Consider the following 57,319-nt stretch of genomic DNA (forward strand, 5'->3'; position numbering starts at 1 on the left):
TCGTTGCCGTCGAGAAAGCCGGTGATGTGAGCGAGGTTGACCTCTCGGGCGGTAGCGACCTCGCCCGTGATGCGAGTCGTCTCGAGGTGCTCGGCCAGGGCGGTCAGGTCTTCGGCGGTCATGCTTCTCCTTCGCGGACGGTGTGACGTAACGGTGTGTACGGTGCTGATCAGTGGCGGCGCAGGTCCTGATACAGGCCTGCGGTTCGTCGAGCGGCGTCGTCCCACGTCAGCGTGCGCGCGTGGGCCAATCCGGAGGCGGACAGCCGCTGCAACAGGTCGGGCGAGCGCGCGGCACGGACGAGTTCCCGGGCCCACGTCTCGGGAGTCCGGCGCCCGACGAGGATTCCGGCTCGTCCGTCGTCCACGGCGACTCGCAATCCGCTGACGTCCGAGGCGAGGACCGGAGCGCCCGAGGCCTGGGCCTCGAGGGCAACCAGGCCGAAAGTTTCCGAGGAGGAAGGGCACGCGACCACGTCGCACCGACGGAAGGCCTCCGCGAGCTGTTCCCGGCCGCTGGCCGGCACGAAGAGGCAACGGTCCAGGATCCCGCGTTCGCGTGCCAGGGCGCGAAGGGAGGACATGTAGTCCTCCGGCGCTGTTCCCCGGATTTCCAGGCGGATCGATGGAACGTGTTCCGCCGCGAGGGCGACGGCCTCGATCAGGATTTCAGGGCCCTTGAGGGGTTGGGGGCGGCCGGCGAACAGCACGGTGAATGGGCCCGTGGTCACGGCCCCGCGGCGTCTTTCTTCCGACGTGGGCCGGAATATCGCCGTATCGACACCCGGCGGGATGACTCGCAGTCGTTCGGGGGCGGCGTCGTAGAGGTCACGCATTTGCTCCGCCTCGTACCGCGTGTTGACGACCACCGCATCGGCGAGGGCAGTAAGACGCTGTTCGGCCGACGCGCGTGCCTCCGGTTCGGGGTTTTCACCGCCACGCGAGTGCAGGTTCTTGACGCGTGCGGTCGTGTGGAAGGTCAGCACGAGTGGTGCGCTGGTGCCCAACTCCCCGCGGTAGGCCGTGGCGGCCTCACCGGAGAGCCAATAGTGGGCGTGAACGATACCGGGGGACAAGGAATTCTCCCGTGCGTACCGTGCGCATGCCCGTCCGAAGTCTTTGGTCAGGACGGGCAGGTCCTCCTTGGCCGCGCCCAGAGCCTTGGGCAGGTACAACGTGTGTACGACGACGCCGGGTTCGGGCCGGGCCGTCGCGACCTGCTCCATCGATGGGTCGGGATGCGGATCGTTGGTGACCTCCGCGGGATCGGTCGCGAGGGTGAAGGCCTCGACTCGAAAGCCCTGGGCCGCGAGCGCCCGGGAGAGACACGCGATGTAGACGTTCATGCCCCCCGCGTTGCCGTCGCCCGGCTGGGCCAGGGGAGAGGTGTGCATGCTGAAAAGGTGTACTGACTCTTGCTCGCCCGCGCCCGAAATGCCCACGCTCTCAACAGTACGTCACCCGACCGCTCGCTCGCCGGGCAGGCGGTCGCTCGACCTCGTCCGGAGTTCACATCATCGGGCGGAGGGCCGCAAGGTGAGAGAATGACCCCATGCCATCCGCAGAACTGAACAGTGGCCCGACCACGGGCACGTCCGCCGTCCCCGGACCGGGGCAGTCCATCGATTTTCCTGCCGAGCAGGCGCTGCCCGAGCGTGCGGCCCTGATTGATCTGGCGGCGATCGCGTCCAACGTGGCGCGCATCAAGGAACTCGCGGGCGCGGCGAAGCTCATCGCGATCATCAAAGCGGACGCCTACGGCCACGGGGCTCTGCCCGTAGCGCGGACCGTCCTGGGGGCCGGGGCCGATGCCCTCGGGCTGGTGCATGTTCGGGAAGCCCTCGAATTGCGAGCGGAAGGGGTATCCGGGCGGATGCTTGCCTGGCTCCACACGCGGGCCACGAATTTCGAGGCGGCCATCGAGCAGGACATCGAGCTGGGCGCGTCCGGGTGGGACCTTGAGGCTGCCGCGGAGGCGGCGTCCTCCGTCGGTGCGCCGGCCAAGGTCCACCTCAAGATCGATACGGGCCTCGGTCGCAACGGCTGCACCATGGAGGAATGGCCGGGGCTGGTCGGGCGGGCCGCACAACTCGAGGCCGACGGCCTGGTCAGGGTCACCGGTATCTTTTCGCATCTGGCCGTCGCCGACGAGCCGGATCGTGCCGAGACCCGGGAGCAGCTCGACAAATTCGACGATGCCGTGCACCAGGCCCGCGCCGCGGGGCTGGCTCCCGACCTGTTGCACGTCGCCAACAGCCCGGGCATCCTGACCGCGGATCGTTATGCCAGTGGCGGGACCAACCGCATGACGGCCGACGCCGTTCGCGTCGGCGTCGCGCTCTACGGGCTGTCGCCGGTTCCCGGGACTCCGCCTGAGGAATTCGGGCTCACACCGGCCATGACACTGCAGACCTTCGTCAGCTCCGTCAAAGAGGTTCCCGCCGGGCAAGGGGTTTCCTACGGGTTGCGGTACTCGACGTCTCGACCCACGACCTTGGCCCTGATACCCCTTGGATACGGGGACGGCGTGCCGCGGGTCGCCACCGGTGGACCAGTGAGGATCTATCCCTCGGGCGCGGAAGCGGCCACCTACCCGGAGGTTGGTCGGATCGCGATGGACCAGCTCGTCGTCGACCTGGGCCGACCCGGTCTCTCCGACCCGTCCCTGGGGTACCTGCACGCGCCCGTCGTCCTCTTCGGATCCGGCGACAACCCTTCCGTCAATGACTGGGCCGACGCCGCCGGGACCATCAATTACGAGATCGTGACGAGAATCTCCCCGCGGGTCGACCGCATCTATCTGCGAGAGGACAACGCGTGAGCCACGCGAACGACCAGTCACCATCCACACGGCCCCAGAAGGCCGAACTCGATGTGCAGCTCGGCAGCCCCGAGGCGACGGCCCGGGTTGCGCACGCGCTCGCGGGGAATCTCCGGTCCGGTGACCTGGTGGTGCTGACCGGGGAATTGGGAGCGGGAAAGACGACGTTCACCCGGGCTCTCGGCGACGGACTGGGTGTTCGTGGTGCGGTGATCTCCCCGACGTTCGTCCTTTCCCGGATTCACCCGAACGATTCGGACGGTGCCCGCCCCGGTGGGCCGGACCTGGTGCACGTGGACGCCTACAGGCTGTCCAGCCCGGAGGAGGTCGACGACCTCGATCTCGAGTACACCATGGACCGCTCCGTGACGGTCGTCGAATGGGGCCGGGATCTGGTGGAACACCTGAGTGATTCCCGGGTCGAGATCACGCTGATCCGCTCGCAGGGGTCGGATGCGCCGCTGGTCGAGGGCGAGGAGGAGGACCGTGATCCCCGACGTGCCGTCATCTCCTTCATGGGCGACAGGTGGGGTGAGCCGGAAATCGAACAGCTCGTCCACAAAATCCGGGCAGCGGCCGAAGAATAGTTCCTCGCATTAGACTTGGGGGCGTGCTCATTCTCGGTTGCGATACATCTTCCATAGCCAGCGGCGCCCTGGTTCGGGTCCCGGTCGTCGATGGCGCCCCGGACGCCGGTCACCTCGAAGTGCTCGGCAGCTTCCGGACCCAAGACACCCGATCGCACGCGGAAGCCATGGCTCCGGGCGTCCGCGACCTCTTGGAGACCGCCGGAATCCGTGGGCAGGATCTGGACCTGATTCTCACTGGGGTGGGCCCCGGGCCATTCACGGGACTGCGCGCGGGCATCATGACGGCCAGAGCCCTGGGGTGGGCCTGGAAAGTCCCCGTGCGCGGTGTCGTCAGTCTGGATGCCGTGGCCGAGGGCAGTTTTCACGACGCCGCTTCCGCCGGGCACACCGTTTTCGGCGTCGCGACCGACGCGCGGCGTCGCGAGGTTTACAGCGCCGTCTATCGCCTGGCCGACGACGCGACCGGCGCCACGGGGTATACGAGGGCTCACGGACCCGTCGTCGGACCTGCCGGGGACTTGGAGCCCCAGATCCCCATGGCCGGTCGCGGCGCCGAGCTCTACGCCGACGTCCTCACCCCCGTGTCCGGACACGACCAGGACGAACCCTTGGCGGAACTTCTGGTCGCCTCCGCGCTGCGCACGGGACTGGACGCGACCCTGGAATCGACATCGCCCCTCTACCTGAGGGAATCCGATGCCCGTGTGCCCGCCGACAGGAAGAAGGCCACCAGATGACCCGGCCCAGCATCGGCCCGCGGCCCACTCCTTCCGTGTCTGATACCGAAGTCCCGGTCGAGTCCGAGACGCTTCCGGCCGGATACTCCGCTCGCACCGCCGAACTGGACGATCTCGAGGCCGTTCACGAACTCGAGTCAGCGCTGTTCCCCGAGGACGCGTGGCCCATCGACATGTTCCTCGCGGAGATCTCCCACCCCGCGCGTCGCTACACCGTGGTCGAAGCAGGCGGAGAGCTCATCGCCTACTCGGGGATGATGGCCGTTGCGGACACGGGGGATGTGCAAACCATTGCCGTTCGACCCGGCCACGAAGGGCGTGGGATCGGCCGATGGCTCATGAACAGAATGCATGAGCAGGCACGGGCCATGGGAGCCGAGACCATGATGCTGGAGGTCCGCGCCGACAACCCCAGGGCCCAAGGGCTGTACACGGTCCTGGGCTACGAACCGATACACGAACGCCGGGGCTACTATCAGGGCGGCGTGGACGCCGTCATCATGAGCCTCGATCTGAGAGCCGGCGCAGACCGCACGGAGGGATCCAACCGTTGACCACCACATCCGCACCGCGCGAACCGATCGTCCTCGGGATCGAGTCATCGTGCGACGAAACAGGTATCGGGATCGTGGCGGGCCGACGACTCCTGACGAACACTGTCTCCACGTCAATGGACGAGCACGCGCGATTCGGAGGCGTGATCCCGGAAATCGCGTCCCGCGCTCACCTGGAGGCCATGATCCCGGCACTGGACGCGGCCCTCGATGAAGCGGGCGTCGGCATGGACGAGGTGGACGCCATCGCCGTGACCAGCGGGCCCGGTTTGTCCGGCGCCCTGATGGTAGGAGTCAGCGCCGCCAAGGCGCTCGCGGTCGCCACCGGCAAGCCCCTCTACGCCGTCAACCATCTCGTCGCCCACGTCGGAGTAGGTCTCCTCGAGGACAGCGCGAGTGCTGCCGGAGACACCGAGAGCGAGGCCTCCCTGCTCTCGGGGCTCGGGGCCCTTCTGGTCTCGGGCGGGCACACGGAGATACTCAAGGTCTCGGACATTTCAGGCGATGTGACGCTGCTGGGATCCACGCTCGACGACGCCGCGGGCGAAGCCTATGACAAGGTCGCCCGGGTCCTGGGGCTGTCCTATCCCGGCGGACCCGCGATCGATCGAGCCGCCGCATCGGGGGACCCCCGGGCCTTCACCTTTCCACGAGGGCTGACGGCCGCCAAGTACATGGGAACGGTCCAGGACCCCGGGAGCCACCGTTACGACTTCTCCTTCTCCGGCCTGAAAACCGCCGTCGCCCGCGTCGTCGAGGGCCTCGAGGCACATGACGAGCCCGTGCCCGTCGCGGACATCGCGGCTTCGTTCCAAGAAGCTGTGGCCGACGTCGTCACGTCCAAGGCCATGCTCGCTTGCACCGAAAACGGCATCGATACCTTGTTGCTCGGTGGCGGGGTTGCCGCGAATTCGAGGCTGAGGCAGCTCGTCTCCAAGCGGTGTTCGGAGCACGGAATCCGGCTTGTCGTACCGAAGCTTTCTCTGTGCACCGACAACGGCGCGATGGTCGCGGCGTTGGGAGCACGACTCGTGCAGTCGGGTGTGGCACCCAGCGGACTCGACTTCACCGCGGATCCGTCGCTGCCAGTCACCACGGTGTCCATCGGGTCCTGACCGGGAGAAGAGCGCCCGGAACAGGATCTGCGATCCGATCCGTCCCGGTCGGACAGATTGATCGGGCTAGGAATCCCGGTATCCGTACCGCGTCAGATCGACCGTGTCACGGACCACTGCCCTGAGATCGTGGTCGTTCTCCTCGAAGACACGGCGCTGGCGCTCGTACCCCGGTCCGCGTTCGATCATCCGGTGCACACCGGCCAGCTCCGCGGCGCAGTCGAGGTCCTGGGCAATGGGCTCGAGCCTGGTCACGAGGTCGGTGCAATGCTCACGGAGGGGCAGGACCGTTCCGGCGGCGTCGGCGATCACGGTGGCGTCCAGTCCGTACCGTGAAGCCCTCCACTTGTTCTCCTCCGAGAGCCACCGGGGCATGAGCTCCACGTGACCGCCGTCCTCCACAGTGCGGGAGACTTCCTCGACGATGCACTGGGTCAGGGCAGTCATCGCCCCGATTTCCTCCGTGGTCGCCAGCCCGTCGCAAATTCTCATCTCGACTGTTCCGTACCGGGCCACGGGACGGACGTCCCACCGGTTCTCCGATTCTTCGGCAATAATTCCTGCACCGATCGACCGGTCGATGTAGTCCTCGTACTCGGACCATTTCTCGAACGGGTACGGAATTCCGCAGGTCGGTATCTGCTGGAAAACCATGGCCCTCTGCGAGGCATAGCCGGTATCCACGCCCAGCCAGTACGGAGAGCTGGCCGACAGCGCCAGGAGATGGGGATAGTAGTTGACGAGCTGGTTCACCGCGGGGAGAGCTTTGTCGCGGGAGTCGATGCCCACGTGCACGTGGACTCCGTAGACCAACATCTGCCTGCCCCAGTACTGGGTGCGCTCGAGGACCTTCTGGTACCGGTCCTTCTCCGAAACCGGCTGCTCGCTCCATTGGGCATACGGATGCGTCCCCGCCGAGTAGAGGTCGACTCCCAGGGGATCCGCTTCCGCGCGGAGTGCATCGGCCAGCCGAGTGAGCTGGTCCATCGCATCGGCGACCGTGGGGCACACGCCCGTGACCGCCTCGACGGTATTGGACAGGTACTCCCGCGTGATCTGCGGCGCGAGGCCCTCGGGATCGATGAATTCCGGGTGGGAGGACTCCAGTGCCCGGATGAGCTCGGCGGCTGCCGGAAGGAGATCGCCCGATTCCCTGTCGGCGAGGGCAATTTCCCATTCGACGCCGAGGCTCGACTGACCGGAGCTGGAAAAAGTGATCATGGTGGTCCTCCCGTGTCGGGGTCAATTCATCTTAGCGGGGAGGGCGGCGAACGGTGCAGCGTACATCGCCCGGACGACACGCGGCTTCACGCAGAATTCAAGGCCTGCCCCCGGCGCGGTGTCACGGGTGCGCGCGGCGAACCACGAAGGCCGCTCGGTGCTCCGAGTCGGGGGACTCCCACCGAGTGAGGATGAGCGTCGCGTGGCGATTGCCGGCCGGCTTCTTCTTTTTCGAAGAGTTCCCGGCGAGCAACTGACGTCGCAACGTTTCCGGGACGACGTCGACCCCTCGCTTCTTGATGGTCAGACCCGTGATTCCGTTCTCCCGGACCCAGGCTCTGAGCGGTTTCGTGCCCATCGGCAGAATCTCGTCGACGACCCAGCAGGTAGCTCCGGCCAGATCTTCGCACCGGTTCGAAGCAAAATAGGCGATCCGGGGGTCGAGGAGGTGACCTCTGACCTGGGACACCAGTTGGTCAACGAGCCCGGCCCGAATGGCCGCGCCGTCGGGCTCGTAGAGGAAATCAGCCGGGGGACCGACGGGAGGAGCCTCCCCGGCGTCCTGCCCGAATCCGGAATCCGACGTGTACTGGGCCAGGACGTCCGGTTCCAGTGGATCCGCGCCGAGCAGGGTCGCGGAACGCTTGACACCAGGGCGGGCGAGCGCGTTGAACCACAGAACGACCTCGACGACGTCGCCCCCACAACTGACCCACTCGGCCTCGGCATTCTCGGGAATCTCGGACCGATCCATCCCGGGGCCCATTTTGACGCCCATGGGCATTCCCGTCTCGGCCCAGCGACGTATCACGGAGAAGGGAGGCGCGAAGGCCTCCGGATCGAACAGCCGGGAAACCCGGCCGTCCGTGGTGTCCCGACGCGCGGGATCGAGCCACAGCGAACGGATCGCCGTGCCGTCCTGGGTGCGGAGCGACGCGGGATCGAGCTCGGTCACGTCACCCACGCGAACCTCCGACTCATGGTGGACGGAAAGGTTGTGCCTGGCCATCGACGCGGTATCGGGATCGATGTCGTAGGACATCACCGGGAGACCTTCGCTGAGAAAGGCTGCCGAGTCCGCCCCGATGCCGCAGCCCAGGTCGGCGACCGGCCCGGCGTCGGCGTCCCGAAACCTTCGGGCGTGCCACAGCGAGACGGCACGGCGCGTGGCCTGTTCCAACCCGGAACGGGTGAACAGCATGCGCTGGGCGTCCTCCCCGAACTTGGACCGGGCCTGCACCCGGAGTTTGGCCTGGGTCAGCATGTCGGAGGTCTGCTCCGGAGTGAAGCCTCGTTTGCGGAGGGAGCTCGAGAGGGCCAGTGCGTCGCTTTCGCGGTATTCCATCCGGTCCAGGGCGGAGAGCTGATCGGGGGTGAATGAATGCGTCACGCGACCACTGTATCGGCCGTCAGTGCCACCCCGGTCGGCGTCATCCTTACCGCTGAGGGCGAAACCTGGCACTCGTCTTGACCCTCTGCTAACCCTCCGAATAGAGTCATGTTTAGCACTCTGGCAGTCAGGGTGCTAAATGGGCCTGGCGCTCAATCGGCACCGCGACGACGGTTGGCACGCCCTTCACGGCTCACGCCAAGAATTGATCCATCCAAGGAAGAAGGTCACTCATGTCCGTCTCCATCAAGCCTCTCGAGGACCGTATCGTCGTTCAGCCCGTGGAGGCTGAGCAGACCACCGCATCCGGCCTGGTCATCCCGGACACCGCCAAGGAAAAGCCCCAGGAGGGCAAGGTTGTGGCGGTTGGCCCCGGTCGTGTCGATGACAAGGGCAACCGCGTCCCCGTCGACGTCCAGGAAGGCGACGTCGTCATCTACTCCAAGTACGGCGGAACCGAGGTCAAGTACTCGGGCGAAGAATTCCTCGTGCTCTCGGCACGTGACGTGCTGGCCGTCGTCGAGAAGTAAGACTTCGGCGAACCCGCACTTTTCTAGACCTGTGTAAGGAGTCATGTAGTTCATGGCAAAACAGTTGGAATTCGACGACGCAGCCCGCAAGGCCCTCATGGCCGGCGTGGACAAGCTCGCCAACACGGTCAAGGTGACTCTCGGACCCCGCGGTCGCAACGTCGTTCTGGACAAGCAGTGGGGCGCTCCCACGATCACCAACGACGGCGTCACGATCGCCCGCGAAGTCGAGCTTGACGATCCGTACGAGAACCTCGGCGCACAGCTGGCCAAGGAAGTCGCCACCAAGACCAACGACGTGGCAGGTGACGGCACGACGACCGCTACCGTTCTCGCTCAGGCCTTCGTCAACGAGGGCCTGCGCAACGTGGCCGCCGGTGCGGCACCGAGCGAAATCCGCGCGGGCATCGAGGCGGCCGTCAAGGCCGTGTCCGAGCGTCTGCTCGAGAACGCCCGCGAGGTCGAGGGCGCCGAGGTCGCGCACGTTGCTGCCATTTCGGCCCAGTCCGAGCAGATCGGCGAGCTTCTTGCGGAAGCATTCGAGAAGGTCGGCAAGGACGGCGTCATCACCATCGAGGACGGCTCCTCGACCGAGATCGAGCTGTCCGTGACCGAAGGCATGCAGTTCGACAAGGGCTACCTGTCGCCGTCGTTCGTGACCGACGCCGAACGGCAGGAAGCTGTCCTCGAGGACTCGGCCATCCTGATCTATCAGGGCAAGATTTCGGCCATCGCCGACCTCATGCCCCTGTTGGAAAAGGTTGTTCAGGCGAAGAAGCCGCTGACCATCATCGCCGAGGACGTCGACGGCGAGGCCCTGTCCACCCTGGTGGTCAACAAGCTCCGCGGAAACCTGAACGTGGTGGCCCTCAAGGCTCCCGGCTTCGGCGACCGTCGCAAGGCCATCATGCAGGACCTGGCGGTCCTGACGGGCGGAGAGGTCATCACGAGCGAGCTGGGAATCACCCTGGATTCCGTGACCCTCGAGCAGCTCGGGCAGGCCCGCCGCGTCACGGTGACCAAGGACAACACGACCATCGTGGACGGCAACGGCTCCGCCGATGACGTCGCCGAGCGCGTGGCACAGATCCGCTCCGAGATCGAGCGCGTGGATTCCGAATGGGATCGCGAAAAGCTCAAGGAGCGTCTGGCCAAGCTGTCCGGCGGCGTATCCGTGATCAAGGTCGGAGCTGCGACCGAGGTCGAGGCCAAGGAGCGCAAGCACCGTATCGAGGACGCCGTGTCCTCGACCCGGGCCGCGCTCGAAGAAGGCATCGTCGCCGGTGGCGGATCTGCCCTGGTCCACGCGGCCAAGGCGCTCGATTCGGACCTGGGGCTCCAGACTGAGGGCGCGCGGACGGCGGTCGACATCGTTCGACGCTCCCTCGTGCAGCCCTTGCGCTGGATTGCCGACAATGCCGGGGAAGACGGCTACGTGGTCGCGTCTCGCGTCCAGAGCCTCGACGCCGGCCAGGGGTACAACGCCGTGACCGGAGAGTACGAGGACTTGATCAAGGCCGGCGTCATCGACCCGGTCAAGGTCACTCGTTCCGCGCTCGAGAACGCGGCGTCCATCGCTTCGATGGTCCTGACCACGGAAACTCTGGTCGTCGACAAGCCGGAGGAAGAGGAAGAGGCCTGATTTCGGATCCTCATCCCAACGCCCCCGTGCTCTCTGTGAGAGCGCGGGGGCGTTCCTGTATGTGAGGGGTCATGCCACGATTTAGTTGCAATGCAATGTATTGTCTCTTCTGGCCATCTCGCGATGGCGAAATGCTCGGTTTCGTCGCCGCGTGGCGCGTGCCGCGCGGCGCGTGACGCGGGTCGTTGGCCGACGCTGGAGTCCACCCTGAGGGCGGACGTCCCCGACGTCGGACGGTGGCACGCGACACGTTCTCGGGTCTCCTCGAGGGACCCGGGTGGCGAGCCTGAGCACGGGTACAAAATTTTGCGCGCCAGACGAATAGGATGAAAACTCGTGTCTGCCCGCGGGTCGCTCGTATCCGCTCCACGGACGTCCGTGACCGAGCGCTGGGCTACGGGCCGACCCGCAAACCGATACCGATCGCTGGCATCGCACGAATCAACAAGAACACCGCCTCTGCCGAGGCCGACACAGGATCTTGAATGACTGAATCGAACGGGACGACAGGACAGGTCCCGCCCCCGGAAGGCGGCCAGGCCCCAGAGGTCGCACCTCGCAGAAAGAGGGCTTTCCGCCCCGAAATCCAGGGACTGCGCGCCTTTGCCGTGCTCCTGGTGGCGATCTACCACATCTGGTTCGGCCGGGTGTCCGGCGGCGTCGACGTCTTCCTGATGATTTCCGCGTTTCTGATGACCCTGTCCTTCACGGGCAAGATCGAGCGCGGAGTCCGCATCGGCTGGACGGAACTGACCAAGTACTGGTTCCACGTCTTCAAGCGCATCATGCCGCTCGTCGCGATCATCGTGGCGGGTTCCCTGGTGCTGACCCGGCTGTTCGTGTCCCCGGATCGATGGCTGTCGATCATGCACGAAGCATTCTCCGTGACGTTCTATTACGAGAACTGGTTCTCGATCGTGAACGCCGTGGACTACTACGCGTCGGACTCGGGTGCAGCCTCGCCACTGAGGCATTTCTGGTCCCTGTCCATCCAGGGCCAGATCTTCATCATGTGGCCTCTGCTCTTCGCGCTCGGCAGCCTTCTGGTCCGCAAGATGGGGACCAAGGTCCGGCCGGTTCTGGCGACCATCTTCGCCGTCGTCTTTGTGGCCTCATTCGCTTTCTCGGTCTACTACACGTACTCCAACCAGACCGCGGCCTACTTCAACACCTTCGCCAGGCTCTGGGAATTCGCGATGGGTTCTTTGGCGGCCATTGTGCTTCCCTGGATCCGTGTTCGCACCGGCGTGGCCGCGATCCTGAACTGGGTCGGCCTGCTGGCCATTCTGACCTGCGGCGCCCTCCTGGACGTCGAGGGCCAATTCCCTGGCTTCATCGCCCTGTGGCCCACATTGGCCGCGAGCTTCATCATCATTTGCGGGCAGTCCACCACCAAGTGGGGAGCCGATCGCCTGCTCAAGTGGAAGCCGCTGGTCTGGCTCGGCTCCAACTCCTACGGCCTGTACCTCGTCCACTGGCCGCTGCTGGTGTTCTATCTGACCATCACGGGACGGGAGAAGGCCGGGTTCTTCTCCGGCGTCGTGCTCCTGGCGCTCTCCATCGGCCTGGCGTACGTACTGACGAAGTTGGTCGATACCCCCATCCGCAAGTGGAAGTGGGCCGAAACCAAGCGGTGGCGTGCTGGTGTGGTGATTCTCGGGTGCATCGCCCTCGGGGTCGGATCCGTTCTGGCGTGGCAGGCCCGCATCGCCTACGTGACCCACAAGATCGAGGCCAACGCCGACAAGAACAACCCGGGCGCCGAGATCCTTGATCCGGATTACACCTACAAGGGCGACGACAATCCTGGGCTGCTTCCGACCGCACTGACCCGGAGCAACGACTTCGCCGAGGTCAACGGTCTGGGGCAACAGTGCGACAAGGACAAGGACTTCAAGAAGGACATGCACGGCCTCTCCGGGGGAGAGTGCTACCGGGTGGTCAAGCAGGACCATCCGAGCAAGCACGTCGTCGCGGTGGGCAACAGTCACACGGAACAGTGGATGACCGCTCTGAAGCAGAAGGCCCAGGACGACAACTGGGACCTGACCTTCGTGCGACACCCCGGCTGCTTCTTCACGAGCACGCAGGACAACTGGTTCTCGGGTGCGTGCCAGGAATGGCTCCCGCAGGCGGAGGACGCCATCCAGGACTGGCACCCGGACAACCTGGTTATCCAGTCCACCTTCTCCAGCTATGATGGCGCCGCCGAAGGTATCCGCGAGGGCACCGAGGACCAAGTGCGCAAGTGGACGAGCGAAGGCGTCGGCGTCATCGGCATCAGGGACAACGCACGCTTTGCGCAGTCCCACACGGAATGCGAGAACAAGAACAGCTTCGAGGACTGCACCTTCCCGCACGCGACAGCCGGGACCGAGGACCCGACGTCCGCGTGGCGCACGGAGATCCCCGGTTACGGGTCGTTGGACATGGACGATCTGGTGTGCCCCGACGGGGCCTGCCCGCCCGCGGTGGGCAATATTTACACCTACATCGACGACAACCATCTGACGGCCACCTACGTGCGCAGCATGCAGAAGTTCTTCGACCAGAGGTACGACGACGCTGCGCAGGTTTCCGAGGATGCGATGGCGCAGGCGGGCGGGCAACCCTCCTGACCTGAGTACGACCGTTTGCGGCCGCGCCGGAAGCCTCGCGGGCTTCGGGTGCGGCCGCAACTACGGAATTTCCGGACCGGCGAGTACAATTCACCTGTCCAGCGCCTCCCTTCCGGGGAGGAGTATCAGTCGTGCAAATCCTTGCGGGTTTGCAATCGCACCGAACTGAGGAAAAACCGTGCCCTCGCCCAGGCAAGTCAAGGGGTCCACCGCGCCGTGGCACCGACGTACCCCGCGCCAACAGAACACAACGCTCCGCAAGCGCGGGTTCCGCCCCGATATTCAGGGATTGCGGGCCTTCGCCGTCGTGCTGGTCGCCGTCTACCACGTCTGGTTCGGGCGGGTGTCCGGCGGCGTGGATGTTTTTCTGCTCATCTCCGCGTTCCTCATGACCACGTCCTTCGTGGGCCGCATTCAGAGGGGCGCCGCACTGGGGTGGCACGAGGTGACCCGGTACTGGGTGCATGTCTTCAAACGCATCGTCCCGTTGGCCGTGGTGACCGTTGTTCTGACCCTGTTCGGGTCGAGACTCTTCCTTGGGGCCGATCGGTGGGTCCCGGCCATCCGGGAGGCCTTCGCCGTCCTCTTTTATGGCGAGAACTGGTACTCGATCAGGCACGCGGTGGATTACTACGCCTCGGACTCCGGGGCGGCGTCGCCCTTCCGCCATTTCTGGTCCCTCTCGATCCAGGGCCAGATCTTCCTGGTCTGGCCGTTGCTGTTCTGCCTGACGAGCCTCATGGTTCGCCGCCTGCAGGCTCGGGCCCGCAGGATCCTGGCCCTGATGTTCGTAGTTGTTTTGTTGGGCTCACTGGCTTATGCGGTGCACCAGACCGCCGTCGACCAGAGCGGTGCCTACTTCAATACCTGGGCTCGGCTGTGGGAGTTCGCGTTGGGTTCCCTGCTGGCGATCGTCTGCACGCGCATCACCATCCGTGGCCCACTCGCCGCTGTCCTGTCCTGGACAGGCATGGCCGCCATCCTGCTCTGCGGCGCGCTCCTGGACGTGCAGGGCAAGTTCCCCGGAATCGTCGCCCTGTGGCCGACCGTGGCCGCGTGCCTCGTCATCGCGTGCACGCCGTCGGGCACGCGCTGGGGAGCCGAAAGAATTCTCACCTGGAAGCCGTTGGTGGTCCTGGGGTCGGCGTCCTACGCCCTCTATCTGGTGCACTGGCCTCTATTGGTCTTCTACCTGGCCGTCACGGGGCAGGAAAAGGCCGGATTCTTCGCGGGAACGGGGTTGCTCACGATGGCGACGGCGATTGCGCTGGTCCTGACCCGAGTTGTCGAACGACCACTGCGTCGCTGGTCATGGGCGGACGCGCGGCGCCGGCGAGGCCTGCTCGTCATTGCAGCGAGCATGCTCCTGGCCGTGGGGCCGGCCTGCGTGTGGGATGCCCGCATCACCTCCGAAGCGCGGGTCGCCCAAACCGAAGCCGCGAACAACAATCCTGGGGCACGGGCTCTCCTTCCGGGATTCAGGTACGAAGGGGCCGACGACGCCGCCATCCTCCCGACGCCGGCCCGGCGTCCCGACGACTGGTCGTGGCAGGTGGTCCGTGGGACGCCATGCCGCGACGTCGATCCGCCGTCAGCGCTGAAAGGACTCGAGGCCGACCAATGCCTCACGTACCACCGCCCCGATCGACCGAGCCGGCACGTCGTCGCGGTGGGCAACAGCCACATGGAGATGCTGCTCCCGGCGATCGTCGATGCCGCCCGGCGCAACGGGTGGGCCCTGACCTTCGTGCGTGCACCGGGGTGCGAATTCACGAGCGTGGCCCTGAACAACAGGATTTCCGCACCATGCGGGCAGTGGATGAGGCGCGCCGAAGCGTATATCGGCGCTCACAAGCCCGATGTTCTGCTGATGCTGGCCACACACTCGACCGTCGGTGGGGAAGGCGAGGTCGTCCGGCCGGAGACACAACGGCAGGTTGAGCGGTGGACTCGGCGGGGCATCGACGTCGTGGGCGTGCGGGACGTGCCGCGTTTTGCGGAGAAGCATGCCGACTGCGAGGCCCGCAACGGGATCGCCGGCTGCGCGTTTCCGAGCCCCATGGGGCAGACCAATCCGACCGCGGAATGGGCGCAACAGATCCGCGGGTTCGCGCCGCTGGATCTGCTCGACCTGGTCTGCCCTGACCGCAGCTGCCCGGCACAGATCGGCAACGTCTACACATACCTGGACAACAACCACCTGACGGCGACGTACGTGGACTCGATGAAGCACATGGTGGCGGACAGGCTCGATACCGCGATGCGGACCGCGAGCTCCCGGTGACCTTCGCGCAGCCGGCCGCATGGTCTCCGTCACCTGGGCGGGCACGGGGGAGCGTTCGGGTTGCCGAACGTCCTATGATGAGAGGCAACAGCTCGGGGCGCCGAGAGGCTCGTACCGAGACGCGCGACGTGAAAGGTCCCATTCTCTTGACCCAGCCCACAGCCCTGTCCGATGACCCCTTCGGCCTGACCGGTCTGACCTACGACGACGTCCTCCTGCTTCCCGGGAACACGAGCGTCAACCCCTCGGACGCGGACACGACGACGAGGCTGTCCAGGAGGATCAGCCTCAAGTCCCCGATCATCTCCGCCGCGATGGACACCGTGACCGATTCACGGATGGCCATCGCCATGGCCCGGCTCGGCGGTATGGGCGTGATTCATCGCAACCTTTCGATCCATGACCAGGCGGAGCACGTGGACCGCGTCAAGCGGAGCGAATCCGGCATGATCACCAACCCCGTGACCATCTCGCCGGACGCAACTCTGCGCGAGCTCGATGATCTGTGCGGCCACTACAAGGTCTCGGGGCTGCCCGTCGTGGACAGCGACGACAAGCTCGTGGGCATCATCACCAACCGGGACACTCGGTACCTTTCCGAGCAGGAGATCGAATCGCGATCCGTCGCCGAAATCATGACGAAGATGCCCTTGGTCACCGGCCACGAAGGCATGACCAAGGACGAGGCCTTCGGTCTGTTGGCCTCCCACAAGATCGAGAAGCTGCCGCTCGTCGACGACCAGGGACGACTGACCGGTCTCATCACCGTCAAGGACTTCACCAAGACCGAGCAGTACCCCAACGCGACCAAGGACGAGGAGGACCGGCTGCGGGTCGGTGCCGCAGTGGGATTCTTCGGTGACGGTTTCGAACGGGCCATGACCCTGGTCGACGCCGGTGTGGACGCGTTGTTCATCGACACCGCCAACGGACATTCGCAGGGCGTGCTGGACATGATCGCCAGGTTGAAGAAGGAGCCGTCCGCCGCGCACGTCGACGTCATCGGCGGCCAGGCGGCCACGCGCGAAGGGGCGCAGGCCATCGTCGATGCCGGCGCGGATGCCGTGAAGGTCGGAGTGGGCCCCGGGTCGATCTGCACGACCCGCATCATCGCCGGCGTCGGCGTCCCGCAGATCACCGCGATCAACGAATCGGCCAAGGCCACGATCCCCGCCGGTGTTCCTCTCATCGCCGACGGAGGCCTCCAGCACTCCGGAGAGATCGGCAAGGCCATGGTCGCGGGCGCCGACTCCGTGATGCTCGGATCCATGCTGGCCGGTTGCGATGAATCCCCGGGCGACCTCATTTTCGTCAACGGGAAACAGTTCAAGGCCTACCGCGGGATGGGGTCACTCGGAGCCATGCAGACCCGTGGCAAGAAGGCCTCTTTCTCCAAGGACCGCTACTTCCAAGCGGACGTCAAGAGCGAGGACAAGCTCATTCCTGAGGGCATCGAAGGGCAGGTCGCCTACCGGGGCCCCCTCTCCGCGGTGTTGCACCAGCTCGAGGGCGGTCTGCGCCAGACCATGTTCTACGTGGGCTCGATGACCATCGAAGAGCTCAAGAACAAGGGCAAATTCGTGCGAGTGACGCCGGCCGGTCTCAAGGAATCGCATCCTCACGACATCATGATGACCGTCGAGGCCCCCAACTACCGCCGCTGACTCGGCCACGCCCGTGCAGGGGCGTACGGAAGGAAGATCTTGACCAACGACATCGAAATCGGGCGCTCCAAACGTGCCCGCCGGACGTACTCGCTCGACGACGTCGCCCTCGTGCCCGCCCGGCGCACGAGGGACCCGCGGGACGTCAACACCGAATGGCAGATCGATGCCTTCAAATTCGCGACACCCGTTCTGGGTGCGCCCATGGACTCGGTCATGTCGCCCGAGACCGCTATCACCCTGGGCAAACTGGGAGGCGTCGGCGTTCTCAATCTCGAAGGTCTCTGGACCAGGTACGAGGATCCCGAACCGTACCTCGACGAAATATCCTTGTTGGCCCGTGACGACATGTCGCATGTGACCCGTCGCATGCAGGAGATCTACGCGGAACCCATCAAGGAGGGGCTGATCACCGAGCGGCTGGCGCAGATTCGGGACGCCGGCGTGGTGGTTGCGGGATCCCTGACCCCGCAACGGACCCAGGAGTACTACAAGACGGTGGTCAATGCCGGCACGGATCTTTTCGTGATCCGTGGGACCACGGTCTCCGCCGAGCACGTGTCCCAGAATCAGGAACCGCTGGATCTGAAGAAGTTCATTTACGAGCTCGACGTGCCGGTCATCGTCGGGGGAGCCGCCGGTTACACGCCCGCTCTCCACTTGATGCGGACGGGCGCCGCGGGTGTTCTCGTGGGCTTCGGCGGGGGCGCGACCACCACGACCCGCAGGGCACTGGGTATCCACGCGGCCATGGCCTCAGCGATCTCCGACGTCGCCGCCGCGCGCAGCGACTACCTGGACGAATCGGGCGGACGGTATGTGCACGTCATCGCCGACGGCGGCCTCGGCCAGTCCGGCGACATGATCAAGGCCATGGCCATGGGTGCCGACGCCGTCATGATCGGGGCGCCCCTGGCCCGAGCGAAGGAAGCACCCGGACGCGGCTACCACTGGGGACCTGAGGCACACCACCACGAGTTCCCCCGGGGAACCCGGACTCCCATGAACCAGGTCGGCTCGCTCGAAGAGGTTCTTTACGGCCCGTCGCACCACGTGGACGGAACATCGAACCTCATGGGCGCCGTGAGGCGTGCCATGGCGACCACCGGTTATTCGACGCTCAAGGAATTCCAACGGTCCGAGGTTGTCCTGACGGGACGCCCCCAATACTGAACGACCCATGGACCGGGCGCCGCGACGAGGTTGCCCGGTCCCTGGATGACTTGGGGAAATCCCAGGCAGGACAGATAGGCTGGACGCCGTGCTCAAACTAGCTCTTACCCCACGATGGCTGGGTGCGCTTCTGCTCGCCCTGCTGATGTCAACGGGGTTCATGCTGTTGAGCAAATGGCAATTGGGATCCGCGGATTCGGGACAGATCAATGCCGATCCGGGCAAGGAAGTGGTCAAGCCGCTCCGCGACGTGGCCGACCCGCAGGATCCGGTGCTCCAGTCCGAGGCCGATTCGATGGTCCAGGCCAGCGGCCACTACGTCGAGAACTCGAGCCGATTGGTCGAGGGACGCGTCAACGACGGAACCAAGGGGTATTGGGTCGTCAGCCAGTTCCGGCTGGACTCCGATGCCGCATCCGAGGGCCAGGACTACTCCGTTCCGGTCGCGCGAGGGTTCACCACGGACAATGACACCCAGGCGCTCAGTCCCGAACCGTCCGGCGACGTGACGGTGATCGGCCGTCTGGTGGCCAACGAAGCCCCGGTGACCTCGAAGGACACCAAGACCAAGGGCGCACTGGGATCTGCCGCGACCGCCCAGTTGACCAACATATGGGACACACCGTTGTACGCCGGCACCGTGGCCGCGGTCTCCGAATCACCGGCCGGTGAGACGTCCCCCGTCGATGCCGACGGACACGTGGACAAGGACGCCGGGCTGGCCGAGCCTCACGACAAGCTCAGCCGGATCCACACCGAGCAGGTCGTGGACCATTCCGTGGACTGGCTCAACATTTTCTACGCGATCGAGTGGGTGGTCTTCGCTCTCTTCGCGATCTATCTGTGGTGGCGCATGCTGGCCGACTCGCACGAACGCATGATTCACCCGGAGAAGTACTACGAGATCCTTCCTGCCGGGGAAGGCAACATGTTCTACGAGGAGTCCACGGGCAGGTACTTCTACTACGACGCCGATGATCGGCAGTACTACTACTTCGACGAGCCCGTCGCCGAGGAGACCGATGAGCCCGACGGCGGGCACGCGTCCGCCGATGCCTCGGTCGGGACCGCACACGAGAATCAACGAGGTGACCAAGGTGGCCGATAAGCCAACGCCCAAGAACCAGCCCCAACCCGTGGAGCGCACGGACGGCAAGAGGGTCCCGCTGCCCGCGGACGCCACACCGCAGAAGGCGGGCAATGTCCGGGCGACCCGCAGGAAGTTCGGCGGGACCCAGGCACAGATCCGAGGAGCTCTCGCGATCTACAAGTACTGTGCCTGGATCTCCGGAACGTTCCTGCTGCTGCTGGTCGTCGAAATGGTGACCAGGTACATCTTCGGGTACGACCTGATGGCCGGCGCCACCAACGCATCGACGGGAGAGAGCGTTGCCCTGGGGTGGTTGAACAGAGACACGGGCAACCTCACCGGGGGCCTGAACATCTCGACCGGCGTCCTGATCATTCACGGTTGGTTCTACGTGATTTACTTGCTTGCGTGCTTCCGTCTCTGGCTGCTCATGAGGTGGCCGCTCCCGCAGCTGATCGTGATGGCGCTGGGCGGCGTCGTCCCGTTCCTGTCCTTCATCGTCGAGCGTCGCATCCATCGGGAGACGGTCGCCCAGGTGGCCGCGAACCCGAAGTCCGCAAAAAGATACTGATCGCGCAGGCAATCCGTGCCAGCACCAGCGGTGCATGCCCAACCGGCCCGGATCCGATCGACATCGTGTTCTAAACTGAAAATATCGGGCCCCGAATCAGGGGCAATTTCTCCGCACCCGACAACATCGAAAGTATGGCAGTGACCCAATCCGATTCCTCGGCGACATCCGAGTTGGAAGATCGCCCCGTTCTGGTCGTCGACTACGGGGCGCAATACGCCCAGCTCATCGCACGCCGTGTGCGTGACGCCAACATCTATTCGGAGATCGTGCCCCACACGATGCCGACCGAGCAGATCCTTGCCAAGAACCCCGCAGCCATTGTGCTCTCCGGAGGCCCGTCCAGCGTGTACGCCGAAGGAGCCCCGGCCGGGGACCGTCGGCTCTACGAGTCCGGTGTTCCGGTGTTCGGCATCTGCTACGGCTTCCAGGTGATGGCGCAGACTCTCGGCGGCAACGTGGCCCACACCGGTCTGCGCGAATACGGCGCAACGGATGCGACCCTGACCGGCAATGGCGTCTCCTTCCTGGCAGGCACGCCGGTGGCGCAGAACGTGTGGATGAGCCACGGCGACTCCGTGACCGAGGCGCCGAGTGGTTTCGAGGTCCTGGCGAGCACCGAAGGGGCCCCCGTGGCCGCATTCGTCAACGAGGAGAAGAAACTCGGAGGCGTGCAGTGGCATCCCGAGGTCAAGCACTCCGATTTCGGTCAGCAGATCCTCGAGAACTTCCTGTTCAACGTCGCAGGTCTCAAGCCGACCTGGACCACAGGCAACGTGATCGACGAGCAGGTCGAGAAGATCCGTGAACAGGTCGGTGACGCCAAGGTGATTTGCGCGCTGTCCGGCGGCGTCGACAGCTCGGTCGCGGCAGCACTCGTGCACAAGGCCGTCGGCGACCAGCTGACCTGTTTCTTCATCGATCACGGTCTTCTGCGCGACGGCGAGCGTGAGCAGGTCGAGCAGGATTACGCCGAAACCATGGGCATCAAGGTCGTGACCATCGACGAATCGGACCGGTTCGTGTCGGCTCTGGAAGGTTTGACGGACCCCGAGGACAAGCGCAAGGCCATCGGCCGTGAGTTCATCCGCTCCTTCGAGGACGCCCAGCGCAAGCTCGTGGCCGAACTCGGAGGAAACGGCGAGGACATCAAGTTCCTGGTCCAGGGAACGCTGTACCCCGACGTCGTCGAATCCGGCGGAGGCGAGGGCGCCGCCAATATCAAGTCCCACCACAACGTGGGTGGCCTTCCCGAAGACCTGGCATTCGACTTGGTCGAACCCTTGCGCACGCTGTTCAAGGACGAGGTTCGTGCCATCGGCCGAAAGCTCGGAGTCCCGGAGAAGATCGTGGCACGCCAGCCGTTCCCCGGTCCCGGGCTTGGGATTCGTGTGATCGGTGAGGTGACCCGTGAGAATCTGAGTGTTCTGCGTGCGGCAGACGCCATCGCTCGCGCCGAACTGACCAAGGCCGGGCTGGACAACGAAGTCTGGCAGATGCCGGTGGTGCTCTTGTCGCAGGTGCGCTCGGTGGGTGTTCAGGGCGATGGTCGAACCTACGGGCATCCGATCGTTCTCCGGCCAGTCTCCTCGGAAGACGCGATGACTGCCGATTGGTCCAGGCTTCCCTACGATCTCCTGGCCAAGATCTCCAACAGGATCACCAACGAGGTCCAGGAGGTCAACCGGGTGGTTCTGGACGTGACCTCCAAGCCTCCCGGAACGATCGAATGGGAATAATTTTCTGAGACCGTCTCGGTCTCGGACGCACGTGTGGCCCGCCCCGGAAACCGGGGCCGGGCCACACGTGTCTGAGCACAACGACATCGGGTTCTGCAACGCAATCCGCTCGGTGTGCTTCTACTATAGAGAGGGCGCGCGGTTTCCGCGCGGCAACCACGTGCGAAGATGACGCCGACCACACCGGAAGCAGAGACAACGTGACGAAGCCACACTCCGCCGACCAGAACGATCAGGACAACTCGGGGGCCGAGGACCGCCGCACCTCGTCCGTGCCCTGGGCGAGCCCGCAAGGGTCTGAGGCTGCTGACAAGGGCCGTGAATCGTCGGACCAGGACGCCTCGCGCACGCCGTCCCAGGAATTCCAGGTCGAGCAGGTAGGCGACGACGCATCCGAGGTCACACGGCCTGAGTCCGTGGCATCGCTCGGCGTCGTCACGGTCACGGCGGCGACCGACTCGGAGGCCAGTGAGGAAGAAGCAGCCGCGGAGGCGGACCACCTCGAACCGAGCACGTCGGGCACGGAGACCACCGATGGGCCACCGGTTGAGGAGGAGTCGGACGGCGAAGATTCGCCCGTGGGGGACCCTGGAACTCGAGACGAGCACGGTCACTCCGGTGCGAAGGCGAATCCCACCCCGGACGCGTCCACGGACGATGCCTCCGCCGATCGGGACGAATTGCGTCTCGGTCGGTGGCTGAAACAAGTCGATGTGTACACCGGACCGGATGCGCTCCTGGACTTCAACCCGGTCGACAATGTGCATATCGACCTGTCGAATTCCAATCCCTCGGGTTACGCTCAGCTGTTGTCCGGGCGCAGAACCCGCTTGTCCACGATTCTTCGCGACCGAGCTGAGTTCTCGAACGGGATCCGGTCCGCGCACGCTATTCGAGGAAAGGTCTTCGAGCTCGACGCAGACCATGGTCTCGACGCCGGCTTCCTCGCGGCCGGAACGGCGTCCTGGTTCGCGACCAAGAATCCTTCAGGGACACCGGACGGCGCACGTGGTGAGCGGCGGCATATAGCGCCCATCCTTCTGGCCCCCGTGACGATCAACCCTCACCCGGACGGCGACGATTTCGAATTGCGCATCAACGGGCCGGCTCGCCTCAACCCGGCGATGGCCCGCCAACTGCGCAGAGAATTCGGCATCGATCTGTTCGAGCAAGGTGTGCACCGAACGGCGACCTCGGGCTCACGGCTGACCCCGGATGCGGTCCTGGAGGCCATGCGTTCGGCGTGCATGAAGGTTCCCGGCATGCACATCGAGTCCCGGACCGTGATCTCGACCTTCGCGGATCTCGCGGACACCGTGGGGGAGCTGCCGAGCACCGCGACCTCCGGACTGCTTCGCGAGCTCTCGGACCTGAACCGGATTCGGCTCGACGAGTCCTATGAGAAACGGGAGTTCACGTCGTCGCCGGCTCCGGCGAACCAGGTGGATCCGGCGGAAGAGACGCTGGTCTACGACGCCGATGACACCGTCTCCGAATTGGTTCAGAGGGCCAGGGCCGGCGAGTCGATGACGGTCACCTCGCCAGCAGGAACCCAGCACCTGCGGGCGGCTCTCAACGTCGCCGCGGGTCTCGTCTCCGAAGGAAAATCCGTACTCTTCCTCGCCGAACGCAGGGAGACGCTTCAGAACGTGCGGCGCAGGCTCTCGGAACTCGGGCTTTCGGACCTCACCCTCGACCTCGGAGAAGACCCCGAACCGGAGGAACTGCACCGAAAATTCGTCGAGACCATCGTGAGCCACGAGCGTGCCGTCGAGCCGCGGTTGTCCGGTCTGCACGATGAAATCCGCAGCACGCGGCGCCAACTGATCGAGCACATCGACTCCTTGCATTGGCGCGACGAACGCTGGGGTGTGACGCCGTTGCAGGCGATGCAGACCCTTGCCGAGCTGACCTCGCAGGACGAGGCGCCGTCGACCCGGGTGCGGTTCAAACGTGGCGTCATGGACGCGACGGTCGATCGTGCCGAGACGGTCGCGCAGCTGGAGAGGGCCGCAGAGCTCAGGGCCTTCAACCCGTCGACGCGCAAGGCCCCTTGGTTCGGGGCGACCTTGGTCAACACCGAAGAGACCAAACAAGCACGTGCACTGGTGCGCAGCCTCCTGGAGACCACTCGAACCCTGCGCAAGGAGATCACCGAAGGCTTCGAGAGCATCGGCCTCCGCCCCGAGAGGACCCTGGCCGGGTGGAAGAAGCAACTGGACCTGCTCGAAGGAATCCGAGTTTCCCTCTCCCGGTTCAAAGGTGACATCTTCGACCGGCCCGTGACCGACTTGATCGCGGCGACCGGTACGTCGACCTGGCGGCGTGAACGCGGCATCGATATGTCGGCGATTCAGCGTTCGCGGCTCCGCAGGGCAGCCAAGGAGTACATCGTTCCGCAGGTGCACATTTCCGATCTGCACCAGGCCCTGATCGAGGTCCAGGCGCAGCGGGAGCAGTGGCAGACATGGGCCGTGGACGAGCGAACGGTCAGCTTGCCCGGAAACCTCGAGACCATCGGGCGGTCCTACGCCCAGGTGGCCGACGGACTGTCCGACGTGTCGATCGTCATGGAAGAGAGCCCGGTCCGGAAGGACTACTTCACGCTGCTTCTTCCGGATCTGGTCGAAACGCTGGAGGCCATGGCGAACGACCGCATCCTTCTGGACACCCTGCCCGAGCGGGAGCAACTGCTGCACATCCTGCGTGGCAAGGGTCTGGAGGAATTGCTGTCCGATTTGGAGGAGCGGCACGTCGCTTCGGACCGGGTTGCCGCAGAATTGGACCTGGCGTGGTGGCAATCTGCCTTCGAGATCATGCTCGAACGCCCGGAGGTCAACCTGGTCAGGGGCAAGACTCTGACCGAGGTGGAATCCTCGTTCCGTCGGGCCGACGTGGCGCACATTGCTTCCGGGCCCGCCAGGGTCCGTTACGACGCGGCCCGCGGATGGAACCGTCGCGTCTCTCTCAAACCTCTTCAAGCCAAGGAATTCCGGCGGATGCTCAAGGGCGCGCCGTGCGCTCTCGGCGAGTACTTGGATCAGGCGCCCGACATGGTGGCCGGACTGCTCCCTGTGTGGTTGTCCAGCCCCTTCGGCGTCGGCCGCACCCTGCCCCAGTCGGCCCACGTTGATGCCGTCATTGTCCTCGACGCCGAGTCGACACCGCTGGGGGCTTGCCTTGCCGCCTTGTCCCGCACGCGCCAGGTGATTGCGTTCGGAGACGACCACGCCGGCTACCCGCAGCCGTTCATCGTGTCTCCAACCACCGGAAACGAACAGCCGCCGTCGGAGGAGCCCGTGGAATCTGCCATGCAGGTTCTCGGCGAGATGCTTCCGGGCCTCACCCTCGACCGTGTGCATGAGTGCCGGGACCAGTCCCTGGTCTCGTACCTCAACAACCATTTCTACGGCGGTGCCCTGTCGACCATGCCGTACGGTGAGGAAGCAGTCAGCAGAATCCGGTCGTTGGACGTCGACTACCTCACTCGGAAACAACCCGACGACCGGGTGGGGGCACCCGTTATCGAGTCGCCCAAGGCGGAAGTTCTCGCCGTGGCCGAGATGGTCTTCGAGCACGCGGCTCAGAACCCGCGACAGTCCCTGGCCGTTCTGACCGCCGGAACGCGCCACGCGGCACGCATTGCCGAGGCCGTCCGACGAGGTCTCGAATCCCGGCCTGATCTGCGGGAATTCTTCGAGCCCGGCCAAGAGCCCTTCCGAGTTCTGGATCTCGCTCGGTCTCAGGGGCTGCGCCGCGACAGGGTCATTTTCAGTCTGGGCGTTGCCGCCGAAGCCGGTTCGCGTTCTTCGCACTTCGGGCAGCTGGCTGACCAGCACGGACGTCAACGCTTCGTGAAAGCAATGACGACTGCCCGTTTCCACACTCGAGTCGTGACCTCCCTGAGCCTGGAGCAGCTTCAGGCCGCGGACCTGACAACGGGAGTCAAGGATCTGGCACGTTTCCTGGCCTCCTTCGAGGCCTCACGGGACCGCGAGAATTCGGGACAGGCGGCCATTCTTCCTCCGGAGCACGCGGGCAGCGAGTTCTTGTCCGTGTACGACGCCGCAGAGGATGAACGCAAGGCTGATTGGCTTCTCGCCGATCTCGTGCGGCGGCTGAGAGGCGCGGGGGCCGAAGTGTCCGTGACTCCGGGCAAAGAAGTCGACGCCGTGGCCACGGCACATGCCGAGTCGATGTCGGCCGGGGCCGTCATCAGCCCGAGAGCGCGAACCTCCGGGGATCCCGAGACTCGTGACTCCTCCGCGATGCGTCTCCCCGTGGCGCTCTCCAGCGACGGGACGGAAGCCTATGCGGCACTCTCGGTGCGCGAGCGGTCCCGTTTGAAGCCCGAGCGTCTGGAAAGAACGGGGTGGAACCACGTGTCCCTGTGGGCCGTGGACGTCTTCACCGATCCACAGTCCGTCGCGGACCGGATCCTCGGATACCTGGGCCTCGAACCTCAGGACCGCGGGTGACCCCCGATCCGAACCCGGAACCCGGGAAGCAGAGGCGCTACCGCCATCGGGGACCGCGGAGGGCCACGGGCGGCAGCACGGTGAGCCAAGGAGAACCCGAGCGGCTGGCGGGACTTGGGGACTCACCCGGGACCCCTGGAACGGACGGCCGCGATTCGCGGCGTGGCCGAAGCCGGGGCGCGAGCGAGCCCACGGAGCAGACCTCCCCGAGTCGGGGCGACGACGCCCGCGGACGCTGGTTGCGCGAACAACGACCCCCGCACTGGGACTGACCGTGATGTGACGGTTCGGTGCCCCGCCACGGATTCACTGGGTCGCCACGTCTGGACTCCCGGGCGTCGTCGCCGCGACGACGATTTCCTCGTGCACACTGGCAAATTGCTCGGCAACATCGGGCCGGACGGCGAAGAATGCGAGATTTCCCCCGGGTGCGGCATCCGGCGCCCGGTTCGAGAAGCCCGCGCCCGCGTCCGCGTCCGTCGTGCTGTCCGGGGGCATGATCAGAAAGCCTTGCGCACGCAACCGCTCGTGCTCGTCCCCATGGGCGAACAGATCAACGGGGGTCAGCCTCCCGAGGTGCCGCAACGAGGCTGCGTCCCGGACAGGCAGGGCAACCGCCACGGTTCCCTCGGGAAGATCGCGCGTCAGATCCGTGGCGACCGTCATCGACCCCGTGACCTGATGGCCTCGGTCCACGGCGACCGCGAGCCTGGCCCCGACGACGGATTCGAGTGGGGGAGCGCTCTCACGCAATGATTCGACCCCCTCGCCGCGAACCGCGACCACCTCGACGTCGTTGGAGGAAAGATCATGGCCCGCCGGGAGCCGACGTTTCGCGATCAGGATCTGGGCCTCAGGATTCGACGGATGGGTCGGCAGGAACCAGCTGCCAAGGGTCGCCGCGATCAACAGGACAGTGCCGAGCAGGCGTGCCCGGCGGCTGAGATGCGAGCGAATTCTGACGCCGATCGGAACGGTCGGACGCACGCGGCGGAACGGTGGGCGGAACCGGAACAAGAGCATGGACCGAAACTGTCACAACAGAGTGACAATCGGCGTGCGCGCGGCCCGGGAAAACAGGGCACTGTGCGTTCCACGGGTCATCCGGACCGGACAGCCGTCACTGTGGACGGACCAGCGCTCTGGACACGCTGGACCTGCGAGAGGTTCAGGAGCCGCTGCCTGCCGTCGAGCTGGATGACGACGAGCTGGACGCCGACGAGCTGGATCCTGAGGCCTCCGACGAAGAAGTCGTCGATGTCGAGCCGCCCGAGGTCCCGGAACCGGAGGACTTGGAATCGGTGCTGTAAAACCCGCTGCCCTTGAAACTCACGCCCACGGTGTTGAATTTCTTGCGCAAGGACTCGGTCCGGCATTCGGGGCATTCCTTGAGCGCGTCGTCCGTGAAGGCCTGTCGAATATCGAATGCGTGCTGACAGTTCTTGCACACATACGCGTATACGGGCATGAGCATTCTCCTCTGGGTTCGTGGGATGCGGCGGAACTATATTACGGCCAGTTCCCGATGCGAGTGAATCCGCGTTCCGTGCACACCAGGTCCAGCCGCGCGTCATGCGGCTCCGTCGGAACCGACCCCGCCTCCAGCAATTCGTCCGCGAAGCACACACCCACATTCGACGTGGGCCGCGGACCGCTCGACACGGCAGCGAGGGCGGCGTCGTAGAACCCGCCCCCGTAGCCCAGGCGAAACCCTGAGAGGTCGATCGCGAGAGCCGGTATCAGCCGAAGATCGGCACGCACGAAAGCCTCGGGACCGTACCTCTCTCCGACCGGCTCCCTGATACCGAAGCGGCTCTCGACGACGTCGACGGCCGGGGTCCACGCGGCCCACTCCAGGAGGCGTCCGGGCCTCGTCACCGGCACGAGAATCCTCCGCTCGGAAGCGTGGACTTCCTCGAGGGCGGGCTCGATCGGTGGTTCCCCGGCGGTCGGAAGGTATGCGCACACCGTCGCCCCGGACGGCGTGGACCGCACGATGTGCTCCGCCAGCAACCGACGAAACGCCTCCGATGCGCTCTCCTCCCCGGGTGCGGAAGTCTGCCTGTTGTGGGCACGGGCATCCAACAAACGGGCTCTCAGATCGCTCTTGGAGCGAGTGACACCCGAATCCTGCATGAGTGCTCCTCCTCGCACGGGTTGGGCAGGGGCTCAGATATTCAGGGTAATGGTTTCCAGCACGACGACGACGTGTCCGGCGCACTGGACCCACACGTGAGAAACAGTGGCCCGTTCTTCACAGCAACGACTTATCCTGCACTACAAACCTGCTGTGACAAACCCAAGGTTTTTCGCAGGTCCTCAGCTATTCTGAGAGGTATGACCGCAAATGATTCACAGAAACCAGTCACCAAGGCTGTGATCCCGGCCGCAGGACTGGGCACTCGGTTCCTGCCGGCCACCAAGGCCAGCCCCAAGGAGATGCTTCCGGTCGTTGACCGACCGGCCATCCAGTACGTGGTGCAGGAAGCCGTTTCCGCTGGCCTCGATGACATTCTCATGATCACGGGCCGTTCCAAGCGCGCATTGGAGGATCATTTCGACCGGATCCCCGACCTCGAGGCGTCACTCGAGGCGTCGGGCAAGAAGGAACTTCTCGCGTCGGTTCAGCACGCCACCGCGTTGGGGGAGTTGCACTACCTGCGCCAGGGCGATCCGAAGGGCCTGGGGCACGCGGTACTTCGTGCGAAAACCCACGTCGGCGATTCGCCGTTCGCCGTGCTCCTGGGCGATGACCTCATTGATGAGAACGAGGATCTCCTCGAGCGGATGATCGAAGCCCAGCAGAAGACCGGCGGCAGCGTCGTCGCTCTCATGGAGGTGCCCCAGGACCAGATCAGCGCCTACGGATGCGCCGCGGTCCAGGCGGTCGAGGGCGAGGACTACGTCAAGGTCACCGGCATGGTGGAAAAGCCCAAGCCGGAAGAAGCCCCGTCCAACCTGGCGATCATCGGCCGGTACGTGTTGCATCCCCGAGTCTTCGATGTCCTCGAGGAGACGCCTCCCGGACGCGGTGACGAGATCCAGCTGACGGACGCCCTCGAGACCCTGGGACAGGGTGAGGGAGAAGGCGAAGGCGTGTACGGCGTGGTGTTCAAAGGACGCCGCTTCGACACCGGAGACAAGCTCTCCTACCTCAAGGCCAACGTCATTCTCGCCGCGGAGCGCGAGGACCTGGGCCCCGGCCTGCGCCCCTGGCTGAAGGAATTCGTCGCGTCACTTCCGGACGAATAGCCCTCTGATCGAACCACAGGTTGAATCCGGAATGCGGGGTCTCGAACGAGGCCCCGCATTCTCCGTGAGATCCGGGTTTGCTGAGCCCCGGACTCAGGGTTTGTATCGAATGAATACGGCGAAATATCAGGTGACACGCCCGGTCGCAGTGGGTTGGACCACGCTTCGACGCCTGTAAACTACAACCGTGTTGTTGTCATGGGTTTCGACGTCCAGTCTTCTGTTGATCGTCGCTTTCGTCCTCGTCGCGTGGTCGGTGCGCAGTTTCGAACGCCGCCGTCGACCCGCCGTGATGGCGCAGGTCGTGGCCCCGGATATCATGGACAACACAGAGCCCGCCTTCCCCCGGGACAACGTGCTACTGCGTCAAAGGAATGACATGAACAGTACCCAGTCCCCGAAGAATTCCTCGGCGGCAGCCCCCCATGCCGTGCCGCCGGAGTCCTCCGTGGTCTACGAGGAGGAGACGCGCAGCGAAGGTGTCCGTGTGCCTCGCCCGAAGAAGTCGAACGCCGCAACTGAGCGGCCGGCCACTTCGGCACCGCGCATTCGTGTCGGGCGCACAGCCACCGCCGTGGTCGGCCTCCTGGCCATTCTGGTCGGCATCGTCACGGCCATCGCCGCACCCTTCACGGCCATCGCCTGGCCCGTGCCTGTTTTTCTGCTTCTGGTCGGGGTAGGTGCCTTCGGTGGCCTGCGTTATCTGGCGCTCGCCGACAGAGGCCTCCTGGGCTCCGCGCGCCCCGGCAGATCGACGTCCTCCGCGACGGAAGGCCGGAACGCTGAATCGTCGCGGTCTCGCGGCGAAACACTCTCATCGGAGGCGCCGTTGACGACTGCGGGCAGTGACCCCAGCTCGGCCGACGTCGCGGCTCTGTCCCCTGAGTCCGCCCCGGCACGCGGCCAGGAAAACCAGAGGGCCGCCGAATCGGAGGCTCGTCCGGAGCCGACGGCGAGGTCCGCAGAACAGGACGAGTCGACCGAACGCGCTGGCCAAGCCCCCGACGTCGGTGGCGAGGGCCTGGTCGTCAGGCGGCCACGCAATTTCCTCGACGACGGGGGAGCGCAGACCGGTTCCGCGGCATCCCGCGAGCCCGAGGTGCAGGCACCGTCCGACTCGGCGTCGCCCATTGCCACGGTCGACGAGGTGCCGTTCGTGGACGACAACGGCAGGGAAGGCATGGACATCGAGTACCTGCGTGAGCAGGCTCGACGTGTGGCGGCGGGCAAGCCGGTGGCCTTCACACCGGTCGTCAGCGAATGGTCACCCGTCGAGGTACCGAAGCCCACGTACGTCGATGCCCCGGAGGTTCGGCGCGAGACACCGGATCCGATCGAGGTCCCGGAGGAGCCGAAGTCCTCTTCCTCGACGTTGGAAGAGGCAGCGCGCAAGGGGGACAGCGTGCTGAATCTCGACGACGTCCTGTCTCGTCGTCGCGCCTGAACCGTCACACCGAAACGTGCAGAGCCCGTCGGGAAACCGGCGGGCTTTGTGGTATCCATGAGAGGCTCCACCATTCCTGAACCACGGGGCTTCGTCTCAGGACAGCCCAGATCGGAGAGTACTGACACGCCATGAGCACTACACAGCAGGAAATCGAGCGGAAATACGAGGCGGTCACGGCCGACGCCGTGAGTCCGGACCTGACCGGACTCACGAGGCTCGTCGCGGATACCGAAGCAGAGACCCAGAACCTGGACGCGACCTACTTCGATACCGCCGCGGGGGCCCTGGCTCGTCACCGCGTCGTCGTCAGGCGTCGCCTTGGCGGCCACGACGAAGGCTGGCATATCAAGTTCGCCCTGGGCGACGGCCGTCAGGAAGTGCACTTCGATCTGCTCAAGGACGCCGAGTCCATGCCCGCCGCGGTGAAGAACATGCTGTCCGGGGTGACCTTGGGTGCATCCCTGGAGCCCGTGGCGAGGCTCTCGACGCGCCGGCTCCGTACCCTTCTTCGTGACGGTGACGGGCGCGCCGTCGCAGAGCTGTGCGACGATACGGTGCGCGCGTACGATCACGCGACCGGGGTGGAACGATCGTGGCAGGAGTGGGAGGTCGAGCTCCTCGTGGACGACCTCGGCCGGAAGAAGCAGGAGAAGATCTTCGGCGACGTCGAAAACGTCCTGGAAGCAGCCGGTGCGGGTCCCTCGACGTCGGTCGCCAAGATTTCTCGTGCGCTGGGACAGGACCGGGCTTTCGACGAGGCCGCAGGAATTGAGGCGCCGGAACGTCGACAAGACGGCGACGAGGGACCGAAACTGGGCTCCGCACAACGGCTGATCGCCCGCCTCATCGGTGAGTACTTGGACGACGTGCCGACCCTGGATCTGGGCGTGCGCGCCGGGGTCCCCGACGCCGTGCACCAGCTGCGGATCCGGCTCAGGGGGATCCGGAGCCTCCTGAGGGGCCTGCGAGGCGTGATCGACGACGACGCTGAGAGGCGTCTCTCCGCAGGCCTGCGGGCAACCGGGGAGAACCTGGGCCCTGCTCGCGACCTCGAAGTGGCTCGGGGGATCCTCGAAGGGCTGTACCAGTGGGACGGCCTGACCACCGGAACCAGACAGGAAATCCTCGAGGTGTTGAGCGAGGACGAGGACGCCGCTCTGCGCACGGCACGAAACCGTCTGTCCTCGCCCGAGCATCTCGACCTGATGAAGGACCTCCGTGCGTTCGTTCTTCAACCCCGTCTCGACGAGGTCGCTTCGGAGTGGTCGCAGAAGAAGGTCAGCAAAGCGATCCTGGAGAACCTGGAATCGCGTCTGCACCGGCGTCGCTCCCGTGTGATGGACCTGGACGAACCGACCATCGACGAGGCCCTGGAACACGTCCACGATGTCCGGAAAGCGGCCAAGTCACTGCGATACGCGGTCGAAGCGCTCGATGCGGAATCGGCTCTGCCGAAGAAGCGCGCGGACAAGGCGAAGAAGTCGGCCAAGAGGGCCAGGTCGTTGCAGTCGAAGCTCGGGCGGTGCCTCGATCTGCACGCCGCCCACGAGTGGCTTTCGCGGGCGGGGCGGGTTTTCCAGCGCCGGGAGCTCGACAGGTACGGCGTGGGGCTCCTGGAAGGAGAAACCATGCTGCGGCTGAGGGAGACGCTGTCCCAGGGGATGGACCGCATCGAGAAGACGGATTGAAGCTCGTGAATGCGGCCGGTGGGCCGGAGGCGGTTTAAATCGAATGGGCCCCGGGGGACAACCCGGGGCCCATTCTTTGCATCACACACAGGAAGAAGGTCTTCACTCACTGGAGGCGCCGACCGCTGTGAGTCTGCTGTTCAGCAGACCGTCCCAGGTTTGCCTCCCGGCTATTTGGTAATAAAAACATTACCTAATGGTCTGCGTGTGCGCTACCCCAAAATTAGGTTTGCCTGTGTTTTCTTGATGACGTGCTGTGCCTAAGCAGCTTTTCGCCTGCTGTCGTGGGGATGTGCGTGCCGTGGAACGCATATGAACGTGAGCAAGCTCATATGTGGCGACGGTTTCGGGTCTCGGCGGACAGCAGTTTGTCGGGTGCCCACGACGAAGGGTTGGCTCAGTAGGTGGCCCATCGCACGCCAGGGGCCGGGCGATGTTCGGTAGGCTGGTTCTCATGCGAGCGTGGATCGAAAACCTTGATCTGGGAACAGCGATCCTCTTTTTCTGGGGTGTCGGAGTCCTCAGGACCAGCCTCGTCTATGGGGTGGGTCGTCTCGTTGCAACCGGCGGCCGCCATGTGCAACGGCTCGCGCCCGCTTTCGAAACACCCGTCTACAAACACGCCGAGGCTTTCGTCAATCGGTGGGGGATTCTTGCGGTGCCCGCCTGCTTCCTGACGGTCGGATTTCAGACCGCCGTCATCGGGGTCACGGGGTTCACCCGCATGCCGCTCGTCCGGTGGATACCCGCAATGCTCGTGGGAACCCTGATCTGGGGTGCCATCTACGGCACGGTGGGCATGGCCGTGGTCTGGGCCTGGCTCCAGAGGCCGTGGCTCGCGGCGATCGCGATCGGCGTCGTACTTCTGGCCGTTCTGACGCTCAAGTTCTGGCCCCGTCGGGCGAGGCTCGAGGCGCGGGAAGCCCAGGATTCCTGATGGGTCCGGTACCCGACCCGGGGCAAGAAAAAACCCTGCCCCGCGGCATGCGGGACAGGGTTTCGACTCTTGTGGAGTGGAGCTAAGGGGAATCGAACCCCTGACCTTTTCATTGCGAACGAAACGCTCTACCAACTGAGCTATAGCCCCAAGCAACCCCTCTACCGTACTCCGCCGCTGCCGTCGGCACAACTCGGGACGAGACGGGATCCGCCCCGCGCCGCTGGTAGGTTGTCAGCATGACAGACACCCCCTCAGGAGGATCCACCGAGCCCGACGACGCCGCACCGGCCGATGCGTCCCCGGAGCGGGACGAAGTCCTCGGCCCGCCGCGGGACGGACTGACGGTCGGTTTCGTGCCCGGGATCATGCCCGACAAATGGTTCTCCAGGTGGGACGAACGATTCGGGACCACCACGCCCCTGACCCGGGTGGCCCTCGATGAAGGTTCCGGGGTGGAAGCCCTTCGATCGTCCGCCGCACACATGGCCTTGCTCCGGCCCGACGACGAGCGCGGCCGCCCCGACGCCACGGAATTCCACGCGGTTCGCCTCTTCGAAGAGAAGCCAGTGGTGGTTCTTCCCGTGGACCATGTGCTGACCTTGCTGGACGAGGTCCCTGTCGAAGAGCTCGCCGAGGAGTTCATGTTGCAGGACCCCACGTCGATCCCCGAATGGGCGGACGCAAGCAGCACCTATCGGGCGCACCACCCGAGGAAACTGCCGAGCATGAGGGACACCTCGGACGGCATCGAATTGGTGGCCGCGGGGATCGGGCTGATGATCGTGCCGATGTCCGTGGCGAGGCATCACCACCGGAAGGATCTGACCTACCGCGTGGTCGAAGACATGCCGTCGAGGCCGGTTGACCTCGTGTGGCTCCGTGACGACGTTTCGGACCGGGCACCGGCGGACGAGGAGATCCTCCAAGAGTTCGTGGGTATCGCCCGAGGCCGCAAGGCGTCCAGCTCCCGAGGCTCCTCGGGCACAGCGGAGAACGCGCACCGGGAATCAGGGAGAAAGAAAGAAGGCCCGGCACCGGTTCGGAGAAAACCGGGCCGGGCGCCGTCGGGCCGAACTAGTTCGACGAAGAATCGTTCTGGGAAGAGGTCTCGGACGTCGTCGCGGGGGAAGAAGCGGTAGGCCCGTTGGACCTCGCGGAGATGATCGGCATGGTCTGGGTTCCGTGAACCACCGATTGGTTCTGCAACGGAATGTGCAGGCCTTCTCTGTCCAGGGCCGACTTGACGTAGACGCGAAGCACGCGGGCCACGTCCCATTGCTGCAAGGGTGCGGTGCGCATCGCGATGCGCATGGTGAGGTATTCGCCGGTCATCTCCTCGACGCCCCATACCTCGGGCTTGCCCCGAACGGAGTGACCGACTTCGGTCTCGTTCTTGACCTTCTTGGCGGCCTTGAGCAAGAGGCTCGTCACGTGGTCGATGTCGCAACTGTAGGGGACGGGGACGTCCACGATGGTCCGTGCCCAACCCTGCGACTTGTTGCCGACACGAAGGATCTCGCCGTTGCGGACGTGCCACAGGGTGCCTTCGACGTCGCGCACCTGAGTCACGCGCAAGCCCACCGATTCGACGGTGCCGCTGGCTTCACCCAGGTCGACGACGTCGCCGATGCCGAGCTGGTCCTCGGCGACGATCGAGACGCCCGCCAAGTAGTCCTTGACGAGCGATTGTGCACCGAAGGAGAGCGCAACACCGGCGATCCCGGCGCTGGCAATGACCGGGGCGATGTTGAACCCGAGTTCCGAGATGATCATGAGGACAGCGATGGTCCAGATGACGATGGTTGCGACCGAACGCAGCACCGAACCCACCGTCTTGGCCCTCTGGGCCTGACGCTGACGGGCGGTGACCGCGTCCTCGACCCACTCTTGGGGGCCATTGCTGTTCTTCTTGGAAACGACCCGCGCCTTCGTCCCCTTCGCGATGCTGTCCGTGACCTTATGAATCACGGTCCTCGCCAGGAGATTGACCAGGACGGAGATCAGGAAGATCAGGACGATGCGAAGTGGGTGGTCGAGCCAGAAGTCCAAACTCGAGACGTCCGTGAGGAGGTTGCCGGAGTCTGCGGCGGAAAGATTCATGACCAAAATTTTAGGAGACCACCGTGTGACGGTGCCAAATATCGGCTCAAGAGATCCTGGACGCGTGCCCTTCGCGGGACAACTAGGATTGTGTCCATGGCTCTCGACATGGACACGCGACCCGCCGCCTATGCGGTCATCATCGAACAGGGCAAGATCCTGCTGACCCATTGGACGGGAGAGACGCACCCCGAGAGAGCCGGGTGGACCCTGCCCGGCGGCGGCTTGGAAATCGGTGAGACGGCCGAGGACGCCGTGATCCGGGAGGTCTACGAAGAGAGCGGCTACACAGTACGCCTCGACGGAATCCTCGGGGTCGACAGCAAGTATTACGACGACGGGCGCGACCGTCCTTTCCACAGCCTTCGGATTCTCTACCGGGCGTACATCACCGGTGGCTCTGCGGAGGTGATCGACGTCGGCGGCTCGACCGACGACGTCGCCTGGGTCCCCTTGGAGGATCTGCCCCAGATTCGGAAAGTATCCTTGGTCGAGGTCGCGGCCGAACACTACGGTCTGGCCCACTGAAGCGGGCCGCGAGCCCCCGTCCCCAAGAATTCCGCGAGGAGATTGAAGTGAAGCGTTGGATCCTGCCGATCCTTGCCATGATGGCCGCACTCGTGACTGTCCTGAGCGCGTGTTCCGGCGGCGGGGAAGCGACCCCCGATCCTTCGGCGTCCGACTTCCGGACGATTCGCATCGGGAAGGGGACGACGCACGAGTCGGAGGTCATTGCCAACCTGTACGCCGGGGTGTTGCAGAAATCCGGGTACAGCACGGAGGTCGTGGATTCTCCCGACGATCGACTCGACGTCGTGAACCAGATGGCCAAGGGGGACGAGAACTCCGTCGATCTCGTCCCGGACTACTCCGGGAACCTGCTGTTGTCCCTGACCGACGGCGGTCGCAAGAACCCGAAGGCCACGGCGTCGCCCTCCTCCGACCAGAGCGACGCGAGCGATCCTCGGGCCAGCAAGTCTGCGACCCCCACACCCAGCCCGAGCGCGGCCTTCAACGTGCACGGGATGTCGAGCAGCGACATTTCGTCCACGCTGCCGAAAGTGCTTCCCGATGGCGTGACCACCCTCAACGCATCCTCCGCGGAGAACAAGGACGCGTTGGTGGTCAACCAGATCACCGCGGCGAAGTACAAACTCTCGACGATCAACGATCTGGCGGAGCACTGCCAGGACCTCAAATTCGGTGTACCGAACGGTTTCGAGGACACGTCGTACGGCAACAAGGGGCTCAACGAGCTCTATGGGTGCGCGCCCAATAATTTCAAGCACGAGGACGATCAGGAGAAGCTCTCCAACGACCTCGACGACGGCAGCATCGACGTCGCGGACCTGTACACGGCATCGGCGGTGGTCAAGGACAACAATTACGTGGTTCTGGAGGATCCGAAAGCGAATTTCATCGCCCAGGAGGTGGTTCCCGTGGTTCGTTCCGGGGAGTTGCCGGATTCGGCGAAGTCGGCGGTCAATGACCTCTCCGCCAAGCTGGGGACGGGGGATCTGGTGTTCCTCAACCGGCTCACGACCGGGGACAAGCCCATTTCTTCCAAGGACGCCGCCGACTTCTGGCTCAAGGAGAACGGCTTCTGACGAGTCGGGCCATGTCGAAACATGCGTGCACAGCGCTGTGCGGCGGCCCCGGTTCGGATAATCTGAAACCTTCGCGAAGGCTAACGTGACACACATCAGTACACGTTCGGACGAAGGGTACGCTGAATCGCATGGCACAATTCCGGCAATCGACGAAACTGAACAACGTCCTGTACGACATTCGAGGACCGGTACTCGAGGAAGCCCAGAGGATGGAGGCGCAGGGTCATCGAATCCTTCGCCTGAACATCGGCAACCCGGCACCGTTCGGTTTCGAAGCGCCGGACGCGGTCATGATGGACATGATCCGGCACCTGCCCGAGGCGCAGGGGTATTCCGATTCGCGAGGCATCTATTCCGCGCGGACCGCCGTGGTGCAGTACTACCAGACTCGGGGGATCCGGAACCTCGATACCGACGACGTCTACATCGGCAACGGCGTCTCGGAAATGATCACGTTGTCCCTTCAGGCCCTGTGCAACCGGGGTGACGAGATCTTGGTTCCGACACCGGATTATCCCTTGTGGACGGCGTCGGTTGCCCTGTCCGGCGGAACCCCGGTGCACTACCAGTGTTCAGAGGAGGACGGCTGGAACCCGGATATCGAGGACATCGCCGCGAAGATCACGCCCAATACCAAGGGCATCGTGATCATCAACCCCAACAATCCGACCGGGGCCGTGTACTCCAAGGAAACCCTGCAGCAGATCGTGGATCTCGCGAGGGAGCACGACCTGATCCTTTTCTCGGACGAAATCTACGAAAAGATCACGTACGACGACGCGGAGATGGTCAATACCGCGACCCTCACCGGTGAGGACGTGCTGTGCCTGACCTTCTCGGGGCTGTCCAAGGCATACCGTGTGGCGGGCTACCGGGCCGGGTGGTTGGCGATCACCGGCCCGATGTGGAAGGCCGAGGACTATGTTGAAGGCATCAAGCTCCTGGCCAACATGCGCATGTGCGCCAACGTGCCTGCGCAGCACGCCATCCAGACGGCCTTGGGCGGGTACCAGTCGATCAACGACCTGATCCTGCCTGGTGGCAGGCTCCGCGAGCAGCGGGACATTGCCTATCAGAAGCTCAACCAGATTGACGGTGTGAGTTGTGAACAGGCCAAGGGCGCGTTGTACCTGTTCCCCAAGTTGGACGCGGAGAAGTTCGGGATCGTCGACGACGAACAGTTCGCGCTGGACCTGTTGAAGGAACAGAAAATCTTGGTCAGCCACGGAACGGCCTTCAACTGGAAGGCCCCCGACCATTTCCGTCTCGTGACCCTTCCGGACGTCAAGACTCTCGATACGGCCCTGGACCGGATCGGGGAGTTCCTGAGCGGCTACCACCAGAGCTGACGGACCGCGGGTCCGTCAGGTGAGGGCCCCGAAGGTCGATTCGGAGCCCTCACCCGTCACTCGCTGGTATCCCCATTGGACTGGGCGCGGCGTTCTTTCGCCGCGTCCAGTCTCTTTTTCGCTCCGTCCAACCATTCCTCGCAGCGTTGGGCCAGAGCTTCCCCTCGTTCCCACAGGGCCAGTGAGTCCTCGAGACTTGAGGCACCGGATTCGAGCTTGGAAACGATTCCCATGAGTTCCTCTCGTGCCTGCTCGTAGCTGAGATTCTCGACGGGGGTGAAGTCTTCGTTCGGCATGGATTGTCCTTCCGGCGGTAGCGGATGTGCGAATACGGTGTGTGGTTGGTCTGGGGGATCTAATCGGGCTGGTCGCGCGGATCGTCGCGTTTGATACTGGTGACCGAGGCGTCGAAACCGCCGGAGGCCACGCGAACGGTGACCGTGGAATCCGGGGTGAGGGATTGTGCATCGTGCACCACGGACCCGTCCGAGTCCTGCACCACGGCGTACCCCCTGTCGAGGGTCTTCTGCGGCGAGAGCGATCTGACGCGAGAGCGCAAATGCGCGATGGAATCCACGTGACGGTCCACGGCGACACGCACCGCTCGCAACGCTCGTTCTCTGGCGGTGTCCGTTTCTTCCTCGCGAGCCATGAGCATGGTTTCCGGGTTGGCCAGGACCGGTCGGGACCGGTACTGGTGCAACCCATTCGACTCGCGTTCGATGAAGATGCGCAGAGCACGCTCGGTGGTGGCTCGTGCCTGGTTGATGCGCAGGCGTTCTTCCTCCACATCGGGGACGACGGTCTTTCCGGCGTCGGTGGGGGTGGATGCTCTCCAATCGGCGACGTGATCCAGCAAGGGCTGGTCGGCCTCGTGCCCGATCGCGGAGACCACGGGAGTCCCGGCACGGAAAACCGCTCGGAGCATGTCCTCCTCGCTGAAGGGGAGGAGGTCTTCGAGCGCGCCTCCGCCTCGCGCGATGACGATGACATCGACCGCGGGGTCCGCGTCCAGTTCTTGAAGGGCCGCGGTGACCTGGGCCAGGGCCGTCGCACCCTGCACGGCGACCTCCCTGACTTCGAACTGGGCGGCGGGCCAACGCAACCGTGCGTTTCGGATGACGTCTTTCTCCGCGTCCGAGTCCCGCCCCGTGATGAGACCGATGCGGTGGGGAAGCACCGGTAATGGCTTCTTGGCGTCCGGGTCGAACAGGCCTTCGGCTTGTAGTTTGCGACGGAGACGTTCGATGCGCTCCAGCATGTCTCCCAGGCCGACCTGGCGAATTCCGCTGCCGACCATGGACAATCGCCCGGTTTTCTTCCAGAAGTCGGGCTTGAGACGCACGACCACGCGCATACCGTGTTCCAGATCGCCATCGAACCGGGCGACCTCCGACTGGAACAGGCTCACCGGGACGGAGACTTCCTCATGCAGATCCCGAAGGGTCACGTATGTGACTCGGGCCCGTTTCTTGAGTTCGATGATCTGGCCTTCGACCCAACTGGGATCGCACCGTGAGATGTACTGACTCATTTTGGTCGAGAGCACATGCAACGGCCAAGGGTTGTCCGGGGTGGTGTCCCGGGCGAGTTGCGGCAAGGGTGCCTTCTGGCCGTCCCCGTCGGCTTCTGAGGACGACGTCGCGGGATCGAATTCGTCAGGGGATCGCGGATTGCTCATGGTCAATGTTTACCAGGGCCGACCGACAGAATAAGGACCTTCGGCATTCTGTGGATGAGAATACAGCGGTGTTTCCGGTGAACGATTACGGTGGTCCCATGCCTCGTTCCGTTCCCTGGACCCTTCGCTGGGTGTTCTCTGTCATCGCTGCGGTGTTTGCGGTCTGCCTGGCGACTCTCACGCTGTTGTTGGCGTGGTTCCAGCAGTCCGTGGGAGACGAGTCCCATTTCGTATCGAGTGCCGATGACGTGATCCAGGAAGAGTCATTCCGCTCGGACCTGGCGGATGCCGCGACCCAGCAGATCATGGATTCGGATTCCGTGCAGCAGTATTTGGGCGACGGATCGACGATCGGGGGCCTGCCGGGCCTCCAGAGCTGGGCCAAGGACCGTGCTTCCGGTTTGATGCACTCGACCGTGAAGGGCGTGGTCGACTCCGAGGACTTCCGGTCGACATGGAAGCAGACGGCCAAGGAAACCCACGCGAGCAACTTCGGTGACGACCCGTCCTCGACCCTTGTGGTGGACGCGAGTCCGATCTACCAGTCGGTCAACGACACGGTGGAGAACGCGGTCCACATCGACCTGGGACTGGGAGATGATACGGCTCGGATCGAGCTGGAGAAGGCGCCTTCCTCGGGTGAGGAGGGCCCCATGGCCCACTTCCTGCACAACGCCCAGTCCCTGGCCGCCGTCGCCCCCACCTACGGGGCGGTAGCGGTGGTGGCGACTCTCGTTTCGGCACTCGCTGCTCCCCGCGGCAAGTCACTGTTCGTCGCTCTGGTTGCTGCGGCCGCCGGTCTGGTCACCTGGGTGAGCATGACCGTCTTGGCGGCCCGCTTCCATGCCCAGCTCGACACCGTGGAGGGTACAGGCGGGCTCATCGCGCAGCACATGGGTGATGCGTTGACGTCCAACGTCCAGGCATGGGCCCTGACGAGTCTGGGAGTGGGATTGGGGATCGCGCTGATCCTGGTGATCATCCACGTGATGAATGCGTCCCGCCACGCGAACCATTCGCACACCTTCTAGGAGGCCGACCGGTCCTCCGGCTCGGGCGCGGCCTCATGGAATTCCGGCGCGCTCAGAGGCTTGGGTGCCGTTTCCACGGGAGAGGCTTCGAGACGTTCGTCCGAAGCGGCGGTCGGATCCAACTCATTGATCTTCCGCGCCGTGACGAAGACCCGTGATTCGAGGGAACCCAACATCGAGTTGTAGGACTCGACGCTGCGGGTCAGCGCCCTCCCCATGCTCTTCAGGTGTCCGCCGACGCTCGAGAGCCGTTCGTACAGCTGACGCGAGTGGGCCAAGAGTTCCCGGGCATTCTGCGAGACCGCTTCCTGCCTCCACGAGAGGGCCACCGCCTTGAGCGAGGCCAGCAAAGACACCGGCGACACCAGAGCGACCCCACGCGATGAGGCATAGTCCAGCAAGTTCGAATCAGAACGCAGCGCAGCGGACAGAGCCGATTCCATGGGAAGGAAGCACAGCACGATCTCGGGGGACGTCTCACGTGCTTCCCAATACCGCTTCGAAGACAGGGCATCCACGTGGGAACGCACCGCTTTGGCATGTTTGGCCTCCCAGGCGGCCTTTTCTGATTCTTCCTCTGCTTCCTGGGACTCCAAATACGAGTCCAACGGAGCCTTGGAATCCAGGACCAATTCCTTGCCGCCGGGCAACGAAACCACCATGTCCGGGCGCAGGCGACGCGCTTCCCCGGACTCGTCCCGAACTTCGGAGACCACCTGCTCGGAATAGGAGACGTGGCGCTCCATGCCTGCCGCTTCGACGACGCGCCGCAGCTGCGCCTCTCCCCACGAGCCGCGAGCGGTCGTGGAGCGGAGCGCGCTGGAGAGATGGTGCGTTGATTCCCGCAGTTCCTCCTGACCGCGGCGGGAGACCTCCAAAGCTTCTCTCACGGAGCCGAATTGATCGGCGCGCTCGCGTTCCATCTGCCGGACCTGTTGTTCGACCGTGGCCAGCTGGTTCTTGACGGGTGCGAGAGCGCGCAGGACATCCTGGTCCGTGCGGGCGCGGTTCTCCAGGCTTTCCACGCGTTGGGCCAACTGCTCCCTGCCCTCCTGGGCCGCCGACAGATCGCTGCGCAGACGAGAGTTCTCTTCAGTGAGGTCCGCATCCGACGTGCGAGAGCGTGCACCGAGCACGAATCCGACAATGCCCCCGATCACGAGGGCCAGCAGAGTTGAAAGTACAAGAGGCAATCCGGTCATGATTCCACTGTGCCAGGACGGACTGACAACTTAAGACAAGCGATGGGTGCCGGAGTCTCTCGTCGCGGCCTGTTGCTGGTCCTTCTTCACAGCCACCCGCTGTCCTGGGCCTGACGCACGGCCTCGAACCTGTTGTTGGCATTCGTTTTCCGGATCACGGAGGACAGGTGGTTGCGGACCGTCCCGTTCGACAAGCTCAAAGAGGAGGCAATGGCCTTGACGCTCGATCCGTCCTGAGCTGCTCGACAGACCTCGATTTCCCGATCGGTCAGGGGGTTCTCGGGGCTGAAGAGAGACTCCTGTGCCAGCGACGGATCGATGACCCGCAATCCGGAGTCCACTCGCCGGACCGCCTCGGCAAGTTGGGCAGGGGGAGTGTCCTTGACGACGAAACCCCGGACTCCCGCGGACAGGGCCCGCTTCAGATAGCCCGGTCGCCCGAACGTGGTCACAATGATGACCCCGCAATCCAGGCCGGCGTCCCGCACCAGCTCGGCCGCCTCGATGCCAGTTCCTCCCGGCATCTCGATGTCCAGGAGGGCGACGTCGACCGAAGAGCTCCGGACGGCGTCGAGCACCTGGTCGCCCCGGCCGACTTGGGCGACCACCTCAATATCGGGTTCGGAATCCAACAGGACCGCCAGGGCTCCGCGGACGAGGTCCTGGTCGTCCGCAATGAGGACTCGGATGGTGCTCATGGTTCCTCCAAGGGGGAGCGATCGCCGTTCATGGTGACGAGGACCCGGGTCCCCGGGTGCTCGCCGTCGAGCAGGTCTTCGCGGGGCACCACGTTTTCGACGACGAGTACCCCGCCCGCTTGTTCGACCCGCTCTCGCAGGCCGTTCAGACCATTGCCGAAGTCCGAACCGATGCCTCGGCCGTCGTCCGTGACCTGTATTTTTTCGGGTGTGAGCATGACGGAGCAACGCGAGGCACCCGAATGCCGGACCACGTTGGTCACCGCCTCCCTCACGGCCCAGGAGAACAAGGATGCATTGACCCCCGAAACCTCTCGGGCCGATGGCGACGACGGGAGATCCGCCGTGATGCCCGCGGTCGCGAGAGCCGTGCCGGCGGCGTCGATCTCGCCCGCAAAATCGGGTTGCCGCAGGCGTGTGACGGTCGAACGAACGTCCGCCAGCGCCGTCCTGGACAACCGAGCGATCTCCAGGACCTCTTGTCTGGCGCCCTCGGGATCGGACTCCATGGTCCGCGCCGCGACCTCGGACTTCAGGTTGATCACCGTCAACGAATGACCGAGCAGATCGTGGACGTCGCGGGCGACGGTCTCGCGCTCGGTCGAGACCGCAAGATCCTGGCGGAGACGGTTCTCGACGTCTTCCCGTCGCGCAGCGATGGCGACGACCAGAACGATGATCGGGCCCAACACGGTGCCGCTCAGCACGTAGGGAAAGGCCCCGGAATCGGCGGCCAGAAGGACGGCGACGTTCGTGGCGACCACCAGCGCGGAGGTGAGAAGGATCCCGGCGCGGGACGGCAGCAAGAACAAGAACGCGGCGACGAAGAACGTGGTCAGGTTGACCACACTGAGTCCGATGAGGAGAGACAGCGCGGCAACGATGATTGCCATGAGTGCGATCCAGCACCAATACAGTCTGTACCGGCGTCTTACCAGAAGTTCGGAGTAGCCGAAGCCTCCAGCGTAGATGACGCAGAACAAGCCGATCAAGGTCAATCCCGCACCGAGTCCGAGCGGCGTGTGCTGAACGTAGAAGAGCGGAATGACCGCAAAGACCACAAAGATCAGCCAGACCCCGGCCTGCACCGCACGGATCGCCTGGAACCGGGGCCTCTCAGGTTTCACTTGCGTTCCTTCTGTCGACGGCTCAGGACGGCACACGCCCCGGAGAAGACGAGTGTCCACGCGATGACGTTGACCACGGCATACCACAACGGATCGGTCACGGTGCCGGTCCCGTCGCTGATGGCCTGGATGCCATCAGTCAGAGGATAACGTGCCAGGCTCGAGGCTCCGTAGAGCGGGGTGAAGCGTGACAGGCCCATGAGGAACTCGGGCAGTGGAGAGAACGCGTTACCGATGAAGGACAGGATGACCAACGCCGTACTGGAGATCGAGACCGCGGATTCCGACCGGAAGAGCAACCCGAACATCATTCCGTAGAAGCCGAAGGGGAGCGCGACCACCACGGCGAGCACGGCGCACGTGATCCACTCGCCGGCAGGCATATCGGCTTGGGTGAACAGCCCGGCAATGTTCACGGCGAGCACGGGGAGCAGGGCGCGAACCAGGATGATGACGCCCTTCGACGCGAGCATCGCGGGTGTCGGAAGTGGCGTCAGGGCCAACTGGCGTCCCCACCCCGTGGATTGTTCGACGACGACGTTGCCGGTCGTCGCGCAGGCCGCCACGACGCCGCCGTAGACCGCCATCCCGATCATCACGTAGGCGGCGGTATTGCCATCGTTCAAAGGAGCCTCGGCATAATCCTGCATCGCCCCGAAGAGCAGGTAGAAGACCACGGGGAGGATCACGGAGAAGACGACGCCGGAACGGTCGGCGAGGGTCCTGCGGAGGTCGATGAGTGTGAAGGCTGCGATATTCATGGTTGTCCTCCCGGTCAGTGGGTGTGGTCGGATCCGGCGAAGGAGGCTTCGGGGCGATCCGTGGTGAGGGCGAGAAATGCGTCTTCGAGGGAGCCGGCGGAAATGGTGAGGCCGGTGGCTCCCGTTCGCGTGAGCAGATGGCGGGCGAGTTCGTCCGATTGGTCGGTGGTCATCGTGGTTCGGTCCCCGTCAATCGAGACGGATTGGACGCCCGGCAGGGACGAGGCCTCGACGTCGTCGGGGAGCACGGCCGAAACCTGGCTCGGGGCGGCGTGGGCTCGCACGTCGTCGGTCGGGCCGTCGACGACGACGCGACCATTGCCGACCATGATGATCCGCTGGGCGAAGTTCTGTGCTTCTTCGATGTAATGGGTCGCGAACACGATGGTCCGCCCGCTGCTGGCCTGGGTCTTCATGGATTCCCAGAATGTGTGGCGGGCATTGGCATCCATGCCGCTGGTCGGTTCGTCCAGAATCAGCAGGTCAGGGGAGGAGAGGATCGCCAGCGCGAAGCGGATGCGCTGTTGTTCGCCTCCTGAACATTTGACGACCTTTCTGTCCGCCAGATGCGTCAAATCCGCCTGGTCCAGCACCGTGTCCAGGGGCAACGGGTTCCGGTGCGTGGCCGCGATCATTCGAATCGTGTCCCGGACGGTGAGGTTGGGCAGCAGGCCGCCGGTCTGCAGCACCGCACCGATCCTTCCGTGGGCGATGGCCTGGTGCGGTGTTCCGCCGAAGGTCCTGACCGTCCCTGACGAGGGTTTGGTCAGCCCCAGAACCATGTCGATGAGCGTCGACTTCCCGGCACCGTTGGGGCCCAGGAGCCCGATGATTTCCCCGGATCCGACCTCGACGTTGACGCCGTCCACGGCGTTGAACGTCCTCCCGGATCCGTCCTTGAAACTCTTGATGAGGCCTTGGGCCTCGATGACCGTGTTGTTCATGGTTCAAGATTCGCCGCTTCCGGTCGAGGGCACGCATACGGGATGTCACCGTTTGTCCATGACGTTTGTCAGGGGTACCGGAGGCGGGCAGGATGAGGACATGAGCGAGAACATGGATGACCAGTCAGCACGCCAGCAGGATCCCGGATACCGTTCGGTCGAGGTACAGCGGCTCGGCAAGACCCGTTACCGCGCGACGAACGCAACCGGCGACGCCGTCGAATTCGGGCAGGGCGAGGGGCTGATGAGCCCGGTCGAGTTGTTGCTGGCCGCGATCGGCGGGTGCTCGGCGATCGACGTCGACGTCGTGACGTCGCGCAGGTCCGAACCGGAAGAGTTCCGGGTTGTCGCGAGCGGGATCAAGGACAAGGACGAGAGCGGAGGAAGCCGCATGCGCGATATCGAGCTCTCCTTCTCTGTGAAGTTTCCCGAGGGCGAGGTCGGCGACAAAGCCGCGTCCATGGTTCCTCGCCTGGTCGAGCTGGCCCGGACCAAGGACTGCACCGTGTCCCGGACTGTGGAGCACGAGACGGACGTCAGCATGCGGATCGAGGACTGAACACACCTTGAGTTTTGGGCATTTCTCGCGTCCGTTGGGGGTGTGAATGCCCTTTGGCGCGAGGCACGCGTGGACCGGTCGTTTCGGGGGCTTCGAAGGTCGCCATGACCTCGGCCGACGTGGCGGGTAGGATAGGGCACCGTGGCTTTAACTATCGGAATCGTGGGGCTGCCCAACGTGGGCAAGTCGACCCTCTTCAACGCACTGACCCGCAGCACCGTCGTCGCGGCGAACTACCCGTTCGCGACCATCGAGCCGAACGTGGGTGTGGTGAATCTGCCGGATCCGCGGCTCGAGCGTCTCGCCGAGATCTTCTCCTCCGAGCGGATCCTTCCGGCGACGGTGTCCTTCGTGGACATCGCTGGAATCGTGAAGGGCGCCTCGGAAGGCGAGGGCCTGGGCAACCAGTTCCTCGCGAACATCCGTGAGGCGCACGCGATCGCGCAGGTCGTGCGGGCCTTTGACGATCCCGACGTCGTCCACGTGGACGGGAAGATCGACCCCGCCTCGGACATGGAGACGATCAACACCGAGCTGATTCTGGCCGACCTGCAGACTTTGGAGAACGCGATCCCGCGCCTCGAGAAGCAGGTCAAGATCAAGAAGGGCGACGCCGCCCAGCTCGAGGCGTACCAGCAGGCCCAGAAGATCCTGGAAGAAGGGGAGACCATCTTCCGGGGTGCCGCGGGGGCGAAGCTCGACACCTCCTACCTGCGCGAGCTCAACCTGCTCACCGCCAAGCCGTTCATCTACGTCTTCAATTGCGACGACGGCGTCCTCCAGTCCGAGGAGCGTCAGCAGGAACTCCGCGAGCTGGTGGCCCCGGCCGAAGCCGTGTTCCTGGACGCGAAGCTCGAGGCCGACATCGTCGAACTGGACGAGGACGAAGCGCGCGAAATGCTGGAAATGTCCGGACAGGACGAATCCGGCCTGGACAAGCTGGCTCGTACCGGATTCCACACCCTGGGGCTGCAGACTTACCTTACGGCCGGCCCCAAGGAGGCACGCGCCTGGACGATCAACAAGGGCGACACAGCCCCGCAGGCCGCCGGCGTGATCCACACCGATTTCGAACGCGGCTTCATCAAGGCCGAAATCGTCTCCTACAACGACCTGGACGCCCTGGGCTCGATGGCCGAAGCCAAGTCCGCCGGCAAGGTCCGGATGGAAGGCAAGGACTACGTCATGCAGGACGGGGACGTGGTGGAGTTTCGTAGTGGATTAACCTCTGGTGGGAAGAAGTAGGACTCGTTTCCCACTCGGACTCAACAGAGATCACGAAGGCAGGAGTTCGCCAGCCCCTCCGTGATGCGCAGAGTGCTAGAGGTCTGTACGAATGGAGAGTGGCCAGTGACTAAAGATCCGCTCGACGCGCCGCAGTTGACTTTCGCGCTCAATGTCAGTGGCCCGTTCTAGTGTTCGAGGTGTCGATAAGGAGGATGAGCAATGGCGCTGAGGACGTCTCTGGCTGGTCGAGTGCAGAACACCACGCTGCCCAAGACCCACGCCCTGCTGCCCCTCCTGGAAGCGGTCGTCAACGGCATCCAGGCGATCGACGCGCGCTACGGCGACGACGTCGAACGCGGGTCGCTGAGGGTGCGGATCAGGCGAGAGCCACAAGACGCATTTGACCTCTCGTCGGCGGGCCCGGGACGTGTGCCGCTGAAGTCGATCATCGGCTTCAGCGTCGAGGACAACGGTGTGGGCTTCACTCCGGACAACATGGCCTCCTTCGAGACGCTCGACAGCGACTTCAAGGCCGGGCTCGGATGCCGCGGGGTCGGCAGGCTCCTGTGGCTCAAGGCCTTCGACCGCGTCGAGGTCCGAAGCGCGTACTGCGACGACGATGGGTCGCTCCAGGGACGCCAGTTCAAGTTCTCGGTGACGCGCGAGGTCGAGCATGACGCCGCTCCCGAGGGCATCACCGACGCAGGCTCGGTGGTGAGCCTGACTGGATTCAAGCAGACGTACCAGCAGAGCGCCGCGAAGACCGTGGAAGCGATCGCTCGCGAAGTGTTCGAGCACTGCATCTGGTACTTCCTCCGTCCTGGTGGAGCGCCGGACGTGATCGTATCCGACGATGACGGTGATTCGATCTCGCTCAGGGAGCTGCTCGACGACTCGGGGTACTCAGAGACGACGAGGGCGACAATCGACATCAAGGGGGAAAAGTTCGACCTGCTGGGCCTCCGGCTCAAGTCGTCGGCGCGCAACTCCAGCCCGCGCCTGCACTGGTGCGCCGCGAATCGCGTCGTCAAAGACGAGAGCATCGCTGGCAAGGTGCCAGGGTTGTACGGTCGACTGAAGGACGAGGCATCGACCGAGTTCACGTACGTGTGCTACCTGTCATCGAAGTTCCTCGACGATCACGTTCGCTCTGACCGCACGGACTTCGATCTCCCCGAACGAGTCCCTGGGGAGACCTTGATCGACGAGCCCTCCCTCGATGACATTAGGAAAGGGGTGTTCGCGGAGATCGCGCGGAGCTTGGCTGTGCCACTGGCATCCGCCCAGCAGGCCGGGCGGGAGCGGATGCACCAGTACATCAGCACCAAAGCGCCAAAGTACCGCCCGCTGATCAATCGGATCGAGTCCCTCGGCCTCGTCATCGACCCGTCAATCAAGGATCAGGATCTGGAGCTGGAGCTTCACCGTTGCAGCCAGAAGATCGAGGCCGATGTGCTGGCCGAGGGCCAGGCCGTATTCGCGGAGTCGGACGGCGACAGGCCTGAAGGGTACGAAGAGCGCCTGGCGAAATATCTCGAGACGGTGAAGGAGTTCAACCAGTCCGACCTGGCGAACTACGTCTTCCGTCGACGGACCACGCTTGACATCCTCGACAAGCTGATCCAGGCGGACGACGACGGGAAATACGCTCGGGAGGAATCCATTCACGAGCTCCTCTTCCCGATGCGGAAGGAGTCGGCGGAGGTCGGCGCTGACGCCTCGAACCTCTGGATTCTCGACGAGAGGCTCGTGTTCCACGACTTCCTCGCCTCAGACAAGCCGTTTAAGACCATCTCCATTACGGACGACGACTCGATGAAGAGGCCCGATGTGCTCACGACGCGCGTCATCGAACCCGATTCTCCGGTCCTCACCGCTGAAGGCAAGAAGCTGCCACTGCAGTCAATCGTCGTCGTCGAGCTCAAGCGTCCAATGCGCGATGATGCGGCCGAGGGAAAGAACCCCATCGAGCAGTGCCTCGACTATGTCGCACGGGTTCGAGCCGGCGTCGCAAAGACGGCCACGGGAAGGCTGATTCCCTCGGCAGACGACCCGCCAGCCTTCTGTTACATCATCGCCGACCTCACCCCGACGATGGTGAGTCGGTGCAAGCTCTCGGGCTTGACCATGACGCACGACGGGATGGGTTACTTCGGCTTCATCGAGCCGTACAAGGCCTATATCGAGGTTATGAGCTTCGATCGTCTCGTCAACGCTGCCACCGAGCGAAACCGAGCCTTCTTTGACAAGCTAGGCCTGCCGTCGAGTTAGCCGTTGCGATGGACCAGGACGAAGATCGCGGGGGCGACTCCGAGCAGGATCGTGAGGCAGCAGAGGAACTGCCGGCTGACGATGGCGACACGACCTCGCCGGACGCAGCCTTCGAGCCCCCGTTCGGCCTTCGACTGCCGGCAGGGTTCTCGCAGTCTTTGATGCCCGGCATTGACGACGCTGCGGCGAAGATGCTCGCACCTATCCGGGCGCAATTGGAAGCAATGCTCCCGGACACCTCCGAGTACGCACGAGCGATCACGGGGCCGCTGAACCGACTCCTGCAGGATCAGATGAAGGCCGCTCTGCCGGACTACGATTCGATGGTCAAGAAAGCGATCGAGCCGTTCAACGGGCGACTCCGGGATCAGATGACGTCGATCGCAGCTACCCTCCCGAAGTTCACAGGTCCGATGATCGACTTCCCGGTGTGGAAGGGCATCGGAGTCAGTCCGGCGACCGAGTCGATGCTCAAGCAGATCATTGCCCATCAGTCCGAGATGTTCGAGGGCCTGCGCAGCTCGCTGAAGCCGCTCTTCGACCCGGAGCTGCTGCGCGGATTCAACCGGGCTCTCCTGCCGCCGAACCTGGGGGATTACGCCGACGAGATCCAGGCGCATCAGGTGCACGGGTTCCTGGAGCAGGAGGGCATCCCGCTCTACCTCGTGCCACGGGGGCGGACGGCACTGCGGCTTTTGCGGGCGAAGAATCGCACAGGACGGCGACGAGTGCTCGGCGACTGCTACGAGTCGCTCATGGAGGACTGCGCCGCCGTGCTCGAACGGGCGGAGCACGAGGCAATCAGCGATGAGCGGTCATTCGCCCTCGACGGCCTCGGCGCGATGCGGGCCGGGCACGCTCGTTCGGCTCAGGCCATGTTCACCGTCACGCTGGACACGCTGATCTATCGCTTCTACCCCGATCGGAAGGCCCGTGGGGTCATCACGAATCGCAAGAGGGGCGCTGATCTCCCCGAGGCGATCGACGAGATGGGCGTCCGAGAAGCGTTCGTGTGGCTGCCGATCTGGAACGCGCACGAGGAGTTCTGGAAGCACAAGGGCGACAAGGTGCCGCACTACTATTCGCGCCACGCGAGCGTCCACGGCGTCTCCTCTCGCCAGTTCAGCAAGCGGAACTGCATCCAGGTGCTCATGCTTGTCACGAGCCTCATCGGCTACGCCGACCGGGTGGCCCGTGAATCCGGCTAGTTTCGCACGGGCCCGCGGCAGTGAGGGCGGCGTTGCTCAGTCCCCGCTGCCCTTGATGATGTAGCCGCCGTCTCTGAACTCCTGCGACGCCGCCGCCCAGTCCTCGGGGTGTGAGACCGGCAGGAGCCTGTGCTGTTGCTCGTGCGTGCTGTCGTAGGGCGTCGTGGCCTCGAGCTTCATCCAACTATGGTCTTTGATCAGCAGCATCTCAACGACCTGCGCCGCGGTCAGCAGGTCGTCGGCGATTGTCCCCGCCGAGACGTTGGAGGGGGAGAGCACCGCCTAGCCCGAGGCGTCCAGGTCGACATAGAAGCCGGCCATCTTCTCCTCGTTGGCTCTCTTGCCTGCGACCTCAGCTTCGCTCCTCTTCTTCGCGAAGTGAGCCGTCCAGCCCTCCTGTGACTGGTCCTCCGGGAGATCATAGGACTCGTAGTCGCCCCAGAACGACGCGAGCTCCTGACCGAAGACGAAGGCCTGCATGTACTTCACAGCGTGGCGGCGACCGTCCAACGAGAGCCGCGGGACTTCTCGGACGTCGTCCGCGCCAGAGCTCCATGACTGCCCGAAGGTCTCGTAGATCCACAGCGCCTTGCCCAGCTCCTCCTGTGCGAGGACCGTGAGCGCGCGGGCGCGGCCGAACGACCCGCGCTCAAGCAGGGCATTGGCGTCGGCGATGAGTCCGGAGGCGTTGTCCATGAGCGCCTTCCAGAGCGTTCGCGCTGTGTTCGGATGCATCTCCATAAGAGGATTCTCCCGCAGTTGAGTTCCAGCCGTGGCATCGCGGATGGCGCAGCCAGCATCCCTCATAAGTGGCGGCGAGACAGGTCCGCATTCCGAGCAAAAGTAACCTCTGTCGGGTAGACTGGGTCTATGCGACAGACTCCTCATGCCCCCGTCCGAGCGGTGATCTACCTCCGCATCAGCCAGGACCGGGAGATGGACGGTCTTGCCATCGACCGGCAGCGAGCCGACTGCGAGCGGATCGCCAAGGACCGCGGCTGGGAGGTGCTCCACGAGTACGTCGACCAGTCCAAGAGCGCGACGGACAAGACCAAGGTCCGCCCCGCCTACGACGAGATGGTGCGCGACTATGAAGCCGGCTCGTTCGACGCCATCGTCTGCTACGACCTCGACCGTCTCACCCGCCAGCCGCGCCAGCTCGAGGACTGGATCGACGCCGCCGAGGACCGGGGCCTCAAGCTCATCACCGCGAACGGCGAAGCCGACCTCAACACCGACGGCGGTCGCCTCTACGCCCGCGTGAAGGCTGCCGTGGCCCGTGGAGAGGTCGAGCGGAAGTCGGCGCGCCAGAGCGCCGCGCATGTCCAGAGGGCCTCCCAGGGCCGGCCGCCGAAGGGCGTGAGGCCGTTCGGCTACGCCATCGACGGGTCCGTGGTTCCGGCCGAGGCAGAGGTCGTCGCCCAGCTGTTCAAGCTCTTCGCTGTGCAGGACGGTCCCTCGCTCGCGGCCCTCGCAGCGGGCCTCTCGGGCAAGGAGGCGAAGCACATCCCGAAGTCCCTGCACCACGTCCAGCGGTTCACCCGAACCCTCGCGGAGGAGCGCAACGAGCGCCGGGCAGTGGAGGGCCTCGAACCCCGCCCCGTGCCCGAGGACGGCCCCTGGAGCAGCTCGACGGTCCTGGGCATCCTCCGTAACCCCCGCTACGCCGGCTGGTCCGTCTACACCGACCGCCGCGACCGGACGAAGAACAAGCGCCGCTCCTGGTACGCGCAGGTGATGCGCGACGAGAACGGCGATCGGATCAAGGGGCAGTGGGAGCCCATCGTGGAGGAGGCGACGTGGCTCGCGGTCCAGGAGCGCCTGGACATGCCGGAGCGAGTCACGAACAGGGCCGGCTCCACCTCGCGCAAGCACCTGGGCTCCGGCCTCTTCCTCTGCGGCATCTGCGGGAAGCCGGTGAAGGCCCATGGGGCCCGCTACCGCTGCGCCGGCCACGTGATGCGGGTGCGGTCCAGCGTCGACGACTGGGTGCTACGGATCGTTCGGGCGAGGCTGGCGCGCCCGGACCTGAAAGACGCCCTGCCGAGTCGGGACGAGCCCCGATTGAGGGCCATCCAAGCGCAGATCGCAGCTCACGAGGGGAAGATCAAGCGCGCGCAGCACGACTACGACGAAGAGATTATCGAGAGCTACGACCTCAAGCGTGTGCGAGAGCGCGAGAACGCCAAAATCGTCGTGCTCGAGGCGGAGCGCACGGCGCTCACGGCGACGACCGACCTCGGGGGAGTGTTGAACGCGGAGAGCCCGGTGGCCGCGTTCGACGACGCAGACCTGGCGATCCAGCGCCGTGTCGTGGACTTCTTCTGCACTGTCGAGCTCCTGCCTGCGCCGCGTGGGAGACGGACCTTCGATCCGGAGACGGTGAGGGTCACGCCGAAGGGGAATGACGCCCGGGCGTCGTCCTGACGAACCGCTTGCAGAAAGCGGTGGACGACGCCGACGACCTGGGCTGAGCGTTTACGGCTCCTCCTCGAGTGCCATCGGCGACCACCCACCGAGAGCATCGGGTGAGAGGCACGTCGCGCAACAGTCGAGCCCGAGATTCACCACCTCGAGGAGTGTGTCGAGGACGTGGACGGAGTGGAACTCGCCCGTCTCGGGATCCCTGCCCGGCCAGGTCCCGCAGTACGGGAGGAGGTCGCCGGGTCGCTTGAGCAGATGGTGAGTGACGCAGTCGTCGACGGGCATGACCCCATCGTGCCACCGGCCCAGGACGTGTAGCCGACACCACCGTGTTCGCGTCGATGACCGCACTTGCTCTGACGGACCACCATCAATAGGCTCAATGAGGGTGTCTCCCAGGGAGTCCGGACGGGCAGTCGGGTCGAGCGCACGGTCATCCGCCGGCGCTGAGAGCACGAGCCCTCTCGTATCGACGGGGCGGTCGTCGCCGCTGGGCACTCAGCCTCGGATGGGCGCTGCGGCGTCGCGGTCGAGCATATGAATCTTGCCAGCCCGCGTACGCCTGCTCCCGATCCGAGAGGACAGGTGCCGCGAGGGCACCCGATTTCACATGGAGACACCAACCCCGAGACGCTTCGCCATCCTCATCGTCGACGAGGGCGACCCGCGCGGCACGACCGCGCACCTGTGCGCCGACTCCGAGCTGTGGGCCTGGCTCCAGCGCGAGGAATCGTTCCCGGACGGCGTCGAATACATCGAGTCGCCGATACCCGGCACCGATCTGCTCGCGCACGTCACTCGGTGGGAGCCGCTGACGGACAAGGCCCAGCACCTCGTCTGGTTGCCCGGCGGCAGAGGCAGGTCGCATCCGGCCCTGACGCCGGTCGAACTCGAGGTCAACGGCGCTGCTACGGACCTCGATGAGGTCCGTAGCCTGCTCGCCGCCGAGGGCGCGTCGATCGTTGAAGCACGCTGGTGAGCCGTCACCGATCCCCGAAGTCCAGCACCGCGAAAGGAACACCTATGAACGACCGCACGCCTCCGGCTGACGACATCCTCGCCATCGACCGCTCGACCAAGGCGGCAGAAGCCTTCCGAGAGCTGCTCATCGAGAGGGGGTATCCGTCCATCAACGAGTTCCTCATCGACGTCCTCCGCGACGATCGGAGCAGGAAGCGCGAGGCCCGCCTCCGCGACATCGGCAACCGGATGTTCCCGGACGGCGTTCACGATCGCAGTGACAACGGCTGACCCCGCGATGCACTGAAGTCGGCGGTCAGTCGCCCGCATCCTCGATCGTCAATAGCAGGTCTGTCGGGTGCACGCCGAGGCCACGGGCGACCTTGACGATGACATCCAAGGTCGGGTTCCGAACGCCTCGCTCGAGGCCGGAGATGTAGGTGCGGTCGAGCTCGATGAGGTGCGCGAGCGTCTCCTGCGAGTAGCCCCCGGCGCTCCGCAGCTCGCGGACGCGGTCGCCGAAGGCGCGGCGATGCGCAGGAATTTTGCTCATCCATCTAGCAGAACTGTACGATGACTATAGGTCCACGGACTATGAGTCACATTGGCAGATGAGTGCGCCGGCGTGTGCAGTCACAGGGGGATGACGATGACGACACACGGGTCGGCAGATCGCGCGTCGCTGGTCGCATGGCTGACCGAGCTGCTCGGTCTGGTGCGCCACATCGAGCAGCGCTACGAGGACAAGGCTCGGATCGAGAGCCAGTTCCCTCCTCCGAAGCAGGCTCTGAAGCCCTGGGGTTGGAAGGGGTTCGCGCTCTCGATTGTCGTCTCACTGCTCGTGCTGAGCGGGTTGCTCTCCAACCTCGGCATCCTGTCCTACTTGATCTACCCGCTCTGGCCGGCCGTCGGCATCGGCTTCCCGATCGTGTGGAACAAGGTGCTGGTGCCGAGAGGCAACGCGCAGCGCCAGCAGAGCAATCGTGAGTTGGCCGCGAGGATGCGTGAAGCGACTTCCGGAGTCGATGCTGAGCTGGAGAAAGCCGGCCGGATCTACGCGACCCGGTTCGCAGCCGGGTTCCCCGAGGCCTACGTCTACTCCGACGCGGTGGCCTACTGTCTGGGCGCGGTTCAGCAGCACCGTGCCGACACCGTCGGACAGGCGATCAACCTCTACGAGACCGAGAGGCACCGGCAGCGGCTTGAAGAGACTCAGGAGCGGATGCTGGAGGAGCAGCAGCTCGCACGTCGTCAGCAGGCGGGGCAAGCCGTCATCGGTGCCGCGATTCAGGGCGCGACGCTCGGCGCGATCCTCCACGGCAACAAGCGCCGGTAGCCTCCGGCCGATCGAAAGGACAATGACCATGACGACCAGGACTGCTACTAGGGCCGCCTCCGCTGCGGCCCTGGCTCTGGGCGCGATGCTCGCCCTGAGCGCCTGCGGTGGGGATGACACCGCCGCTGCTGGGGACAACGATGGGGGAGGAGGCGACCCCACTGCGACGCTCGAGGAGAGTCTCTTCATCTCCATCGATGACGGCGAGAACGTGCTCACGCTCCATGGCGACGAGATCGCAGAGGTCACTTACGTCGGCGAGACGTGTGAGCAGTTCAAGGACTTCATCGAGACCGCCCAGTCAACCGGGTTCGATCCTGAGCAGGAAGCGGAGAAAGTCGACGGTCGCCTCACCGGAAGCAACTTCGTCTCGTTGAAGCAGGGCCGGCTCAACGAGGCCAACACCACGATCATGTGGGGCGAAGACTCGGGAGCGAGGTCGAATGAAACCAACCCGTTCCTCGTCGATGTGCCCGATGTCGGCATGGTCTCGATCACCGACACCGGTAACGGCGAGAACACTGCCTACGCCGGGGCCAGCACCGAGCAAGGGCAACAACTTCTGGACGAGTGGACGACTGGCCAGTGCGGATGACCTACTGAACGCGTCGTCACTGTCCGCGTGGATCCGCGAGCGACTGAGGAGCATGATGTGGTCATGAAGCTCAGCGAGCTCAAGAACCACGACCAGGTCGTCCGTGAGCGCCAGGAGTCCGATCCCGAGTACGCGACGGAGTCTGATCGCCTCGCGCTGGCCAGCGCCGTGAGCCTGGCCGTCGTCCACCACCGCGGCGAGCACAGACTGACGCAGACCGGCTTCGGTCGCCTGCTCGGCTGGTCCCAGCTGCAGGTTGCCCGGCTCGAGTGCGGGGACATCCCACCGTCAATTGAGAACCTGGAGCGTCTGGCCAGCGCCGGCATCATCGATAATGGGCAAGCGCCGGGTGCTGATTCGTAGACCTCGCACTCACGCGACCGACCGCGACGATCTGATCCGAGGTCGTCACGGACGGTCGTAGATGACGATCACGGGCGCTCGGCGGGCGTGGGGTCCTCGAGCCACTCAGGCTCCTTGCGCCCGAGTCCGGCGGAGATTGCCTCCGCCGTCTCGCGCCAGGAACGCTGCACCTCGTCGAAGCGGTCGGTACCCGCAGTCGCCTCGAGTTCGCGCAGGCAGGCCTCGCGATCGGACGGCGTCAGCACTGTCGTCCAGGCTGGTTCGGAATCCATGGCCACGATTCTATGTGTCGTCATGACCGGCGGTCGATGGTCGACATGAGGACTGCCG

The 57,319-nt window shown here is 64.7% G+C and carries 54 protein-coding genes and 1 tRNA gene (1 of these 55 only partly in view); 34 read left to right on the forward strand and 21 right to left on the reverse strand.

Translation table 11 applies throughout. The annotated features are described in order from the left end of the window. Together EWU68_RS00570 and EWU68_RS00575 are read right to left on the reverse strand one after the other, a co-directional pair. Positions 1-122: the 5' end (the start) of a phosphatase gene (locus EWU68_RS00570; protein ID WP_129313938.1), read on the reverse strand. Its footprint begins 664 nt before the window's first position; 122 of the gene's 786 nt are visible here — the first part of the coding sequence; the start codon lies at positions 120-122; its stop codon lies beyond the left edge, outside the window. A 47-nt stretch (positions 123-169) separates the two neighbouring features. Beyond that, the gene (locus EWU68_RS00575; protein ID WP_129313939.1) at positions 170-1,393 is read right to left on the reverse strand and encodes a glycosyltransferase; all 1,224 of its coding nucleotides are present in this window, start codon (positions 1,391-1,393) and stop codon (positions 170-172) included. Positions 1,394-1,551: 158 nt separating this feature from the next. Between EWU68_RS00575 and alr the strand changes: the two genes are divergently transcribed. From alr to tsaD, 5 genes are read left to right on the forward strand one after another with little or no spacing between them, the layout of a single operon-like run. Beyond that, positions 1,552-2,820, forward strand: a complete 1,269-nt coding sequence (gene alr, locus EWU68_RS00580) for an alanine racemase (protein WP_129313940.1) — start codon at positions 1,552-1,554, stop codon at positions 2,818-2,820. Further along, complete coding sequence (tsaE, locus tag EWU68_RS00585) at positions 2,817-3,407, forward strand: tRNA (adenosine(37)-N6)-threonylcarbamoyltransferase complex ATPase subunit type 1 TsaE (RefSeq protein ID WP_129313941.1); 591 nt, start codon at positions 2,817-2,819, stop codon at positions 3,405-3,407. The genes alr and tsaE overlap by 4 nt, the downstream gene beginning before the upstream one ends. A 23-nt stretch (positions 3,408-3,430) precedes the next feature. Continuing rightward, complete coding sequence (gene tsaB / locus EWU68_RS00590) at positions 3,431-4,147, forward strand: tRNA (adenosine(37)-N6)-threonylcarbamoyltransferase complex dimerization subunit type 1 TsaB (protein WP_129313942.1); 717 nt, start codon at positions 3,431-3,433, stop codon at positions 4,145-4,147. 35 nt (positions 4,148-4,182) lie between these two features. Next, complete coding sequence (rimI, locus tag EWU68_RS00595; RefSeq protein ID WP_238692229.1) at positions 4,183-4,701, forward strand: ribosomal protein S18-alanine N-acetyltransferase; 519 nt, start codon at positions 4,183-4,185, stop codon at positions 4,699-4,701. Continuing rightward, positions 4,698-5,816 (forward strand): tRNA (adenosine(37)-N6)-threonylcarbamoyltransferase complex transferase subunit TsaD, encoded by a 1,119-nt coding sequence (gene tsaD / locus EWU68_RS00600; RefSeq protein WP_129313944.1) that lies wholly within the window; start codon positions 4,698-4,700, stop codon positions 5,814-5,816. Before rimI ends, tsaD begins: the two co-directional genes overlap by 4 nt. A 66-nt stretch (positions 5,817-5,882) precedes the next feature. Here tsaD and EWU68_RS00605 read toward each other — a convergent pair whose 3' ends face one another. Together EWU68_RS00605 and EWU68_RS00610 are read right to left on the reverse strand one after the other, a co-directional pair. Next, positions 5,883-7,037, reverse strand: coding sequence for a glutamate--cysteine ligase (locus EWU68_RS00605; protein ID WP_129313945.1), 1,155 nt, complete (start codon positions 7,035-7,037; stop codon positions 5,883-5,885). 121 nt (positions 7,038-7,158) lie between these two features. Continuing rightward, positions 7,159-8,427 (reverse strand): THUMP-like domain-containing protein, encoded by a 1,269-nt coding sequence (locus EWU68_RS00610; protein WP_129313946.1) that lies wholly within the window; start codon positions 8,425-8,427, stop codon positions 7,159-7,161. Between the two features lie 233 nt (positions 8,428-8,660). Between EWU68_RS00610 and groES the strand changes: the two genes are divergently transcribed. From groES to EWU68_RS00660, 10 genes are all read left to right on the forward strand, one after another. Further along, positions 8,661-8,957, forward strand: coding sequence for a co-chaperone GroES (groES, locus tag EWU68_RS00615; RefSeq protein ID WP_129313947.1), 297 nt, complete (start codon positions 8,661-8,663; stop codon positions 8,955-8,957). A gap of 52 nt (positions 8,958-9,009) precedes the next feature. Further along, positions 9,010-10,599: a chaperonin GroEL gene (gene groL / locus EWU68_RS00620; protein WP_129313948.1), complete on the forward strand. Its 1,590-nt coding sequence runs from the start codon at positions 9,010-9,012 to the stop codon at positions 10,597-10,599. A gap of 485 nt (positions 10,600-11,084) precedes the next feature. After that, complete coding sequence (locus tag EWU68_RS00625; RefSeq protein ID WP_129313949.1) at positions 11,085-13,217, forward strand: acyltransferase family protein; 2,133 nt, start codon at positions 11,085-11,087, stop codon at positions 13,215-13,217. 178 nt (positions 13,218-13,395) lie between these two features. Then, on the forward strand, positions 13,396-15,501 hold the full coding sequence (locus EWU68_RS00630) for an acyltransferase family protein (protein WP_129313950.1): 2,106 nt from the start codon (positions 13,396-13,398) through the stop codon (positions 15,499-15,501). Between the two features lie 146 nt (positions 15,502-15,647). Then, a complete protein-coding gene (guaB, locus tag EWU68_RS00635) occupies positions 15,648-17,165 on the forward strand; it encodes an IMP dehydrogenase (RefSeq protein ID WP_238692230.1) in 1,518 nt (505 codons plus the stop codon). A 39-nt stretch (positions 17,166-17,204) separates the two neighbouring features. After that, complete coding sequence (locus EWU68_RS00640) at positions 17,205-18,338, forward strand: GuaB3 family IMP dehydrogenase-related protein (RefSeq protein WP_129313952.1); 1,134 nt, start codon at positions 17,205-17,207, stop codon at positions 18,336-18,338. Between the two features lie 88 nt (positions 18,339-18,426). Further along, positions 18,427-19,446, forward strand: a complete 1,020-nt coding sequence (locus tag EWU68_RS00645) for an SURF1 family protein (RefSeq protein ID WP_129313953.1) — start codon at positions 18,427-18,429, stop codon at positions 19,444-19,446. Continuing rightward, positions 19,391-19,999 (forward strand): DUF3817 domain-containing protein, encoded by a 609-nt coding sequence (locus EWU68_RS00650; protein WP_129313954.1) that lies wholly within the window; start codon positions 19,391-19,393, stop codon positions 19,997-19,999. The genes EWU68_RS00645 and EWU68_RS00650 overlap by 56 nt, the downstream gene beginning before the upstream one ends. A 140-nt stretch (positions 20,000-20,139) precedes the next feature. Beyond that, positions 20,140-21,738: a glutamine-hydrolyzing GMP synthase gene (gene guaA / locus EWU68_RS00655; RefSeq protein ID WP_420852858.1), complete on the forward strand. Its 1,599-nt coding sequence runs from the start codon at positions 20,140-20,142 to the stop codon at positions 21,736-21,738. A 200-nt stretch (positions 21,739-21,938) separates the two neighbouring features. Beyond that, positions 21,939-26,216, forward strand: a complete 4,278-nt coding sequence (locus EWU68_RS00660; RefSeq protein WP_129313956.1) for a hypothetical protein — start codon at positions 21,939-21,941, stop codon at positions 26,214-26,216. A gap of 306 nt (positions 26,217-26,522) precedes the next feature. On the opposite strand, the gene EWU68_RS00665 is transcribed toward EWU68_RS00660, so the two are convergent. The 3 genes from EWU68_RS00665 to EWU68_RS00675 form a co-directional block, all read right to left on the reverse strand. Further along, positions 26,523-27,203 (reverse strand): CpaB family protein, encoded by a 681-nt coding sequence (locus tag EWU68_RS00665; protein ID WP_129313957.1) that lies wholly within the window; start codon positions 27,201-27,203, stop codon positions 26,523-26,525. A 181-nt stretch (positions 27,204-27,384) separates the two neighbouring features. Beyond that, the gene (locus tag EWU68_RS00670; protein ID WP_129313958.1) at positions 27,385-27,684 is read right to left on the reverse strand and encodes an FmdB family zinc ribbon protein; all 300 of its coding nucleotides are present in this window, start codon (positions 27,682-27,684) and stop codon (positions 27,385-27,387) included. Between the two features lie 41 nt (positions 27,685-27,725). Beyond that, positions 27,726-28,352, reverse strand: a complete 627-nt coding sequence (locus tag EWU68_RS00675; protein WP_129313959.1) for a 5-formyltetrahydrofolate cyclo-ligase — start codon at positions 28,350-28,352, stop codon at positions 27,726-27,728. A gap of 201 nt (positions 28,353-28,553) precedes the next feature. Here EWU68_RS00675 and galU point away from each other — a divergent pair, with 201 nt between their 5' ends. From galU to EWU68_RS00695, 4 genes are all read left to right on the forward strand, one after another. After that, positions 28,554-29,468, forward strand: a complete 915-nt coding sequence (galU, locus tag EWU68_RS00680) for a UTP--glucose-1-phosphate uridylyltransferase GalU (protein WP_129313960.1) — start codon at positions 28,554-28,556, stop codon at positions 29,466-29,468. Positions 29,469-29,847: 379 nt separating this feature from the next. Further along, positions 29,848-30,912: a prolipoprotein diacylglyceryl transferase gene (locus EWU68_RS00685; RefSeq protein WP_129313961.1), complete on the forward strand. Its 1,065-nt coding sequence runs from the start codon at positions 29,848-29,850 to the stop codon at positions 30,910-30,912. 131 nt (positions 30,913-31,043) lie between these two features. After that, positions 31,044-32,603: a CYTH and CHAD domain-containing protein gene (locus tag EWU68_RS00690; RefSeq protein ID WP_129313962.1), complete on the forward strand. Its 1,560-nt coding sequence runs from the start codon at positions 31,044-31,046 to the stop codon at positions 32,601-32,603. 454 nt (positions 32,604-33,057) lie between these two features. Continuing rightward, the gene (locus EWU68_RS00695) at positions 33,058-33,540 is read left to right on the forward strand and encodes a DedA family protein (RefSeq protein WP_129313963.1); all 483 of its coding nucleotides are present in this window, start codon (positions 33,058-33,060) and stop codon (positions 33,538-33,540) included. Between the two features lie 77 nt (positions 33,541-33,617). Here EWU68_RS00695 and EWU68_RS00700 read toward each other — a convergent pair. Next, positions 33,618-33,690: transfer RNA gene (locus EWU68_RS00700), tRNA-Ala, on the reverse strand. Positions 33,691-33,779: 89 nt separating this feature from the next. Here EWU68_RS00700 and EWU68_RS00705 point away from each other — a divergent pair. After that, the gene (locus EWU68_RS00705; RefSeq protein WP_129313964.1) at positions 33,780-34,682 is read left to right on the forward strand and encodes a LysR substrate-binding domain-containing protein; all 903 of its coding nucleotides are present in this window, start codon (positions 33,780-33,782) and stop codon (positions 34,680-34,682) included. Here the strand turns inward: EWU68_RS00705 and EWU68_RS00710 are convergent. Then, the gene (locus EWU68_RS00710) at positions 34,618-35,643 is read right to left on the reverse strand and encodes a mechanosensitive ion channel family protein (protein WP_129313965.1); all 1,026 of its coding nucleotides are present in this window, start codon (positions 35,641-35,643) and stop codon (positions 34,618-34,620) included. The genes EWU68_RS00705 and EWU68_RS00710 overlap by 65 nt on opposite strands. Positions 35,644-35,739: 96 nt before the next feature. On the opposite strand from EWU68_RS00710, the gene EWU68_RS00715 reads away from it, so the two are divergent. The 3 genes from EWU68_RS00715 (at position 35,740) to EWU68_RS00725 (ending at position 38,602) form a co-directional block, all read left to right on the forward strand. Further along, positions 35,740-36,171 carry an NUDIX hydrolase gene (locus EWU68_RS00715; RefSeq protein WP_238692232.1) on the forward strand — a complete coding sequence of 144 codons (432 nt, stop codon included), beginning with the start codon at positions 35,740-35,742 and terminating at the stop codon, positions 36,169-36,171. A 47-nt stretch (positions 36,172-36,218) separates the two neighbouring features. Continuing rightward, positions 36,219-37,250, forward strand: coding sequence for an ABC transporter substrate-binding protein (locus EWU68_RS00720; RefSeq protein WP_129313966.1), 1,032 nt, complete (start codon positions 36,219-36,221; stop codon positions 37,248-37,250). Positions 37,251-37,381: 131 nt separating this feature from the next. After that, on the forward strand, positions 37,382-38,602 hold the full coding sequence (locus EWU68_RS00725) for a pyridoxal phosphate-dependent aminotransferase (RefSeq protein ID WP_129313967.1): 1,221 nt from the start codon (positions 37,382-37,384) through the stop codon (positions 38,600-38,602). Between the two features lie 56 nt (positions 38,603-38,658). Here the strand turns inward: EWU68_RS00725 and EWU68_RS00730 are convergent, their stop codons facing one another. Both EWU68_RS00730 and xseA read right to left on the reverse strand, forming a co-directional pair. Then, complete coding sequence (locus EWU68_RS00730; protein WP_129313968.1) at positions 38,659-38,898, reverse strand: exodeoxyribonuclease VII small subunit; 240 nt, start codon at positions 38,896-38,898, stop codon at positions 38,659-38,661. Positions 38,899-38,957: 59 nt separating this feature from the next. Beyond that, on the reverse strand, positions 38,958-40,283 hold the full coding sequence (gene xseA / locus EWU68_RS00735; protein WP_129313969.1) for an exodeoxyribonuclease VII large subunit: 1,326 nt from the start codon (positions 40,281-40,283) through the stop codon (positions 38,958-38,960). A gap of 98 nt (positions 40,284-40,381) precedes the next feature. Here xseA and EWU68_RS00740 point away from each other — a divergent pair, with 98 nt between their 5' ends. Further along, positions 40,382-41,314 carry a hypothetical protein gene (locus tag EWU68_RS00740; protein WP_129313970.1) on the forward strand — a complete coding sequence of 311 codons (933 nt, stop codon included), beginning with the start codon at positions 40,382-40,384 and terminating at the stop codon, positions 41,312-41,314. Here EWU68_RS00740 and rmuC read toward each other — a convergent pair. The 5 genes from rmuC to EWU68_RS00765 all read right to left on the reverse strand — a co-directional run bounded on the left by rmuC (position 41,311) and on the right by EWU68_RS00765 (position 46,046). Next, positions 41,311-42,516, reverse strand: coding sequence for a DNA recombination protein RmuC (gene rmuC, locus EWU68_RS00745; RefSeq protein WP_129313971.1), 1,206 nt, complete (start codon positions 42,514-42,516; stop codon positions 41,311-41,313). The genes EWU68_RS00740 and rmuC overlap by 4 nt on opposite strands. A gap of 86 nt (positions 42,517-42,602) precedes the next feature. Next, entirely contained in the window at positions 42,603-43,214 is a 612-nt protein-coding gene (locus tag EWU68_RS00750) for a response regulator transcription factor (RefSeq protein WP_129313972.1), read from the reverse strand. After that, positions 43,211-44,341, reverse strand: a complete 1,131-nt coding sequence (locus EWU68_RS00755; protein ID WP_129313973.1) for a sensor histidine kinase — start codon at positions 44,339-44,341, stop codon at positions 43,211-43,213. The genes EWU68_RS00750 and EWU68_RS00755 overlap by 4 nt, the downstream gene beginning before the upstream one ends. Next, a complete protein-coding gene (locus EWU68_RS00760; protein WP_129313974.1) occupies positions 44,338-45,102 on the reverse strand; it encodes an ABC transporter permease in 765 nt (254 codons plus the stop codon). The genes EWU68_RS00755 and EWU68_RS00760 overlap by 4 nt, the downstream gene beginning before the upstream one ends. A 14-nt stretch (positions 45,103-45,116) precedes the next feature. Next, positions 45,117-46,046 carry an ABC transporter ATP-binding protein gene (locus tag EWU68_RS00765; RefSeq protein ID WP_129313975.1) on the reverse strand — a complete coding sequence of 310 codons (930 nt, stop codon included), beginning with the start codon at positions 46,044-46,046 and terminating at the stop codon, positions 45,117-45,119. Positions 46,047-46,146: 100 nt separating this feature from the next. On the opposite strand from EWU68_RS00765, the gene EWU68_RS00770 reads away from it, so the two are divergent. From EWU68_RS00770 to EWU68_RS00785, 4 genes are all read left to right on the forward strand, one after another. Beyond that, positions 46,147-46,605 carry an OsmC family protein gene (locus tag EWU68_RS00770; protein WP_129313976.1) on the forward strand — a complete coding sequence of 153 codons (459 nt, stop codon included), beginning with the start codon at positions 46,147-46,149 and terminating at the stop codon, positions 46,603-46,605. Positions 46,606-46,746: 141 nt separating this feature from the next. Next, a complete protein-coding gene (gene ychF, locus EWU68_RS00775) occupies positions 46,747-47,850 on the forward strand; it encodes a redox-regulated ATPase YchF (RefSeq protein ID WP_129313977.1) in 1,104 nt (367 codons plus the stop codon). 201 nt (positions 47,851-48,051) lie between these two features. Next, on the forward strand, positions 48,052-50,103 hold the full coding sequence (locus EWU68_RS00780; protein ID WP_129313978.1) for an ATP-binding protein: 2,052 nt from the start codon (positions 48,052-48,054) through the stop codon (positions 50,101-50,103). An 8-nt stretch (positions 50,104-50,111) separates the two neighbouring features. Further along, on the forward strand, positions 50,112-51,311 hold the full coding sequence (locus EWU68_RS00785) for a hypothetical protein (RefSeq protein ID WP_238692233.1): 1,200 nt from the start codon (positions 50,112-50,114) through the stop codon (positions 51,309-51,311). A 36-nt stretch (positions 51,312-51,347) separates the two neighbouring features. On the opposite strand, the gene EWU68_RS13200 is transcribed toward EWU68_RS00785, so the two are convergent. Further along, positions 51,348-51,590 carry a hypothetical protein gene (locus EWU68_RS13200; protein WP_238692234.1) on the reverse strand — a complete coding sequence of 81 codons (243 nt, stop codon included), beginning with the start codon at positions 51,588-51,590 and terminating at the stop codon, positions 51,348-51,350. Between the two features lie 3 nt (positions 51,591-51,593). Beyond that, complete coding sequence (locus tag EWU68_RS00790) at positions 51,594-52,052, reverse strand: AbiV family abortive infection protein (protein ID WP_238692235.1); 459 nt, start codon at positions 52,050-52,052, stop codon at positions 51,594-51,596. A 129-nt stretch (positions 52,053-52,181) separates the two neighbouring features. Between EWU68_RS00790 and EWU68_RS00795 the strand changes: the two genes are divergently transcribed. Further along, the gene (locus tag EWU68_RS00795; RefSeq protein WP_129313979.1) at positions 52,182-53,738 is read left to right on the forward strand and encodes a recombinase family protein; all 1,557 of its coding nucleotides are present in this window, start codon (positions 52,182-52,184) and stop codon (positions 53,736-53,738) included. Between the two features lie 51 nt (positions 53,739-53,789). Here EWU68_RS00795 and EWU68_RS00800 read toward each other — a convergent pair whose 3' ends face one another. Next, entirely contained in the window at positions 53,790-54,020 is a 231-nt protein-coding gene (locus tag EWU68_RS00800) for a hypothetical protein (RefSeq protein WP_129313980.1), read from the reverse strand. A 325-nt stretch (positions 54,021-54,345) separates the two neighbouring features. On the opposite strand from EWU68_RS00800, the gene EWU68_RS00805 reads away from it, so the two are divergent. Continuing rightward, entirely contained in the window at positions 54,346-54,714 is a 369-nt protein-coding gene (locus tag EWU68_RS00805) for a hypothetical protein (RefSeq protein ID WP_129313981.1), read from the forward strand. Positions 54,715-54,758: 44 nt separating this feature from the next. Next, on the forward strand, positions 54,759-54,986 hold the full coding sequence (locus EWU68_RS00810; protein ID WP_129313982.1) for a hypothetical protein: 228 nt from the start codon (positions 54,759-54,761) through the stop codon (positions 54,984-54,986). 25 nt (positions 54,987-55,011) lie between these two features. Here the strand turns inward: EWU68_RS00810 and EWU68_RS00815 are convergent, their stop codons facing one another. Further along, positions 55,012-55,248, reverse strand: coding sequence for a helix-turn-helix domain-containing protein (locus EWU68_RS00815; RefSeq protein WP_129313983.1), 237 nt, complete (start codon positions 55,246-55,248; stop codon positions 55,012-55,014). A 90-nt stretch (positions 55,249-55,338) separates the two neighbouring features. Between EWU68_RS00815 and EWU68_RS00820 the strand changes: the two genes are divergently transcribed. The 3 genes from EWU68_RS00820 (at position 55,339) to EWU68_RS00830 (ending at position 56,989) form a co-directional block, all read left to right on the forward strand. Continuing rightward, positions 55,339-56,031, forward strand: coding sequence for a hypothetical protein (locus EWU68_RS00820; protein WP_129313984.1), 693 nt, complete (start codon positions 55,339-55,341; stop codon positions 56,029-56,031). 28 nt (positions 56,032-56,059) lie between these two features. Then, positions 56,060-56,626, forward strand: coding sequence for a hypothetical protein (locus EWU68_RS00825; RefSeq protein WP_129313985.1), 567 nt, complete (start codon positions 56,060-56,062; stop codon positions 56,624-56,626). Positions 56,627-56,689: 63 nt separating this feature from the next. Then, a complete protein-coding gene (locus EWU68_RS00830; RefSeq protein ID WP_129313986.1) occupies positions 56,690-56,989 on the forward strand; it encodes a helix-turn-helix domain-containing protein in 300 nt (99 codons plus the stop codon). Positions 56,990-57,057: 68 nt separating this feature from the next. Here the strand turns inward: EWU68_RS00830 and EWU68_RS00835 are convergent, their stop codons facing one another. Continuing rightward, positions 57,058-57,261: a hypothetical protein gene (locus EWU68_RS00835; protein ID WP_129313987.1), complete on the reverse strand. Its 204-nt coding sequence runs from the start codon at positions 57,259-57,261 to the stop codon at positions 57,058-57,060. Positions 57,262-57,319 lie beyond the last annotated feature (58 nt).

It is taken from the genome of Rothia koreensis (assembly GCF_004136575.1).
Lineage (GTDB): Bacteria > Actinomycetota > Actinomycetes > Actinomycetales > Micrococcaceae > Rothia > Rothia koreensis.

Coding starts and splice junctions, on each gene's coding strand:
- EWU68_RS00575 (WP_129313939.1), bottom strand. CDS start 1,393: ATGCACACCTCTCCCCTGGCCCAGCCGGGCGACGGCAACGCGGGGGGC.
- alr (WP_129313940.1), top strand. CDS start 1,552: ATGCCATCCGCAGAACTGAACAGTGGCCCGACCACGGGCACGTCCGCC.
- EWU68_RS00605 (WP_129313945.1), bottom strand. CDS start 7,037: ATGATCACTTTTTCCAGCTCCGGTCAGTCGAGCCTCGGCGTCGAATGG.
- groES (WP_129313947.1), top strand. CDS start 8,661: ATGTCCGTCTCCATCAAGCCTCTCGAGGACCGTATCGTCGTTCAGCCC.
- groL (WP_129313948.1), top strand. CDS start 9,010: ATGGCAAAACAGTTGGAATTCGACGACGCAGCCCGCAAGGCCCTCATG.
- EWU68_RS00625 (WP_129313949.1), top strand. CDS start 11,085: ATGACTGAATCGAACGGGACGACAGGACAGGTCCCGCCCCCGGAAGGC.
- EWU68_RS00650 (WP_129313954.1), top strand. CDS start 19,391: ATGCCTCGGTCGGGACCGCACACGAGAATCAACGAGGTGACCAAGGTG.
- EWU68_RS00670 (WP_129313958.1), bottom strand. CDS start 27,684: ATGCCCGTATACGCGTATGTGTGCAAGAACTGTCAGCACGCATTCGAT.
- EWU68_RS00675 (WP_129313959.1), bottom strand. CDS start 28,352: ATGCAGGATTCGGGTGTCACTCGCTCCAAGAGCGATCTGAGAGCCCGT.
- galU (WP_129313960.1), top strand. CDS start 28,554: ATGACCGCAAATGATTCACAGAAACCAGTCACCAAGGCTGTGATCCCG.
- EWU68_RS00685 (WP_129313961.1), top strand. CDS start 29,848: ATGAACAGTACCCAGTCCCCGAAGAATTCCTCGGCGGCAGCCCCCCAT.
- EWU68_RS00690 (WP_129313962.1), top strand. CDS start 31,044: ATGAGCACTACACAGCAGGAAATCGAGCGGAAATACGAGGCGGTCACG.
- EWU68_RS00695 (WP_129313963.1), top strand. CDS start 33,058: ATGCGAGCGTGGATCGAAAACCTTGATCTGGGAACAGCGATCCTCTTT.
- EWU68_RS00705 (WP_129313964.1), top strand. CDS start 33,780: ATGACAGACACCCCCTCAGGAGGATCCACCGAGCCCGACGACGCCGCA.
- EWU68_RS00710 (WP_129313965.1), bottom strand. CDS start 35,643: ATGAATCTTTCCGCCGCAGACTCCGGCAACCTCCTCACGGACGTCTCG.
- EWU68_RS00715 (WP_238692232.1), top strand. CDS start 35,740: ATGGCTCTCGACATGGACACGCGACCCGCCGCCTATGCGGTCATCATC.
- EWU68_RS00725 (WP_129313967.1), top strand. CDS start 37,382: ATGGCACAATTCCGGCAATCGACGAAACTGAACAACGTCCTGTACGAC.
- EWU68_RS00730 (WP_129313968.1), bottom strand. CDS start 38,898: ATGCCGAACGAAGACTTCACCCCCGTCGAGAATCTCAGCTACGAGCAG.
- xseA (WP_129313969.1), bottom strand. CDS start 40,283: ATGAGCAATCCGCGATCCCCTGACGAATTCGATCCCGCGACGTCGTCC.
- EWU68_RS00740 (WP_129313970.1), top strand. CDS start 40,382: ATGCCTCGTTCCGTTCCCTGGACCCTTCGCTGGGTGTTCTCTGTCATC.
- rmuC (WP_129313971.1), bottom strand. CDS start 42,516: ATGACCGGATTGCCTCTTGTACTTTCAACTCTGCTGGCCCTCGTGATC.
- EWU68_RS00750 (WP_129313972.1), bottom strand. CDS start 43,214: ATGAGCACCATCCGAGTCCTCATTGCGGACGACCAGGACCTCGTCCGC.
- EWU68_RS00760 (WP_129313974.1), bottom strand. CDS start 45,102: ATGAATATCGCAGCCTTCACACTCATCGACCTCCGCAGGACCCTCGCC.
- EWU68_RS00765 (WP_129313975.1), bottom strand. CDS start 46,046: ATGAACAACACGGTCATCGAGGCCCAAGGCCTCATCAAGAGTTTCAAG.
- EWU68_RS00770 (WP_129313976.1), top strand. CDS start 46,147: ATGAGCGAGAACATGGATGACCAGTCAGCACGCCAGCAGGATCCCGGA.
- EWU68_RS00780 (WP_129313978.1), top strand. CDS start 48,052: ATGGCGCTGAGGACGTCTCTGGCTGGTCGAGTGCAGAACACCACGCTG.
- EWU68_RS00785 (WP_238692233.1), top strand. CDS start 50,112: ATGGACCAGGACGAAGATCGCGGGGGCGACTCCGAGCAGGATCGTGAG.
- EWU68_RS00790 (WP_238692235.1), bottom strand. CDS start 52,052: ATGGAGATGCATCCGAACACAGCGCGAACGCTCTGGAAGGCGCTCATG.
- EWU68_RS00795 (WP_129313979.1), top strand. CDS start 52,182: ATGCGACAGACTCCTCATGCCCCCGTCCGAGCGGTGATCTACCTCCGC.
- EWU68_RS00800 (WP_129313980.1), bottom strand. CDS start 54,020: ATGCCCGTCGACGACTGCGTCACTCACCATCTGCTCAAGCGACCCGGC.
- EWU68_RS00805 (WP_129313981.1), top strand. CDS start 54,346: ATGGAGACACCAACCCCGAGACGCTTCGCCATCCTCATCGTCGACGAG.
- EWU68_RS00810 (WP_129313982.1), top strand. CDS start 54,759: ATGAACGACCGCACGCCTCCGGCTGACGACATCCTCGCCATCGACCGC.
- EWU68_RS00815 (WP_129313983.1), bottom strand. CDS start 55,248: ATGAGCAAAATTCCTGCGCATCGCCGCGCCTTCGGCGACCGCGTCCGC.
- EWU68_RS00820 (WP_129313984.1), top strand. CDS start 55,339: ATGACGATGACGACACACGGGTCGGCAGATCGCGCGTCGCTGGTCGCA.
- EWU68_RS00825 (WP_129313985.1), top strand. CDS start 56,060: ATGACGACCAGGACTGCTACTAGGGCCGCCTCCGCTGCGGCCCTGGCT.
- EWU68_RS00830 (WP_129313986.1), top strand. CDS start 56,690: ATGAAGCTCAGCGAGCTCAAGAACCACGACCAGGTCGTCCGTGAGCGC.
- EWU68_RS00835 (WP_129313987.1), bottom strand. CDS start 57,261: ATGGATTCCGAACCAGCCTGGACGACAGTGCTGACGCCGTCCGATCGC.